The organism is Roseovarius sp. MMSF_3350, assembly GCF_030733425.1.
GTDB lineage: Bacteria > Pseudomonadota > Alphaproteobacteria > Rhodobacterales > Rhodobacteraceae > Roseovarius.
This window is the reverse complement of record NZ_JASHIZ010000015.1, coordinates 54,572-105,671: the sequence shown is the minus strand read 5'-3', so window position 1 is coordinate 105,671 and position 51,100 is coordinate 54,572. Positions and strand designations below refer to the sequence as shown.

47 protein-coding genes and 1 tRNA gene (1 of these 48 only partly in view) are annotated in these 51,100 nt (G+C 63.2%); 17 read left to right on the top strand and 31 right to left on the bottom strand.

Going from position 1 to position 51,100, the window contains the following annotated elements:
• Positions 1–507: DNA repair protein RecO (gene recO / locus RBB31_RS14825; protein WP_306130076.1), on the bottom strand; the 507-nt coding region annotated here is incomplete at its 3' end.
• Between the two features lie 152 nt (positions 508–659).
• Here recO and RBB31_RS14820 point away from each other — a divergent pair.
• Positions 660–3,719 carry a VWA domain-containing protein gene (locus RBB31_RS14820; RefSeq protein WP_306130075.1) on the top strand — a complete coding sequence of 1,020 codons (3,060 nt, stop codon included), beginning with the start codon at positions 660–662 and terminating at the stop codon, positions 3,717–3,719.
• Between the two features lie 4 nt (positions 3,720–3,723).
• Positions 3,724–4,095, top strand: a complete 372-nt coding sequence (locus tag RBB31_RS14815) for a VOC family protein (protein ID WP_306130074.1) — start codon at positions 3,724–3,726, stop codon at positions 4,093–4,095.
• A 243-nt stretch (positions 4,096–4,338) separates the two neighbouring features.
• Here RBB31_RS14815 and RBB31_RS14810 read toward each other — a convergent pair whose 3' ends face one another.
• From RBB31_RS14810 to RBB31_RS14765, 10 genes are all read right to left on the bottom strand, one after another.
• A complete protein-coding gene (locus RBB31_RS14810; RefSeq protein ID WP_222452510.1) occupies positions 4,339–4,671 on the bottom strand; it encodes a DUF1491 family protein in 333 nt (110 codons plus the stop codon).
• Positions 4,672–4,744: 73 nt separating this feature from the next.
• Positions 4,745–5,653 carry a GTPase Era gene (era, locus tag RBB31_RS14805; protein ID WP_306130073.1) on the bottom strand — a complete coding sequence of 303 codons (909 nt, stop codon included), beginning with the start codon at positions 5,651–5,653 and terminating at the stop codon, positions 4,745–4,747.
• A gap of 59 nt (positions 5,654–5,712) precedes the next feature.
• A complete protein-coding gene (locus RBB31_RS14800) occupies positions 5,713–6,699 on the bottom strand; it encodes an NAD(P)H-binding protein (RefSeq protein WP_306130072.1) in 987 nt (328 codons plus the stop codon).
• Positions 6,700–6,819: 120 nt separating this feature from the next.
• Entirely contained in the window at positions 6,820–8,616 is a 1,797-nt protein-coding gene (locus RBB31_RS14795; protein ID WP_306130071.1) for an ABC transporter transmembrane domain-containing protein, read from the bottom strand.
• 243 nt (positions 8,617–8,859) lie between these two features.
• Positions 8,860–8,933 (bottom strand) — tRNA-Gly (locus RBB31_RS14790).
• A gap of 323 nt (positions 8,934–9,256) precedes the next feature.
• A complete protein-coding gene (locus RBB31_RS14785; protein WP_306130070.1) occupies positions 9,257–10,405 on the bottom strand; it encodes a P1 family peptidase in 1,149 nt (382 codons plus the stop codon).
• Position 10,406: 1 nt separating this feature from the next.
• Complete coding sequence (locus RBB31_RS14780; protein ID WP_152493687.1) at positions 10,407–11,237, bottom strand: ABC transporter permease; 831 nt, start codon at positions 11,235–11,237, stop codon at positions 10,407–10,409.
• 3 nt (positions 11,238–11,240) lie between these two features.
• Positions 11,241–12,164 carry an ABC transporter permease gene (locus RBB31_RS14775; RefSeq protein WP_306130069.1) on the bottom strand — a complete coding sequence of 308 codons (924 nt, stop codon included), beginning with the start codon at positions 12,162–12,164 and terminating at the stop codon, positions 11,241–11,243.
• On the bottom strand, positions 12,164–13,270 hold the full coding sequence (locus RBB31_RS14770) for an ABC transporter ATP-binding protein (RefSeq protein ID WP_306130068.1): 1,107 nt from the start codon (positions 13,268–13,270) through the stop codon (positions 12,164–12,166). Before RBB31_RS14770 ends, RBB31_RS14775 begins: the two co-directional genes overlap by 1 nt.
• Before the next feature lie 78 nt (positions 13,271–13,348).
• A complete protein-coding gene (locus RBB31_RS14765; protein ID WP_152493690.1) occupies positions 13,349–14,386 on the bottom strand; it encodes a PotD/PotF family extracellular solute-binding protein in 1,038 nt (345 codons plus the stop codon).
• Between the two features lie 115 nt (positions 14,387–14,501).
• Between RBB31_RS14765 and RBB31_RS14760 the strand changes: the two genes are divergently transcribed.
• The gene (locus RBB31_RS14760; RefSeq protein WP_306130067.1) at positions 14,502–15,371 is read left to right on the top strand and encodes a MurR/RpiR family transcriptional regulator; all 870 of its coding nucleotides are present in this window, start codon (positions 14,502–14,504) and stop codon (positions 15,369–15,371) included.
• 101 nt (positions 15,372–15,472) lie between these two features.
• On the opposite strand, the gene RBB31_RS14755 is transcribed toward RBB31_RS14760, so the two are convergent.
• From RBB31_RS14755 to RBB31_RS14700, 12 genes are all read right to left on the bottom strand, one after another.
• A complete protein-coding gene (locus RBB31_RS14755; RefSeq protein ID WP_306130066.1) occupies positions 15,473–17,017 on the bottom strand; it encodes a trimethylamine methyltransferase family protein in 1,545 nt (514 codons plus the stop codon).
• A gap of 32 nt (positions 17,018–17,049) precedes the next feature.
• Entirely contained in the window at positions 17,050–17,820 is a 771-nt protein-coding gene (locus tag RBB31_RS14750) for a crotonase/enoyl-CoA hydratase family protein (protein ID WP_306130065.1), read from the bottom strand.
• Complete coding sequence (locus tag RBB31_RS14745) at positions 17,813–19,207, bottom strand: MmgE/PrpD family protein (protein ID WP_306130064.1); 1,395 nt, start codon at positions 19,205–19,207, stop codon at positions 17,813–17,815. The genes RBB31_RS14750 and RBB31_RS14745 overlap by 8 nt, the downstream gene beginning before the upstream one ends.
• A gap of 123 nt (positions 19,208–19,330) precedes the next feature.
• Complete coding sequence (locus tag RBB31_RS14740; protein ID WP_306130063.1) at positions 19,331–20,131, bottom strand: crotonase/enoyl-CoA hydratase family protein; 801 nt, start codon at positions 20,129–20,131, stop codon at positions 19,331–19,333.
• 40 nt (positions 20,132–20,171) lie between these two features.
• Positions 20,172–21,728 carry a class I adenylate-forming enzyme family protein gene (locus tag RBB31_RS14735; protein WP_306130062.1) on the bottom strand — a complete coding sequence of 519 codons (1,557 nt, stop codon included), beginning with the start codon at positions 21,726–21,728 and terminating at the stop codon, positions 20,172–20,174.
• 16 nt (positions 21,729–21,744) lie between these two features.
• The gene (locus RBB31_RS14730) at positions 21,745–22,935 is read right to left on the bottom strand and encodes an acyl-CoA dehydrogenase family protein (protein ID WP_306130061.1); all 1,191 of its coding nucleotides are present in this window, start codon (positions 22,933–22,935) and stop codon (positions 21,745–21,747) included.
• A gap of 10 nt (positions 22,936–22,945) precedes the next feature.
• Positions 22,946–23,824: a nitrilase-related carbon-nitrogen hydrolase gene (locus RBB31_RS14725; protein WP_306130060.1), complete on the bottom strand. Its 879-nt coding sequence runs from the start codon at positions 23,822–23,824 to the stop codon at positions 22,946–22,948.
• A gap of 55 nt (positions 23,825–23,879) precedes the next feature.
• Positions 23,880–24,761 carry a glycine betaine ABC transporter substrate-binding protein gene (locus RBB31_RS14720; protein ID WP_306130059.1) on the bottom strand — a complete coding sequence of 294 codons (882 nt, stop codon included), beginning with the start codon at positions 24,759–24,761 and terminating at the stop codon, positions 23,880–23,882.
• Positions 24,762–24,797: 36 nt separating this feature from the next.
• Positions 24,798–25,535, bottom strand: a complete 738-nt coding sequence (locus RBB31_RS14715) for an ABC transporter permease (protein WP_306130058.1) — start codon at positions 25,533–25,535, stop codon at positions 24,798–24,800.
• A 1-nt stretch (position 25,536) separates the two neighbouring features.
• Complete coding sequence (locus RBB31_RS14710) at positions 25,537–26,679, bottom strand: ABC transporter ATP-binding protein (RefSeq protein WP_306130057.1); 1,143 nt, start codon at positions 26,677–26,679, stop codon at positions 25,537–25,539.
• A 9-nt stretch (positions 26,680–26,688) separates the two neighbouring features.
• Positions 26,689–27,339 carry an ABC transporter permease gene (locus tag RBB31_RS14705; RefSeq protein ID WP_306130056.1) on the bottom strand — a complete coding sequence of 217 codons (651 nt, stop codon included), beginning with the start codon at positions 27,337–27,339 and terminating at the stop codon, positions 26,689–26,691.
• Positions 27,340–27,455: 116 nt separating this feature from the next.
• Positions 27,456–28,454 carry a GlxA family transcriptional regulator gene (locus tag RBB31_RS14700; protein ID WP_306130055.1) on the bottom strand — a complete coding sequence of 333 codons (999 nt, stop codon included), beginning with the start codon at positions 28,452–28,454 and terminating at the stop codon, positions 27,456–27,458.
• Between the two features lie 623 nt (positions 28,455–29,077).
• Here RBB31_RS14700 and RBB31_RS14695 point away from each other — a divergent pair.
• The 3 genes from RBB31_RS14695 to RBB31_RS14685 are packed head-to-tail and all read left to right on the top strand — an operon-like array spanning position 29,078 to position 31,925.
• Positions 29,078–30,106, top strand: a complete 1,029-nt coding sequence (locus RBB31_RS14695; RefSeq protein ID WP_306130054.1) for an iron ABC transporter substrate-binding protein — start codon at positions 29,078–29,080, stop codon at positions 30,104–30,106.
• Positions 30,079–31,101, top strand: coding sequence for an iron ABC transporter permease (locus RBB31_RS14690; protein WP_306130053.1), 1,023 nt, complete (start codon positions 30,079–30,081; stop codon positions 31,099–31,101). The genes RBB31_RS14695 and RBB31_RS14690 overlap by 28 nt, the downstream gene beginning before the upstream one ends.
• On the top strand, positions 31,101–31,925 hold the full coding sequence (locus tag RBB31_RS14685) for an ABC transporter ATP-binding protein (protein ID WP_306130052.1): 825 nt from the start codon (positions 31,101–31,103) through the stop codon (positions 31,923–31,925). Before RBB31_RS14690 ends, RBB31_RS14685 begins: the two co-directional genes overlap by 1 nt.
• Here RBB31_RS14685 and RBB31_RS14680 read toward each other — a convergent pair.
• The gene (locus RBB31_RS14680) at positions 31,880–32,089 is read right to left on the bottom strand and encodes a molybdopterin-binding protein (RefSeq protein ID WP_306130051.1); all 210 of its coding nucleotides are present in this window, start codon (positions 32,087–32,089) and stop codon (positions 31,880–31,882) included. The two genes, RBB31_RS14685 and RBB31_RS14680, sit on opposite strands and share 46 nt — an antisense overlap.
• Before the next feature lie 111 nt (positions 32,090–32,200).
• On the opposite strand from RBB31_RS14680, the gene RBB31_RS14675 reads away from it, so the two are divergent.
• The 11 genes from RBB31_RS14675 (at position 32,201) to RBB31_RS14625 (ending at position 45,975) form a co-directional block, all read left to right on the top strand.
• On the top strand, positions 32,201–33,355 hold the full coding sequence (locus RBB31_RS14675) for a putative sulfate/molybdate transporter (protein ID WP_306130050.1): 1,155 nt from the start codon (positions 32,201–32,203) through the stop codon (positions 33,353–33,355).
• A gap of 105 nt (positions 33,356–33,460) precedes the next feature.
• Positions 33,461–34,348, top strand: coding sequence for a LysR family transcriptional regulator (locus tag RBB31_RS14670; RefSeq protein WP_306130049.1), 888 nt, complete (start codon positions 33,461–33,463; stop codon positions 34,346–34,348).
• A 92-nt stretch (positions 34,349–34,440) separates the two neighbouring features.
• A complete protein-coding gene (locus RBB31_RS14665; RefSeq protein ID WP_306130048.1) occupies positions 34,441–34,917 on the top strand; it encodes a formate dehydrogenase subunit gamma in 477 nt (158 codons plus the stop codon).
• Positions 34,914–36,422 (top strand): NADH-quinone oxidoreductase subunit NuoF, encoded by a 1,509-nt coding sequence (locus tag RBB31_RS14660; RefSeq protein WP_306130047.1) that lies wholly within the window; start codon positions 34,914–34,916, stop codon positions 36,420–36,422. The genes RBB31_RS14665 and RBB31_RS14660 overlap by 4 nt, the downstream gene beginning before the upstream one ends.
• Positions 36,419–39,352, top strand: a complete 2,934-nt coding sequence (fdhF, locus tag RBB31_RS14655; protein ID WP_306130046.1) for a formate dehydrogenase subunit alpha — start codon at positions 36,419–36,421, stop codon at positions 39,350–39,352. The genes RBB31_RS14660 and fdhF overlap by 4 nt, the downstream gene beginning before the upstream one ends.
• A complete protein-coding gene (fdhD, locus tag RBB31_RS14650) occupies positions 39,349–40,179 on the top strand; it encodes a formate dehydrogenase accessory sulfurtransferase FdhD (RefSeq protein ID WP_306130045.1) in 831 nt (276 codons plus the stop codon). The genes fdhF and fdhD overlap by 4 nt, the downstream gene beginning before the upstream one ends.
• Complete coding sequence (locus RBB31_RS14645) at positions 40,169–40,375, top strand: formate dehydrogenase subunit delta (RefSeq protein WP_306130044.1); 207 nt, start codon at positions 40,169–40,171, stop codon at positions 40,373–40,375. Before fdhD ends, RBB31_RS14645 begins: the two co-directional genes overlap by 11 nt.
• Before the next feature lie 535 nt (positions 40,376–40,910).
• On the top strand, positions 40,911–42,455 hold the full coding sequence (locus RBB31_RS14640) for an ABC transporter substrate-binding protein (RefSeq protein ID WP_306130043.1): 1,545 nt from the start codon (positions 40,911–40,913) through the stop codon (positions 42,453–42,455).
• Positions 42,456–42,547: 92 nt separating this feature from the next.
• Positions 42,548–43,513, top strand: coding sequence for an ABC transporter permease (locus RBB31_RS14635; RefSeq protein ID WP_306130042.1), 966 nt, complete (start codon positions 42,548–42,550; stop codon positions 43,511–43,513).
• Positions 43,514–43,523: 10 nt separating this feature from the next.
• A complete protein-coding gene (locus RBB31_RS14630) occupies positions 43,524–44,363 on the top strand; it encodes an ABC transporter permease (protein WP_306130041.1) in 840 nt (279 codons plus the stop codon).
• 1 nt (position 44,364) lies between these two features.
• Entirely contained in the window at positions 44,365–45,975 is a 1,611-nt protein-coding gene (locus tag RBB31_RS14625) for an ABC transporter ATP-binding protein (RefSeq protein WP_306130040.1), read from the top strand.
• A 230-nt stretch (positions 45,976–46,205) separates the two neighbouring features.
• Here the strand turns inward: RBB31_RS14625 and RBB31_RS14620 are convergent, their stop codons facing one another.
• The 7 genes from RBB31_RS14620 to ureC form a co-directional block, all read right to left on the bottom strand.
• Positions 46,206–47,039 carry an alpha/beta fold hydrolase gene (locus RBB31_RS14620; RefSeq protein WP_371931333.1) on the bottom strand — a complete coding sequence of 278 codons (834 nt, stop codon included), beginning with the start codon at positions 47,037–47,039 and terminating at the stop codon, positions 46,206–46,208.
• A gap of 130 nt (positions 47,040–47,169) precedes the next feature.
• On the bottom strand, positions 47,170–47,373 hold the full coding sequence (locus tag RBB31_RS14615) for a hypothetical protein (RefSeq protein WP_306130038.1): 204 nt from the start codon (positions 47,371–47,373) through the stop codon (positions 47,170–47,172).
• A gap of 102 nt (positions 47,374–47,475) precedes the next feature.
• Complete coding sequence (locus tag RBB31_RS14610; protein ID WP_306130037.1) at positions 47,476–48,258, bottom strand: alpha/beta fold hydrolase; 783 nt, start codon at positions 48,256–48,258, stop codon at positions 47,476–47,478.
• 539 nt (positions 48,259–48,797) lie between these two features.
• A complete protein-coding gene (ureG, locus tag RBB31_RS14605) occupies positions 48,798–49,421 on the bottom strand; it encodes an urease accessory protein UreG (RefSeq protein ID WP_306130036.1) in 624 nt (207 codons plus the stop codon).
• The gene (locus tag RBB31_RS14600) at positions 49,418–50,056 is read right to left on the bottom strand and encodes an urease accessory protein UreF (protein ID WP_306130035.1); all 639 of its coding nucleotides are present in this window, start codon (positions 50,054–50,056) and stop codon (positions 49,418–49,420) included. Before RBB31_RS14600 ends, ureG begins: the two co-directional genes overlap by 4 nt.
• On the bottom strand, positions 50,046–50,519 hold the full coding sequence (locus tag RBB31_RS14595) for an urease accessory protein UreE (RefSeq protein ID WP_306130034.1): 474 nt from the start codon (positions 50,517–50,519) through the stop codon (positions 50,046–50,048). The genes RBB31_RS14600 and RBB31_RS14595 overlap by 11 nt, the downstream gene beginning before the upstream one ends.
• A gap of 5 nt (positions 50,520–50,524) precedes the next feature.
• Positions 50,525–51,100: the 3' portion of an urease subunit alpha gene (gene ureC, locus RBB31_RS14590; protein WP_306130033.1), read on the bottom strand. Its footprint extends 1,185 nt past the window's final position; only the last 576 of its 1,761 coding nucleotides appear in the window; its start codon lies off the right edge, out of view — the gene reads right to left on this strand; its stop codon occupies positions 50,525–50,527.

Sequence of the window (51,100 nt, the reverse complement as noted above, 5' to 3'; positions counted from 1 at the left end):
CGTGCGCGGCGAGATGAAACTCAGGTCGTTCGCCGCCCGCCCCTTCACCGCGCATTCCGACAGGTCCAGCCCGAACCCCATCTCGTCGAGCAGCGCCATCTCCCACTTCAGATAGGCCAGCGGCCACACATCCCCCTGCCCCAGCAAATCCAACAGCGCCTCGGTCTGCCCGTAAAGCCGCCCATGCGCCTCGCGCTCGGGCAGGCAGAACAGCAGCAAGGACGTCACCGCGTTCAGCCCCGCCAGCGCCACCCGGTCCCCCAGCGAGGCCGCCGCGCGCGACCGAACCGGCTCCACCGTGAACGCACCCAGGTGATCCTCCAGCCGCGCCTTCCACGTCACGTCCACCTGTCCGCCGGGCTGTAAAACCGGGGCCATCTTGCGCGACGCCCCGCCGCGCACCACCCCTGCATGCCGGCCCTTTGAAGGTGTGAACACCTCCAGGATCGCCGCCGCCTCGCCATGCGGGCGGCTGGCCAGCACTATGCCTTGGTCGCGCCACTCCATTACACCGCTCCACCTTCCGAACGGCCATAGGACATCAAAAGATGAACCCTGCCAAGGCCCGCCCCGACCCACGGTCTGGAAATCCGGACATGACCGGGGGCCTGAGGTATGCTTATCTGCCCCCGAACAGATTTTTCGCAAAGGGGTTCTCGATGACGTGTTCAACCGCCCGCGCCCTGGCGCTGACCACCACGCTTCTCGCCGCCCCGGCGGCGCTGGCCAACGACAACGTCATGGTGGTCTTCGACGGGTCCAACTCCATGTGGGGCCAGATCGACGGCACCGCCAAGATCGAGATCGCGCGGGACGTCATCGGCAACCTCCTGGGCGACTGGGCCGACGACCGCAGCGTCGGCCTCATGGCCTACGGTCACCGCTCCCGCGGCGATTGCACGGATATCGAGGTGATCGTCGAGCCCGGCGCCGCCCAACGCTCCGAAATCCTGGACCGCATCAAGTCCATCACCCCCACCGGCAAGACCCCCCTGACCGACGCCGTGGAACAGGCCGCCACGCAACTTTCCTACACCGACCGCCCCGCCACCGTGGTGCTCATCTCCGACGGCCTGGAAAGCTGCGAGCGCGACCCGTGCGAACTGGCCCGCGCGCTGGAAAAAGGCGGCGTCGGCTTCACCGCCCACGTGGTGGGCTTCGGCCTTGGCGCGGACGAGGACACCGGCTCGCTCGCCTGCATCGCCGAGGAAACCGGCGGGCAATACATCCAGGCCTCCAACGCCGACGAACTGGGCGCCGCCCTCTCCGCCGTCGCCACCGCCGTCGCCACGCCGGAACCCGAGCCAGAACCGCAAGCCCCGCAGGTCACCGTCGACGCGCCGGATACGGCCGTCGCCGGCAGCCCCACCACCATCACTTGGGACCCCACCGTGTCACAGGCCGACTATATCGCCGTCACCCCCGCAGGCGCCCCCGAAACCGAACTCGGCCAATACACCCGCATCGGCAAGAACACCGAAGTCACCTTCGCCACGCCCGGCGAGCCCGGCGCATACGAGGCCCGCTATTACAGCACCGAGACCAAGACCGTCCTCGGCACCGACCCGATCGAGATCACGCCAGCCCAGGTCACCCTGCAAGCCGCCGACACCGTCCAGACCGGCAGCCCGGTCACCGTCAGCTGGTCGCCCACCATCAACCCCCGCGATTATATCGCCATCGTCCCCGCGGGTGCCGATGCCGGCACGCTCGCCAATTACCGCGCGATCAACAAACACGAGAGCTTCGACCTCACCGCCCCCGCCGATCCGGGCCTCTACGAGATCCGCTACATCCTCAACGTCGACAGCCGCACCGTCGCCAGCCGCCCGCTCGAAGTGGCCGACCCGCAAGTCACGCTCCAGACCCCCGAAACCGCCCTCACCGGCGCCGAAATCCCGGTCAGCTGGTCCGGCACGGTCAACGCCAAGGATTACATCACCATCGTCCCGATGGGCGCCGAGGAAGGCGCCTACACCAACTACTTCCCCGTCCGCGACGACAGCTCCGGCCGCCTTCTGGCCACCGCCGATCCCGGCATGCATGAAATCCGCTACATCCAGCGCGAAGGCAACAAGACGCTCGCCAGCGCCACCATCGAATTGCTGGCGCCCGAGGTCACGATCAGCGGCCCGGCCACCGCCGTCACCGGCGCACAGGTCCCCGTCAGCTGGACCGGCACGGTCAATTCCAAGGACTACATCACCATCGCGCCGGTGGGCGCCGATGCCGGAACCTATGGCAGCTACCAGCCGGTGCGCGACGACGACACCGTCACGCTCACCATGCCCTCCGATACCGGCATGTACGAACTGCGCTACGTCCTGCGCGAAGGCCCGCGCGTGCTGGCAACCGCCCCGATCGAGGTCGCCGCCCCCGAGGTCACCGTCTCCGGCCCCGAAACCGTAGCCACCGGCGCACAATTCACCGTCTCCTGGACCGGCACGGTCAACCCCAAGGATTACGTCACCATCGTCCCCGTGGGGGCCGAGCCAAACACCTATGGCAGCTACCAGCCCGTGCGCGACGACACCGAGACGCGCCTCGTCGCCCCCTCCGATCCCGGCATGTACGAATTGCGTTACCTCCTGCGCGAAGGCCCCAAGGTGATGGCCACCGCGATGATCGAGGTCACCGAGCCTCAAGTCACTGTCTCCGGCCCCGAAACCGTCTCGACCGGCGCGCAGTTCAGCGTCTCGTGGACCGGAACCGTCAACGCCCAGGACTATGTCACAATCGTCCCGGTGGGGGCCGAGCCCGCGACCTTCGGCAGCTACCAGCAGGTCCGCGACAAGTCCGAGGTCAACCTGACCGCGCCTTCCGATCCCGGCATGTACGAATTGCGCTACCTCCTGCGCGAAGGCTCCAAAGTCATGGCCACCGCCATGATCGAGGTCACCGAACCGCAGGTCACCATCTCCGGTCCCGACAGCGCCGCCACCGGCGCATCGGTCACCGTGCAATGGACCGGCACCGTGAACCCGCAGGACTACGTCGTGGTCGTCCCCGCCGGAGCGCCAGAGAACGAGTACGGCAACTATCAGGTCGTGCGCGATGCGTCCCAGGTGGCGCTGACCATGCCCGCCGATCCGGGCATGTACGAGCTGCGCTACCTCCTGCGCGAGGGCCCCAAGGTGCTGGCCACCGCCATGATCGAACTGACCCCGCCCGATGTCACGATCACCGGCCCCGAACAGATCCGCGCAGGCGACGACATCGCCGTGGACTGGACCGGCACGGTCGCCACCAACGACTACATCAACCTCGTCCCGATGGGCGCGGCGGATGACACATTCGGCATCTATTTCACCGTGCGCGAGGCCACCTCCGGCTCGCTCAAGGCCCCGGCGGAGACCGGCCTCTACGAGATCCGCTACGTCCTGCGCGAAGGCACCCGCGTTCTGGCCCGCCACACGGTCGAGGTGCTGGCCGAGGACGCCGCCCTCAACACCGGCGCCGCCCTCACCGCCCCCGACAGCGCGGCGCCGGGCAGCACCATCGACGTCTCCTGGCAGGTGGACAGCGCCAGCGCCGACCAGCGCATCACGCTCGCGCGCGGCAACCAGGCAATCTTCACCTGGCTCCAGGCGGTCAAGATCACCGACGGCGCCACCACCGCCCAGATCGACCTGCCGAATGAACCCGGCGTCTACGAGCTGCGTTTCCTCGACGTCGCGGGGCAAGAGGTTCTGGCCCGCAAGGTCATCACCGTGGAGTAGACTCATGCACAAACCCCAAGGCTACCCGGATGTTTCCGCCTACCTGATCGTGCCGGACGCGGCGGCGGTGCTCGACTTCTGCGCCGCCGCCTTCAACGCCGACCGCCTGCGCGTGATCGAACGCGAGGGCGGCGGCATCATGCACGCCGAATGCCGGATCGGCGACAGCGTGGTGATGATGGGCGAAATGCCCGACGGCCCGCCTGCCAACCTGCACCTCTACCTCGCCGACGCCGAAGCCGCCTTCGACCGCGCCGTGGCGGCGGGGGCCGAAATCGTCCAGCCGATGCAGTCCAAAGGCGACGGCGACCTGCGCGGCGGCGTCCGCGATGCCAGCGGCACGACATGGTGGATCGCCTGCCAAGAAGAGGCGTAGCACCCCCCGGCTGTCACATCGCCGTCCCGGACCTGATCCGGGACCTCCCGGCCAACCGGACCAACGCACAAGGCATTAACCGCCCCTTTACCGCGCACGCCTCGTTAACCCGCCGAAACTCACGGAACCGCACCGTTGCAATACCACCCAGATACCGACGCGATACCGACGTCCCGTTTTCACTTAATCCAAGCCCGTTAACCTTTGTCCGGCTCCGTAGGGTGGGTGCCAACCCACCTGCCCTCAATCCCGCAAGCCAGGCTCGTCAAGCAGGTGCCGCCCCTGCCGATCCTCCACCTCGATCACCCATAGATCGGGATCGAAGGACCGCTGTTTCGCCACCGCCTGGTCGACATCGCGCTCGTCCCCCTCGGCCAGCGTGACCCATGTCCGCGCGCCGCTCATCAGGTCGAAAGACCGTTGGAAAACAGATGCTTGCCCATCCAGCGTGTTCAGCTTCACCAGCACCGCGCCGCCGGTGTCATCGCCATGCGCCACCACGAAGGCCGGGATCTCCATCAACCGCAGCCGTGCCAGGTAGGCCTGCACCCAGAACTCTGCCGTCAGTCGGCTCATGGCGCAACCCGCCCCGGACTTCGATCCGGGGCCTGTCCCGGACCCCGATCCGGGACCTCTGTGCCAAGGCCGATCACCCGTTTCCGTCCTTGAAATCAAGGCCCATCTCGGAATACCGCTCGGCTTCCTCCAGCCAATTGGGCCGCACCTTCACTTGCGTGAACAGGTGCACCCGCCGCCCCAGGAACTCTTCCAGCTCGGTGCGCGCCGCCTGGCTAACCGCCTTGATCGTCTCGCCTTTCTTGCCCAGGACGATCCCCTTGTGACCGTCCCGCATGACATAGATCACCTGGTCGATCCGCGCCGACCCGTCCTCGCGCTCTTCCCAGTTCTCGGTCTCCACCGTCAACTGGTACGGCAGTTCCTGGTGCAGCCGCAGGGTCAGTTTTTCGCGCGTCATCTCGGCCGCGATCATCCGCATCGGCAGGTCCGCGATCTGGTCCTCGGGATAGAGCCACGGCCCCTCCGGCATCTCGTCCGCCAGCCACTTGCGCAGGTCCTCGACACCATGTCCCTTCTCGGCGGAAATCATGAAAGTCTCAATGAATTCATGCCGTTCGTTCAGCTCCTTGGTCAGCCCCAGCAGCACCTCGGATTGCACCCGGTCGATCTTGTTGATCGCCAGCGCCACGCGCCGCCCCTTGGGCAATTCGTCCAGCCCCTCGAGGATCTTCTCGACGCCTTCGGTCACGCCCCGATGCGCCTCGACCAGCAGCACGATCACGTCCGCATCCGCCGCCCCGCTCCAGGCCGCGGCCACCATCGCCCGGTCCAGCCTGCGGCGCGGCGCGAACAGCCCCGGCGTATCGACAAACACAAGCTGCGCATCGCCTTCGATGGCCACGCCGCGAATGCGCGCCCGCGTGGTCTGCACCTTGTGCGTCACGATGCTGACCTTCGCGCCCACCATGCGGTTGAGCAGCGTGGACTTGCCCGCATTGGGCTCCCCGATCAGGGCGATGAAACCGGCGCGTTGGGTCATGATGCAAAGCCTTTTGTCACAAGGGCTTCCCCTACCCGATCCCTGCGCACTTGACCAGTTCAGAACACCGCATGGACCCCCCGCTCCAGCACGACCTCGCCGCTCGCCAACGTTGCGTAGTAATCCGCCAGCCGATCCTGCCCGAATTCCGGTGTCGCGTCGGCATCATAGCACTGCCTTGCTTCATCCCAGACCAGCATCGACTCGGTCGCGTAGTACCGCCCGATCCGCGCCAGCTCCGCCTTGGCCCGGGCGCGCCTGTTTAACCTTCCGGTAACACTCAGTGTGGCAATGATGGCGTCGAGCAAACCCACCGGCACCCGTTTCATCCGGAACGGAACGCCCAGCGAATCGGCCAGCAACCGGCCTTGCTCCTCCGGGGTCAGCGCCGGACCGGGCCCGCCCACCGGCAGGATGCGGTTGGCACAGGCCGGATTCGTCAGCGCGTTCGCGATGAACCGCGCCAAATCGCCGTCGCTGATCGGCTTGCAAGCGGTCAACCGACCGTTGCCAAAGGCAAGGTAAGGCTTGCCCGCCCGCATCCTGTCCACTTGTCCGGACAGCGATTTGAAAAACGCCGTCGGCCGCACGATCACGTGGCACAGGGTCGAGGCCCGCAACTCCGCCTCGAAGGCCAGCTTGGCCTTCTGGAACGCCAGCACCGGCTTCTGCACGCAGATCGCCGACAACAGAACGAAGCGCGCGATGCCCTCCGCCTTTGCCGCGCGCAGGGCCACCGCGTTCAGCCCGTGATCGACAGCCCAGGCATCCCCGGGCGCACCCGTTCGCGACGCCAGGCAACTGACCACGGCGTCGGCCCCGCGCATTGCCTTTTCCAGCAGCTCGGGCGCGGACAGGTCACCGATGACATACTGCACCCGCTCAGGCACTGCCGGGTCGGCGCGGCGCAACGGGCACACGACATCATGACCATCAGCCAGCAGCGCCTCCAGGACCGCCCGCCCGATCGTGCCGCTTGCCCCCAACAGGACAACACGCATCGTCGCGCCGGAAGGCTGCAAAAGGTAGGCTGAATCCTCGCGCATCAACGGCACCCGCTGGTGTTTCGAGCAGACTACGCAAGGCGCCATCGGAAACCAACCCGCCGCCGAAAATCCTTTGAGAAAGGATTTGCCAAAAGCTTTCTCAAAGCTTTTGGCCCCGCCCTAGGCCGCCGCCCCGTCGGTGAACTGCAACCGCGCCAGCCGCGCATAAAGACCTTCTTCGGCGACGAGGCTGTCATGGGTCCCCTCCGCCACGATCCGGCCCTGCTCCATCACGATGATCCGGTCGGCCTTCTTCACCGTGGCCAGCCGGTGCGCCACGATCACCGTCGTGCGGTCCTTGGCCAACCCATCGACCGCCTCTTGCACCGCCCGTTCGCTCTCGGCATCCAGCGCCGAGGTCGCCTCGTCCAAGAGCAGCACCGGCGCGTCCCGCAAGATCGCGCGGGCGATGGCAACGCGCTGCTTTTGCCCGCCCGACAACATGACACCGCGCTCGCCAAGGTAGGTGTCATACCCGTCCGGCAGCGCCATGACGAACTCATGCGCCGCCGCCGCCCGTGCGGCAGCCTCTACCTCGGAATCGCCCGCGTCGATCCGGCCGAACCGGATGTTGTCGCGCGCCGAGGCGGCAAAGATCACCGGCTCCTGCGGCACCAGCGACAGCTCCGCCCGAAAGTCCGGTCGCGCCATCTTATCCAGCGGAACACCATCCAGCGTCACCTGCCCCGATTGCGGATCATAGAACCGCTGGATCATCTGGATGATCGTGGTCTTGCCCGCACCGGAGGGGCCCACCAGCGCCACGGTCTCGCCTGGCTCGATCACCAGGTCCAGCGCGTGCAGCGCCGGGGCATCGGGCCTTGTAGGATATGTGAAACTGACATTCTCGAAGGCAATGCGCCCCTTCACCGGACGCGGCAGCGCTTCTGGGCGGGCCGGGTCCTGCACCTCGTCCTCGGCCTGCAACAGCTCCACCAGCCGTTCCGTCGCCCCGGCGGCACGCTGCAACTCACCCCAGATCTCCGACAGGGCGGCCACGCCCCCGGCTACCATGACGGAATAAATCACGAACTGTACCAGAGTGCCTGCGGTCATCACGCCGGCGCGCACGTCCCGCGCCCCGATCCACAGCACGCAGACGATGCCGGTAAACACCAGAAATATCACGATAACCGTCATCAGCGCCCGCACCCAGATGCGCCGCTGCGCCACGTCAAAACTGCGTTCCGTCACGTCCGAGAACGCCGCCCGGCTGGCCCCTTCATGGGTGAAGGCCTGCACCGTCTGCACATTCAACAGCGCCTCCGAGGCGTTGCCGGAACTGGCCGCGATCCAGTCCTGGTTCTCGCGGCTCAGCTTGCGCAACCGGCGCCCCAGAGTCAGGATCGGCACGATGATCAGCGGCACCAGCAAAAGCACCATCCCGGTCAGCTTGGCGGAGGTGAACAGCATCAGCACCAACCCGCCCGCGAAGATCAGCAGATTGCGCAGCGCGATGGAAATGGACGACCCGATCACCGAAAGGATCAGCGTCGTATCGGTTGTGACGCGGCTCAGGATCTCGCCCGTCATGGTGCGCTCGTAAAAGGCCGGGCTCAGCCCGATCACCTTGTCAAACACCGCCTTTCGCATGTCCGCCACGACGCGTTCGCCCAGCCGTGTCACCAAGGCGTATCGCAGCCCCGTCCCGATCGCGAGCAGCCCCGCGATGCCGACCGCGGCAAGGAAATACTTGTCGAGGATCGCCCCGTCTTCCGCCGAGAAATTGTCGACCACGCGCCGCACCGCCAAGGGCAAGATCAGCGAAACACAGGCCGTGAGCACGAGCGCCGCGACGGCAAGGGCCAGCAGACGACGGTAAGGCTGCAGGAACGGCCAAAGCTCCGACAGCGCGCCCATCCGCTTCGACCTTTCCCGCTCGATCATGTCTGCGCCGTTTTCGGCCCGTCTTACCATGCATCCCCGCGCGTGACTTTTGTCCAGCCCTCCTCATGGCCGGGCGCGCCGCCGGGGTCAAGGGCGTAACCGTTTGGTGGACAATTGGGCACAGGCATTGGCAGGACGGAGGCTGGAGCGGGCGACGGGAAGCGATTTCTTGGTTGGAAGACAGGTACGCAGACGGAAATTTACATCATTATTTCAAATACTAAAACGTACGAACTGAACGATTTTGTCGGCAAACTGTCGGAAATGAATTCCTGGAGCGGGCGACGGGAATCGAACCCGTATCATCAGCTTGGAAGGCTGAGGTCTTACCATTACACAACGCCCGCTCAACAGTTCAGAGGAGTATTTCATGCGCTGGGCAGGGTCAAGGGCAACGTCGGCTCACGGCCCAAAGCCGTCATCGAGCAGTCAAGCCAGTTTCTGCAGTCGCAATGCGCTTTCCGGACATTCGCTGTCAATGGCAAATCCAGATGCTTGGCCCATCGAAGCACTCTTTTGGCAGGACTGCATTGAGGTATGGGGTCGCGTGGTAGCTGGCTCCTGCTTTGGATGTAGATCGGCTGCTTGCTCACGCTATCCACGAAGGCCTGGCCGCGGCAGACTTGAACAGTTCCAGACGGTAGACGGTGCGTCACGCAGCCTGGTGCGGTTAGTAGCGCGGACTTCGCGTTCGTCTATCCTGCAATTCTCCCTGCATTACGCCAAGAAGTTGCGCGTGGTCGATGGCTTTGCAAATCTTGCCTGATGGTCGTGTCGTGGGTGTATCTTCAGCAGCGAACATGGCATTCAGGACGGCCTCTTCTATAGCCTGTACGGCGGCGAGATAAACCGGGTCCAGCAATTCGTCATTGAGTTGTTTAACCGAGCGCCACGGTCCGGAAAGTTGTGGCAGTTCCAGTTCATTGGCCGTGCTGAAAGACATGAAGATGTCGCCCGAATTGTTCCCGCCGGGAGAGCCGGATCGGCTGATGCCGATCGATGCGCGACGCGCCAAACGCTCCAACTGGCCCGAGGACAGGGGGATATCGGTCGCAAGGACGCAGATGATCGACCCGCGCTCGGCTTCGAAGTCCGGTAGCCGGTCTTCGGTCATCGTGGCGCCAACGGGCGTTCCCAGTACGGTCAGCCAGGGGCGCAGCCCGTGATTGGCCTGAACAAGCGCCCCCATCGTGTAGTTTTCGCCGTCAATCTCTATCCGGCGCGACGACGTGCCGGTGCCGCCCTTGTACTCGTAACAGATCATCCCGGCGCCGCCGCCGACGTTGCCCTCGCGCACCGAGCCGGTATCAGCGGCCGCGATGGCCTTCAGCGCATGTTCCGGTCGCACGTGAAAGCCGTTGATATCATTCAGGACGCCATCATAGGTTTCGGCGACGACCGGCATCGCCCATAGGTGATTGTTCTCCCAGGCTTCCGCGTAATGCTCCACGATCCAGCGTGTCGCGCCTTCGTGGACGGCACCGACGGAGTGGGTGTTGGTCAGCATGACCGGCCCGACGAAATAGCCACCATCCCGGATCCAATGGCTACCTGTCATTTCTCCGTTTCCGTTAAGTGTGAACTGACCCGCCAGAACCGGGCGCGGCTCCTTTGCGAAGCCGCGCGGCAGGATGGCGGTGACGCCGGTCTGGACGTGCATGTCACTGGTACGCAGCGTCGGATCAACATGCGAGCAAAGCGTCTCGTAGCCTACCAGAACACCGGGAACGTCGGTAATCGCATTATTCGGTCCGGTCTGCCCGAGGAACGGCAGGCCCGTATCGCGCGCCCGTGGCTTCGCGGTCGTCACACGTGTCATATCAGGCCTTTCTCGCGCGCATGTAGAGCCCGACGGAAGCAATGATCAGCGAGAACAGCAGCATGATCGTGGCAATCGCGTTAATCTCGGGTTTGATGCCCCTTCTCAGCATCCCGTAGATGAAGACCGGCAATGTCTGGCTGTCCACGCCGGCGATGAAATAAGTGATCACCAGGTCGTCCATCGAGATTATGAAGGCAAGAAGCGCGCCCCCCACGACCCCCGGCATGATCATCGGCAGGGTCACCCGCCGGAACGTCACCCAGGAATTCGCGCCGAGATCGGCAGAGGCCTCTTCCAAGGCCTCGTCCATATCCGCAATCCGGGCCGAAACAACAATGAAGACATAAGATACCAGAAAGGTGCAATGGCCGATGATGATCGTGAAAACCGACAGCTCGATGCCGACGCTGACGAAGAAGATCAGCAGCGCGATACCCAGCAGGATGTCCGGCATGATCATCGGCATGAACATCAGCGCCCGGTAGAATGGTTTGAACCGGAAACGGAACCGAGCGATGGCCAACGCCAGCGCGGTACCAAAGACCGTGGCGACCGCGGTGGTGACAAGCGCCACAACCAGGCTGTTCTTCACCGCCGCGTAAAGCTGATCGGTGGAATCGAGGTAGAGCGCGGATTCCGTGGCCGCGGAGGTGAAGCCGAAGATCGTCTTGTACCAGTCAAAGGTGAAATCCTCCCAGATCATCATGTTGACCGGGTTGGAGTTGAACGAGAACACGACAATCAGCAGGATCGGCGCATAGACGAAAGCAAAGAAGAAGTAGCCATAGATCGGCAGGATGCTGGAACGCAGAAGCTTGCGAATTTTCATGTCTCAGCTCTCCTTAACTTTCGCAGCCGTGGAATATTCCTCTTCGCGCGTCATCATCCGCACGTAGATCATCAGCAACAACAGAACCGCCGCCATCACCATCATCCCGAGAGCCGAGCCGAAGGGCCAGTTCCGCGCCGACAGGAATTGCTGCTCGATAAGGTTGCCGATCATCATCACCTTTGCCCCTCCCAGTACCGAAGGCACGATGAAGTTGCCCAGTGACGGGATGAACACAATGATCGACCCGCCAACAATGCCCGGCAGCGTGACCGGAAGAATGATCCGGCGGAAGGTCTGAAGACGCGTTGCCCCAAGGTCGGCCGACGCCTCCACCAGCGACATATCCAGCTTCTCAATCGAGGCGTAGAGCGGCAGGAACATGAAGGGTATGAACACGTAAGTCATGCCGATGACCACGGCGGTATCGGTAAAGATCAGATTCAGCGGCTCGGCAATCATTCCGATTTCCATGAGCGCTTGGTTCAGGAACCCCGTCGGCCGCAGGATCAGCACCCAGGCAAACAGCCGGACCACCAGGCTGACGAAGAAAGGCAGCGTGATCAGGAACAAGAAGAAGTTCTTGCGGCCCTGAGGCATGCGGCTGATCCAGAAGGCAGCCGGATAGCAAATGACCAATGACAGAAGGACAGTCGTCAAGGCCAGACGGACGGAGCGTAGAAAGATCGTCAGATAAACTGGGTCGAATTTCTCGTACCTCGTGTCGGCCCAGCCAAGGATCCTGCCATAGTTGAGATCGTAGAAATTCCAGACCACCCCGCCGTAAAGACCGGGCTCGAGGAAGGAATAGATCACCATTATGGCCAGCGGCGTGATGAAGAACACGCCAAGAAAGACCGTGGGCGGTGCAAGCAGCCCTAGAAGCGAGAGCATCTTGCGGCCCTGGCTGGTGTCACGCCCTACCATTATGCCACCTTCGCAGACGTGACCGGATGCAGCGCCTCTTGCTGAACGAACAGCGTAATGCGTGCCCCCGGTGCCGTGATTGCGCCGCGATCCTCCGCCCTGGGGCGCAAGGTGGCTTTCAGTTCGGTTCCGTCATCGGTTTCGATGTGAACGATGTAATCCGTTCCCACGAACAACACCTGTCTGACCGTTCCCTCGAACCGCAAGGCGCCAGCGTCCTTGGTGCAGTCCATCCGAACGTCTTCGGGCCGTATCAAAAGCTTGATCTTCTCGCCACACGCGGCGTCGGTCGACGGCAAATGCGCAACCTGTCCCGATTCCAACAACGCGATGGCACCGGCGTCCTTGCACTCGGAAACGGTCGCACCAAGAAGGTTTCCTGCTCCGAGGAAACGTGCGACAAATTCGTTTCGCGGGCGGCGATAGAGGTCTTCGGGCGTGCCGAACTGCTGAATCTTGCCGTCTGACAAGACAGCGACCCTATCCGACATGGTCAGAGCCTCCTCCTGGTCATGGGTGACAAACACGAACGCGATGCCGACCTCTTCCTGCAGGGTCTTCAATTCCTGCTGCATCTTTTGCCGCAGGTTCTTGTCCAGCGCCGACAGCGGCTCGTCCAGCAGCAATATCTTGGGCCGCGCCACCAGAGATCGCGCCAGCGCCACGCGCTGCTGTTGTCCGCCCGATAGCTGATTGATCTTCCGGTCGCCGAACCCGTCAAGGCCGACAAGCTCCAGCATCTCGCCCACGCGCGACCCGATTTCCGCGCGTTTCAGGCCCGCCACCTCGAGGCTATAGGCCACGTTGCGCGCGATGCTAAGATGCGGAAAAAGCGCGTAGCGCTGAAAAACCGTGTTCACGGGGCGCCTGTGCGCGGGCAGGTGGGTCACGGTCGCGCCGTCGATTTCAATCGAGCCACCTTCGAGGTCTTCGAAACCGCTGATCGTCCGCAGGAGGGTCGTCTTGCCACACCCCGATGGGCCCAGCAATGTCACGAACTCGTTCGGTTGCACATCGAGAGACACGCCGTCGAGAGCGGTAATCGTTCCGCCCTCGGGTGTGCTGTAACGCTTGGTAGCGTCCTTGACGCTTAGAATTGGCGACATCGGCTAGGCATCTCCGCAAACTCTCGCTTAAAGGGGCGCGACCGGCTGACCGTCGCGCCCGCTACTTGTCACAGGTGCTTACTGTGCGGTTTTGATCGCGGTCCACTCGCGATTGTAAAGCCGCAGGTCCTGTCCCAGGTCGACGAAAATCTGAAGTTTCTCCAGAGTTTCGGCGTCCGGGTAGATCGACTTGTTCTCGGCGATTTCGTCGGGGATCAACTCTTGCGCCGGGATGTTGGGTGTGCCGTTCATCTGTTGTTCGACATTCAGTGCCGCGATCTCGGGGCGCAGGTAGAATTCCATGAAAGCCTTGGCATTGTCTGCGTTCGGTGCATCCTTCAGAACGCACATGTCTTCCTGGTACATCGTCGCCCCCTCGGACGGGATATAATAGGCCAGTACATCCGGATTCTGCTGAACGAAGATGTTGGCGCCCACGTACCAATGCGCCGCGGCGACATCACCTGAGGTGACCAGCGGGATGCTGTCGTAGGAAAAGGCCGAGACGTTTTCCAGGTTCTCCTTGATGACGTCGGCGGCAGCCACGACCTCGGCCTCGTCTGTGGAATTCACCGATGTGCCGTTCATGATGTGACCGATGCCAATGGTCTCGCGCGGATCGTCCAGCAGGACGATCTTCTCACCGCTGGCGGCAAGGTCGAACAGGTCGGCCCAGCTGCTCATCTCCTCGACTTTGGTCTTGTTATAGACGACGCCCACGTTGCCCCAGGCATAGGGCAAACAATATTCCGCATTCGGATCAGTCTCTGCACGGATGAACTGCGGGTCGATATTGCTGAAATTCTCGCTTTGGCCAATATCGGTCTTCGCCAGTAACCCCAGCTGGTACATGATGTCATGCATGTGCACCGACGGAAAAACGATGTCGTATCCCGAGGCACCCGCCTGGATCTTGGCAAGCATCTCCTCGTTGCTCCCGTAGGTATCGAGATTGACCTCGATCCCGGTTTCCTCCGTAAAGGCGGTGAGCACGGCCGGATTGATGTAGTCTCCCCAGTTGTAGAGATTCAGCTCTCCCTCGGCTTGGGCCACCGTGGTCGTGGCAAGCGCTGCAACCGACACCGCAGCGGTACGAATTGCTGTTCGTTCAATCATTTTTCATTCCCTGTCGTGGTTCGTTGTGTTCGGACTTTGATTTGATTTGCCAATGGTGTTTTAATAGTATCGTTTCTGTCAAAGGTTATTATTCTATCATTTTAAGGAGGTTCGCATGAGCAGCGGGTTTGCGTCGTTTCCCCAGGGGCCTCTGGGAGATTTCGTAGGAAAACTGGAGAAAGAACTTCCCAAATTGCCCAAGCAGGAAGCAAAAGTAGCGCAATTCATCCTGCTAAATGTGCAAGCCATTGGTCCCGAAACGGGCAAATCCCTGGCCCAAAGGGCCGGTGTTAGCGAAATAACAGTTGGCCGGCTGATGCGGAGGCTGGGATACGGCGGCACCAAGCACCTCAAGCAGCTTCTGCGTGAGCAATTTACGATCGGCGGCCCTTCGATCAGTCCAAGCGCAGACATCGACAGCAGAATGTCGCAGATCATGGAAGCGGAACTGTCTGCGGTGCGAACGGTCTTTCAGCAAACCGACAACGAACACTGGGACAGGGCACGACGGATCGTCGGTTCCGCCTCTCGGATCTATGTGACCGGCTTTCAATCAGTGCGCGGTCTGGCCGAGGATTTTGCCCGGCGTCTTTCAATTGCCCGACCCAAAGTGCAATATCTATCGCCCCATGACAGCATGCTGGGCGAATGGCTCGACAGCGACACCAGCGACACGAAGCACGAATGCCTCGTCTTGCTGGATGTGGTGCCCTACGCAACCGAGGGACAGGCGCTGGCGCGGATCGCCAAGCGGCAGGGGCGCTCGCTCATCGTGGTCTCCGACGAGTTTTGCCACTGGAGCGCCGAGATTGCGGATGCCTGTCTCTACAGCCCGTCCAATACCGGTATGTTTCTCGAATCCACGCTCGGGCTCAACGCGACCCTCGCGCTGATCGTCGATCATGCTGCCAATGCGTCTACAGATGAAGCAAGCAAAAGATTGGCCAGTTGGAAGAAGAACGCGCGAAGCTTGAAACTCTTCTAGGGTATTGTTTTCTGCCGCGAATGGTTAACATCTGCGGAAAAACCCTCCAGCTGTCACATTCAATGGGTTCGTCGCAAACAGAAGTCTGGCACGGGTATGGATCAAGGCTCACCGGAGCCGATCTCTTCCTTTCGCTTGGAGATATAGGCGTCCAGTTCATCGCGAATAGCCTGGTCCATCTCGGGTTGAGCGTACTCTGTAAGGGCCTGTTGCCAGATATCGGTCGCGCGCATCGTGGCGTCCTTGGCGCCCGCCAGTTTCCAGTTCTCGTGATTGGTCCAATTAGACAGGAGCGGCTGATAAAACGCGGACTCGTATCGTTCCATTGTGTGCTGCGACCCGAAGAAATGGCCACCTGTCGGCACCTCTTTCATCGCGTCGAAAGCCAGTTCGGCCTCGGTAACCTCGATTGGGGCCAGAAATGACACCATGTGCTGGAGCATTTCGACATCCATAACCAGCTTTTCGAAGGACGCGCAGAGCCCGCCTTCGAGCCATCCGGCTGCGTGATAGAAAAGGTTGGTGTGTCCAAGCGTGCATCCCCACAGGGCCATCTCGGTTTCGTAGGCCGCTTGCGCATCGGCCGCGTTCGAGGCATTGGTGGGCGAGGCGCGATACGGCAGGTTGTAGCGGCGCGCCAGCTGGCCGCTGGCGATGTTCGCCTTGGTGTTTTCGGGCGTCCCGAAAGCAGGCGCGCCCGAACGCATGTCCACGTTCGAGGTGTAAGCCCCATAGAAGACCGGCGCGCCTTTGCGGGCAAGCTGGGTCAGGGCAATTCCGAACAGTGCCTCGGCATTCTGTTGCGTCAGACCCGCCGCCAGCGTCACGGGCGTCATCGCGCCCATCAGCGTGAAGGGGGTCACCGCCACCGCCTGCCCATGCGACGACATGGCGATCAGACCGTCAGCCATGTCCCCGTCAAAGCGGCGCGGCGAATTGATCGAAATGATCGTGGTGACACCGGGGTCATTGACAATTTCCTCAAGCGTCTGACCCTTGGAGATCGCCATCATTTTAATGCCGTCCAGCGCGCGCCCCTTGCCGATCGCGGTGCAGTGAAAGCACAAGTCCGACAGCGTGAGGTTCGCGTTATAAGTGTCTAGATGCCGGTTATTGGCCGGAAGTTCCATTGGCGCGCAGACCTGGTTGCCAATGATGTGGATCGCATTGAAATGGTGTGCCAGGCGGGTGAAGTTCTCGAAATCCGGCAGGTTGCCGGAGCGGCGTCCATTGATGCGGTCATGCACGGCGGGTGGGCCGGCCACGAGACCGAAGGCCATGTAGTCGCCGCCGAAGATCAGGCGTTTCCCGGCATTGCGCGAGGTGAGGGTGAACTCGCTCGGCGCGGTTGAGATCAGCTGTTCGACCAGCTCGGGGGCAAGACGCACGATGCCGGTGGCCTCGTCGACTTCGGCGCCCGCCTCGCGGAACAGCGCGCGCGCCTCTACGCTCATCAACTCGATACCCAGTTCCTCAAGGATGCGCAGCGAGGCGTGGTGGATCGCCTCTACCTGGTCGTCCGACAGGATCTTCATCGGCGCGTGTGAGTTGCGGGGCTGCCGCCAGGGCAGTTGCGGGATCAGGTGATTGCCGGCCTCTCGGTCGCGGGGAGAGTGGGATCGCCGGCGGCGGGGGCGTTCGGACATGTCAAGTGCTCCTGTCAGGTGGTGTCACGGTCTCAGATACCCTTCCAGACCGGTTTGCGTTTTTCGGCGAAGGATCGCGGCCCCTCAACGGCATCCTGCGAACGAACCACATCCCGCCACAGCCGGCCGGTCAGCGCCCAGAGCGCCTGCTCGTCCATCTCTTGGGCGCGGCGCGCGATCCTGAGCGATGCGGCCACGGCGAGCGGCGCGTTGGCGGCGATCCTGAGGGCCAGGTCTTCGGCGGCGACCAGCGCCTCGCCCGCGGGAACCAGCGCGTTCAGCAGACCCAGCGCATGTGCCTCCGCCCCAGAGAGTCGCGCGGCCGTCAGGCAAAGTTCCAGCGCCTTGGCGGGCGGGATGCGGCGGGCCAGGCGGAACGTGCCGCCAGCGCAGGCGAAGATCCCCACGCCCACCTCGGGCAATCCGAACGAGGCCGTATCAGATGCGACTATGAAATCGCAGGCCAGCGCCAATTCGAACCCGCCGGCCAGGGCAGGGCCTTCGACGGCGGCGATCATCGGCTTGGCCCGGTCGGCATCGACGAACCCGGCAAACCGGCCTTCACCATTCAGGATCGCTTCGGCCTCGCCGCCCAGAAAGGCTTTGAGGTCCATGCCCGCGCAGAAAGACGGGCCAGAGCTGGCAAGAATGCCCACACGCGCCCCGTCATCGTCGGCGAACCGCGCCAGCGCCGCGCGCAGGGCGCCTGTCATCCGGGCGTCGATGGCATTGCGCGCATCGGGACGGTCCAGCGTCAGAATCGCGACAGACCCGCGCCGTATGTATGTGACGTAATCAGACATCGCCGTTCTTGTCCGGGGCGACAAGGATCAGATCGGTCAGCGTGTCGAGCGGCGTCGCGCCGAGTTCTTCCACCGCCGTCTCGATGGCCCGCGCCCGCGTAGCCCCAAGGACAGGGGTGGCATAGGCGTGGTACTTGGTACGGATCTCTGACTCGGGGGCCGGGTTCTCGGGGTCGCCGCTGGCCTCTGTCGTGGACGAGGTCAGCCGGCGCCCGTCGCGCAAGATAAGCGAGACATGGGCAAAGCGGCGGGCCGGAAAGGCCGCGTTGTAGGTGTCGCTTTCATCGATCACCATGCTGGCGGCTAGGCGCAGGATCTCAGGGTCGTTCAGCGAGGCGCCTGTTATGTCCGCGGGCCCGATGGCGCCTCGAACCATCGCCACCGCCGCCGGGAACGAAGTCGAGTACTGCGCCTCTTCGGTGCTGTTCGGACGGCGCGTTGCCAGGCGTTTCGACTGGTGGAAAGTGGTGACTTCGATCCGGTCCACCTCGGCGGCGGTGACGCCGTGTTGCTCCCGCAGGTCCAAAATCGCGCGCACCGGCGGCTGTGCCCAGCGACAGACAGGGAACGGTTTGAAATACTGTTCGAAGATGCACCATCTCTCGCCCAAGTCGGACCACAGATCGGCCACGCCGCCGTTCTCAACGGTCAGGGCCGGGGCGCCAGTGAATCCGTCGGCGGCGAGGTAGGCCGCCGATACGCCGGTCATCGCGCCCCATCCAGAGCCGTCCTTGAGCATTGTAGGATGGTCGATGCAGCGCATCATCTGGCTGCGCGGGCCATGGTATTCGGCAATGCCGATCGCCTCGCGAGTCTTGGCGGAACTCAGACCCAGCGACCGGGCCCCGAGCGCGGCACAGGCGACCGCGACCCAGGCGCCCGAGGTGTGGTAGTCGCTGGCGGTCCTGTGCAGAGCGATACCCGCGCGACTGCCGATCTCGTAGCCCAGCACCAGCGCGGTCAGGAATTCCTCGCCGGTGACTGGCTTGCCCGTATCGCTGAGCGCCAGCAAGGCCGGCAGGATGCCGCAGCCGACATGGCCCTTGGTCAGCTTGTGGCCATCATGCCCGTCCAGCGCGTCGATCGTCATGCCGCCGGCAAGCGCGGCTCCCATGGGGCTGACACGCCGGCCATCGAAGAGCATGCGCGCGCTGTGCCGTCCCGGCCCAAAATGATCCGCGGCGTGGTTTCGGATGATGCGAGACAGGTCAAACCCCACGCCGCCCGCCGCCACACCTATGAGATCCAGCAGCCACCGGCGTGCAAAGATGCGCACCTCGTCAGGCAGGTCGTCGTAGCGCAACTCGTGCAGGAAAGCGGAGAAATCCTTGCCGCCTCTCGAATTCGCGGCGGGGCTGGCAGGGTCGATCTCGATGGTGTCAGTCATGGTGCTGTCTCAGCCTTCAGGCGATGGCGTTTCACGTGTCTCGGGGCCGCGCTCCCGGCGCGGCGCCGCACTATCGTGCAGGGTCAGACGCGACCGCGTGGGCCGCGCCTGTCGAAAATGATCTCATCGCCCGGTGAAATTCGCGTCGCGCTTCTCCAGCAGCGCATCCACGGCCTCGGCGTGATCCTCTGTCTGGTGGCAGGCGCCCTGGTAGGCGGCGGCGAGTTCCAGAACGCTGTCGAGCCTTGTGTTCAGCCCCTCGCGCAGCAGACGCTTGGCCATGCGCAGCTGGCGCGGCGGGTTATAGGCGATACGCGCCGCAAGTTTGCGGGCCTCGGGCAGCAGCTCTTCGGGTTCGACCACCTTCGAAACCAGTCCCCAATCCAGCGCGGTCGCAGCATCGACCGGCTCTCCGGTAAACGTCATCTCGGCGGCGCGCGACAGGCCGATCTGGCGCGGCAGCAGCCACGCCCCGCCGTCACCCGAAATCAGGCCGACCCGCACGAAATTCTCGGCAAAGGTCGCTGCGGTCGAGGCGATGCGGATATCGCACAGGCAGGTCGTGTCGCAGCCCGCGCCATAGGACGGCCCGTTCACGGCGGCAATCAGCGGCACCTCGCATTCCCACATCGCGCGGGCAACCTGCTGGATGCCATTGCGATAGCCGTCCTTGGCGTCGACCGCGTCGCCGCCGAAGATCGAGACCTTGTCCTTCATGTGCTTGAGGTTGCCACCCGACGAAAACGCCTTGCCCGCGCCTGTGACGATGGCGCAGCGCACCGACATGTCGGCATTGATTCGGCCCATCGCCGCGACAATTGCACTGGCAAGGTCTTGATCGGTCAGCGCGTTCCGCGTTTCCGGCATATTGAAAGTCAGCGTGACGACATGGCCGTCTTGTTCGTATAGCAGTTTGTCGGTCATCTTTTTGCGGTCCTAGGTCGTCTTGTCAGGGTTAATGAGGTTACGCGGCGCGCGTGCGCTCATAGGCGGCCAGAAGCTCGCGCTTGAGCACCTTGCCGCTGGGGTTCGTGGGCAGTTCGTCGAGGAACGTGTAGGTTTTCGGCCGCTTGTAGGGGGCAAGATCGTCGCTCGACTTGCAGAACGCATCGAGGATCTCGGCGGTTACGGAGGCGTCGGTTGCAACGACGTAGGCGGCCACGATCTGCCCCCACTTTTCGTCCGGCAGCCCCAGAACGGCAGCTTCCTGCACGCCGGGATGCTTATAGAGCAGTTCTTCGACCTCTCGCGGATAAATGTTCTCGCCGCCCGAGACGATCATGTCGTCGGCCCGGCCGTGGAAGAAATAGAAGCCCTCGTCGTCCATTGAGAACAGATCGCCCGAATAGACCCAGCCCGCCCTGAGCTTCTTTGCGGTCTCGACCGGGTTGTTCCAGTATCCGGCCATCGCTTGTGGTCCGCGCACGATCAACTGACCGACCTCGCCCACGGGCACCAGGTCGCGCGGCGAGGCGTCCGCGCCACGATCTATCAGCCGGCATTCGGAAATCAGCGTGGGCTTGCCGCAGGAACCCAGCTTGCGCAGCGCGTCCTCGGGATGCAGGACAAGCGCCAGCGAGGCTTCGGTCATGCCGTAGCCGTTGTAGATGTTGGGGCAGAACTCGTTTATGACACGTTCCATCACCGCCGAGGCGATGGCGGCGCCGCCCGTGGTAATCATCTGCAGGGTGGACGTGTCGATACTCTCGAATTCCGGGTGCAGTAGCATTTCCTGGATCTGGGTGGGAACGGCGAAGAGCGTCGTGATCTTTTCCGCGTTGATAGTTTGCAGGGTTTCCAGCGCGTTGTAGCGCCCCATGACCACGTTGGTGCCGCCAACCATCAGGTGCGGCATGAAGAACGCCTGCATCCCGCCGACATGGTAGAGCGGCGCGATGTGCAGGGCGTTGTCGCCGTGATCGAGGCCATATTCCATCACGCAGTTCATGGCGATGGCGATATCGTTGGCATGGGTGTGCACCACGCCCTTGGGCCGCCCGGTGGTGCCCGAGGTGTAAACCAGCGCCGAGACATCAGTGCCTGCCGGGATCGGGCGCAGGATGTCGCGGTCCTCGGTTTTTTCCGCGAGGGTGTCGAAATGGCTGTGGGACACGGGAACGTTTTCGATATCGTAGGCGCAGCTGATGAAGTCATGCACCGAGCGGACCTGATCCTGGATCTTGAGCGCGTTCTCGGTCAGGTGGCGACCATAGACCAGCACCCGGGCGCCGCTGTCCTGGATGATATAGGCAGCCTCACCGGGGCTTAGGCGGTAGTTCAGCGGCACGGCCACGGCCCCCAGGACCTGGCAGGCGAAATAGGTCGTGACCGAGTTTTCGGAGGTCGAGACATAAAACGCCACCCGGTCGCCCGGGCGCACGCCCATGTCCGAGATGGCCTGGGCAAAGCGACGGACACGGCCGAACCATTCGGCATAGGTCCAGCGGCGGTCGCCGAAAACCAGCGCGGTGTGGTGCGGGTAGCGTTCGACCGATGCTTCGAGGATGCGTGCGATATGCATTTGAGGGGTCGTCCTGTCAGAGATTGGGCTTGATCGACGGCATTTCGCGCGCGGCGATCAGGTACTTGGCCATTTCAGAGGATCCGCCGACGATGGGCAGCGCGCGCGCATCACGATAGATTTGCTCGGCGCGGCCGAACTGACGCGTCACACCGTCACCGCCGAGGATCTGGACCGTCCGGTCAGAGCAGAAGACCGCGGTTTCCGTGGCCACCAGCTTACACTGGGCGGCCTCGCGCATCAGGTCCTTGCCGTCCAGCCCGCTGTCATACATCTTGGCGGCGCGGTAGGTCAGCAGCTCGGCCGCGTCGATGCGCCAGCTCATTTCCGCGACCATGTCCCAGATCAGCTGTTTCTGCCCCAGCTTTTCGCCGAAGGCTGTGCGGCTCTGCGCATGATCGCGCGCGATGTCAAAGGCCGACCGGGCCACGCCCAGCCCCGACCCGCCAAGGATCGTGCGTTCAAAGTTGAAGGCGCCCAGCATGATGCGGAAGCCCTTGTTTTCCTCGCCCAGCAGGTTCTCTTCGGGCACGCGGACATTGTCGAACGTCACCTCGCCCACGACGCAGCCGCGGCGGCCCATGAAATCATAGGTGCGTGGAAAGCTAATGCCGGGTGTGCTTGCGGGCACCGCAATTGCGGTCATCCCCTTCTGAGGGATCACGTCCGGGTCGCTGATGCCCCAGACGATGTAAACATCAGACTTGGTGGCGTTGGAAATGTAACGCTTGAGGCCATCGATCACCCATTCCCGACTTTTGGCATCAAAGCGGATCTTAGTTTCCATGCCCGCGCTGTCGGAGCCGACGTTGGGTTCGGTCATGCAGATCGACCCGATGGCCTTACCTTCCAGGATCGGCGTCAGGTAACGCTCGCGTATCTCGGGGCGAGCGAATTTGTGCAGCGGAAACGCGCAGGACAGCGCCGTGGCCACCGTCGTTTCGAACGCATAGTTCAGATAGGCGGCCTCTTCGGACAGCATCGTCGCATGGGTCAGGCCAGGTTTCGGCAGCGCGCCGGAATAGAGGTCGGCGAACATCAGCTTCATGTAGCCCGCGTCGCCCAGCGCGCGGACCACCTGCTTAACCGCTTCCCAGTCTTCGTCGCGTTCGATCGCCTCGGCGCGGGGGGCCAGTTCACGCGAAAGAAAATCGCGGATCTCGGCGCGGAATGTCCGGTCCTCGTCTGTCATGAAGAAGTCGCGCATGGCGTCGTTCCTATGTGTTGTCCTGCCGGACCAGTTCGGGCACGCCCAGGTTCTCGAGAAGCCGCGCGGTTTCGCGGTGGACAAGGCTGATGTTGCTGTCCCGCACGGTCGGCAGCAGGTAGCGCGCCTTGCGCACCTGGTCGTACTCAAGCTCGGCCGTGATCAGCTCATCGCCTTGGCCGGCGACGGCCAGTTCGCGACCGAAAGGGTCGATGATCCGCGAGCCGCCCCAGAAGGTCAGGTCCTTCTCGGTGCCGGTGCGGTTCACCATGATGACCGGCGCGCCGTACATCATCGCGTAAAAGCGCACGGTCAGGGCCCAGCCGGCGGGGTTGTCGAAATCGGCGCCCACCGCCTCGACCCCGGAACTGACCGGTACAATCAGAAGCGTGGCGCCATGCAGAAACGCGAGATGAGTCAGCGCCGGGTTCCAGGCGTCGGCGCAGATCAGAAGCCCCGCGCGCCAGTCCTCGTCCATCGCGTGTGTTTCCACGAAACGGCCCGCGGCGACATGCTTGCCCTCTTCCAGCTTGCCATAGGTGGGCAGGTTGACCTTGCGGTGCAGGTGCACCAGCCGCCCGTTCTGCAAGATGGCCGAGGTGTTGTAGAACTGCGCCGCCGGGCCTTCCTCTATGAAGCTGACGACCACCGCCATCTCACCCGCGGCCTCGGCGATCCGGGTCAGGCGCGCATCGCCGCGCTTCATCCCGCAGCTCAGGGCGCATTCGCCGCCGTGATGGCCGGTCAGCGACAGTTCGGGCAGAACCAGAAGATCCAGACCGGCCTCGTGACCCCGTGTGATCCATTGGAGGTGGCGGTCGATATTCGCGTCGACATCGCCGATTTCGCTTGCGAATTGCGCGGCACCGACCTTGAGCAGATTTGCCATTTCGACCTGTCTGTGATGTCAGGGCCGGGACGGTATCGCCCCGGCCGGGCTGGATTTACATCATGCCGTGTTCGCTGAGGAACGACTCGGCGACCGCCTCGATCGTTTCCTTGTCGACATCGACGCGGGCATTCAGCGTGGCCATAGTCTCATCGTCCAGCTTGGCCGAAAGTGCATTCAGCAACTCGCCGATCTTGGGATTCGCTTCCAGCACCTCATCGCGCACGACAGGGGCCAGGGCATAGGCCGGGAAGAAGCCCTTGTCGTCTTCCAGCGTCACGAAATCGAAGGCGGGGATGCGGCCGTCGGTGGCGAAGACCAACCCGACGTTCACGTCGCCATTCTTCAGTGCCTCGTAGACAAGGCCGGTGTCCATCCGCTTCACCTGGTCGCGGCTCATGTCGAACTCGTAGGTTTCTTGCAGCGGCTTGAAGCCATCGGGCCGCGCATACCATTCGGCGTTCGACGCGAGCGTCAGGTCATTCTCGTTCTGTACGCGGGCGGCCAGATCGGAGAGCGTGGTAATGCCCAGTTCTTCGGACTCGTCTTTGCGCATGGCCAGCGCGTAGGTGTTGTTGGCCGCCGACGGTTCGAGCCAGACGATGCCCTTCTCGGCATCCAGTTCCTTGACCCGGGTATAGGTTTCGTCGGCGTTCAGCTTTTCCTCGACCTTGTTGTAGGTGATCAGCGAAGTGCCGGTGTATTCCCAGTAGACGTCGATCTGCCCGTTTTCCATGGCCTGGCGGACAGCGGCCGAGCCCATGCCGGCGCGGTTGTCCACCTCAAAACCGTTGGCCGCGAGAAGCTGGGCCGTCATCGACGATAGAAGCTGCTGTTCGGTGAAGTTCTTGCCGCCGACCACGATCTCTTCTGCATGGGCGACGCCGGCGAGCATAATCGCGCCCGCGAAGACTGTTTTGGCAAATTTTGCAAACATTGCCTTTTCCTTTCTTGGTTGTCTTATTTTGCGCTATCAGCGCAATGGGTTAACGCCTTTCGGGATCAGCCAAAGCTGTGCCTGCCCGACCAGGAAGTCTACCAGCACGGCCAGCGCGGCGGTCGGGATCGCCCCGGCCAACAGCATGCCGGTGTCCATGAGGTCGATACCGGTGAAAATCAGTTCTCCCAGCCCGCCGCCACCGATCAGGAAAGCCAGCGGCGTGGTGCCGACATTGATCGCCAGCGCCGTGCGGATGCCCGAGAAGATGACGTAAAGCGCATTGGGCAATTCGACCCGGAACAGGATCTGCGCGGGCGTCATGCCCATGCCGTGCGCGGCCTCTTTCAAATGCGCGGGCACTGCCAGGAGACCGGCATAGGTGTTGCGTACGATGGGCAGAAGAGACGCCACGAAAAGGCCGAAAAAGGCCGGGGCAAAGCCGATGCCCAGCAGGGTCATCGACAGGGCGATCACCGCCAGCGTCGGAATGGTCGTGCCGATGTTGAATATCTGCATGATCGTCTCGGCCACACGGGCCATCGATGGACGCGACAGCCATATGCCGATCGGCACGCCGATCGCGATCGCCGCCCCACCCGAGGCCGCCACCAGCACGACGTGCTGCCGCGTCAGATAGGTGATGTCATCCCAGTAGGCCAGGATCTGGTCGATGATCCCCGACCACCCGATCAGGACGCCCGCGCCAAGCAAAAGCCACGGGAAAATCCGCGCGGAGCGTTTCGTGGCGTGAGGTCTTGCCTTTGCGCTCATCTCAGGCCGCCTTGTTCGATGACTTGCGATAGGTCTCGCCCAGCGCGCCGGTGACGGCAGGCTGGGTCACCACGCCGGTATAGCGACCGCTGTCATCGACGCAGGTCAGCCACATTACGTCGTTGGCGAACATTTCCGACACGACGGCGCGCAAATCGGCGTGATGCGGCACGGTTGCGGGCAGCGACCGCGCCAGTTCCTGCACCGAGCCGCGGGCGCCTTCCAGCATCTGAGCGTTGACGTAGCCGACCGGGCGATGGTCGCCGTCGATGACGACCGCCAGCTCTGAGCCGCTGCTTTCCAGCATGGTCAGCGCGTCCTTCGCCTTGGCATGGCGCGACACGGACGGCACATCGGTGTCGGTCACCTGCTCGACCGTGACCAGGCGCAGCCGCTTCAGCGTCCTGTCCGCGCCCACGAAATCCGCGACGAAAGCGTTCGAGGGATGCGCCAGCACGTTGTCGGGACTGTCGTATTGTTCGATCACGCCGTCCTTGAAAATGGCAATCTTGTCGGCCATCTTGACCGCCTCGTCGATGTCGTGGCTGACGAACATGATCGTCTTCTTGATCTCGGCCTGCATCTTAAGGAATTCGTCCTGGATCACCTCACGGTTAATCGGGTCGATGGCACCGAACGGCTCGTCCATCAGCATAACCGGCGGATCGGCCGCCAGGGCGCGGATCACGCCGACGCGCTGTTGCTGACCGCCCGACAACTCCTTGGGATAGCGTTTCAAAAAGAGGTTCGCGTCGAGTCCTACAAGGTCCAGCAATTCCGCCGCGCGCTTCTTCGCCCTGTTGCGATCCCAGCCCAGCAGTTTCGGGACCACGCAGATGTTTTCCTCGATCGTCATGTTGGGAAAGAGGCCAATTTGCTGGATGACGTAACCGATTGAGCGGCGCAGTTCGACATCGTTCAGCGTCGAGGTGTCCTCATCCCCGATGTAGATCTTGCCGGAGGTAGGCGCGATCAGGCGGTTGATCATCTTCAGCGCCGTGGTCTTGCCGCAGCCGGACGGGCCCAGCAGCACGCAGATTTCCCCGGCGGGCACTTCCATGTCGACATCGCGGGCGGCCACAACCTGGCCGCTGGGCGTGTCGAAGATCTTGGTCAGTTTTTCAAGACGGATGGTTTTAGTCATTCCGGGTCCTCAGCGCCTCAGCCCAGCGGGTGTCAGGCGTTTTTGCAAAGTCAGAAGGGCATAATCGGCCACGATCGCCAGCAGCGAGACGGCCAGCGCGCCCGCGATTAGCTGGCGCGGGTCTGTCTGACTGATCCCGCGAGAGATCAGCACGCCCAGCCCGCCGGCGCCGATATAGGCGGCAATCGCGGCTACGCCGATATTCATCACGACAGCCGTGCGGACACCGGCCATTATCACCGGCACGGCCAGCGGTATCTCGACTTGTCGCAGGCGTTGAAAGGGCGTCATGCCCATGCCGCGTGCGGATTCCCTGAGCGCGGGATCGACGTTGGTGATAGCGGTATAGGTGTTGCGGATGATCGGCAGCTGCGAGTAAAGCAGGATTGCGATCACCGCGGGCAGCCAGCCAATCCCCTGCCCGATCAGTGACAGCACCGGGATCATCAAGCCAAAAAGCGCGATCGACGGGACGGTGACGATGATCGACGCGACGTAGAGAACCATGTCGGCGACCCGCTGGTTCTGGGTGATCGCGATCCCGATCGGGACACCAGTCAGAATGGCAAGGCCGACGGCCACGATGACGATCGAGATATGCTCAATCGCAAGTTCGCCGATGAAACCCAGGTTCTCGAAAATGAACTGGATGGTTTCCAAGTATGTGCTCCCCCCGAACAAGCAAGGCATTCGAACCTGCTGATGCTTGCTTCAGTCTTCAGAAAATACAGGAGCGCGATTTGTCGTCCGCTACAGAATGCCGACATGCTTTTACATCAAACCGACATATCCCCGCGGGATTTCTTGCGAACGGCCACTGGCGAAATTCCACGCCAGGATTTAAATGCGCGGCTGAAATGGGCCTGGCTGGAAAAACCGGTGTTTTCGGCAATCTTTTCCAGCGAATCGGACGTGTTCAGCATCAGAGCGTAAGCGCGCTCGAGACGAAGCTCGAGATAGAATGCCGATGGCGACTTGCACACCGCTTGCAGGAATAGTCGTTCAAGCTGTCGTTCGGATACGCCGATATCGGCGGCCAGCTCCGAGATCCTGATAGGCTTTATGCAGTTCTTTTCCATCGTCATGATAGCTTTTTCGAGCCGCTTGTCGAAGAGCCTGTAGCGCCATCTCAGGTCAGGCCGCTGTTCATCGGTCGACGGCCGGATCGCCCCGTGAAGGAATTGCTCGGCCACATCGGCGGCGACAGACCGCCCCTCGCGGCTTGCGATCAGGTCCAGTATCATGTCCATGGATGCCGCCCCCCCGGCGGCGGTAAAGACATTGCCGTCAATTTGGTACATTTCGGAGCTGACCTGCAGGTCCGGGTAAGCCGCAACGAGGGGCTCCAGCGTTTCCCAGTGAACGGTGACCTTCCGCGCATCCAGAACACCCGCTTGTGCCAGCAGGACGGTTCCGTTGCTGATCGCGCCGAACATGCGGTTCTGACGGCGAAGCCAGCGGATGTGGCTCAACAACTTGGCTTCCGCGAAGTGCTCCAGTCCCAGACTGGCCACGATGATCGTCAGATCCGCCTTGGGCAAGGCGTCGAGATCATGTGTAGCCTTGATCTCCAGCCCGTTGCTGGCGCTGACGGGGCCCTTTTGCGTACTCGTTACAACCCACCGATAGCGGTCTTCGCCGCACAGCCGGTTCACGCTTCTGAGGGGTTCGATCAGGGAGCTCAGGGCAAGCATCGAAAAGCCGGGTACGAGAAAGCAGGAAACGACGAAAGGCTGTTCGGTCGCTTTAAGATATGAAGCTTGAGGAGAATGCATCGCGTCGCGCTGCCTTCTTTTCTAACTTACCGTAATGCCTTGCTTACCACTTTTTTTCTACCAGGGAGTCGCATTTTTCCGGTGATGGCGAGACCCAAAAGCCAAAAATCAACCGTTTCGGTGAGTTTGCCGCCGGCGGCAAAGAGATTCTCGTGAATGCGCACTGTACCTGGTGTTAACTAAATTTAAGTTTTGGAGCTTAGTAGACTTGCGTTTCGGGTTACAGACCATCTCGATGCAGCCGAACACATCCTGTCTGGCGTTGTCGTGCGGTCGAAGAATGCAAAATTTACCAACTTGCAAATCCTCCGCTCCATTGCGCACTATGCGACATGATGGACGAAGCTCCACTATGGCAACTCCTGAAAAGAGAGGCTATTTACCTAGGAAAGCTGACATGTTCCCTGCGCCTTGCCTGAGACTGCAAAATTTACGACGCCGCCCTGAGTGGCATGACCCTGCCCTGCCCGGCGAGACAAAAGTCGCGACGTCGCCGCCGGCCCATGCCTCGCTCCAGTTCATCGGAATCATCCGCACACCTCAAATGCAGCGCGAGGACTGCCCACGTCGGGACCGGCGGAAATACGGCGCCGCCGCCGCCGCGGTGCCGAAAGGAGAGTGACGTGAGATATCTGCTTATGTTGATGATTTTGGTGGCGCTGCCGGTTCAGGCCCGCACGGTCACCGACAGCGCCGGGCGCGTCGTGGAGATCCCCGAGGACGTGACCACCGTCTTCGCCGCCGGTCCACCGGCCGCCATCCTGCTTTACGTCATGAAGCCCGAGACGATGACAGGCTGGCCCCGCGCCCTGCGCCCCGAGGAGCGCGCTTATATCGCCGCGCCCTATCGCGACCTGCCCGAAACAGGCCGTCTGACCGGGCGCGGCGGCGAGGCGAACCTGGAGCGGGTGCTGCAGATCGCGCCCGACCTGATCCTCGATTTCGGCTCGGTCCGGGACACCTATATCGACCTCGCCGACCGGGTGCAGGACCAGACCGGCATCCCCTATATCCTGATCGACGGACGGTTCGAGAATACGCCCGAGGCGCTGCGGCTTCTGGGCGAGGCACTCGGCGTGCCGGAGCGCGGCGATGCCTTGGCGCAGGATGTGGAGGCGACGTTTGCCCGGATCGACGCCATTCTCGAGGACGTCCCGGAAGTGGAGCGTCCCCGCGTCTATCTGGCCCGTGGTCCCGAGGGGCTGGAGACGGGCATGAAAGGGTCGATCAATACCGAGATCATCGAGCGCGCGGGCGGGCGCAACGTGGCCGACGACGGCGGCGCCACTCGCGGGCTGGTCCAGGCGTCGATGGAACAGGTGATCGTGGCCAATCCGGACACCATCGTGACGTGGGACCCACATTTCCATAGTACCGTCTTCGACGACCCGCTGTGGCAGGGGATCGACGCGGTCGATGATGGGCGCGTCTTTCTGGCGCCCACCGCCCCCTTCGGCTGGATCGACCGGCCGCCATCACTGAACCGGATGATGGGCCTGATATGGATGGCCGGATTGCTTTATCCTGACAGGTGGGAGCGCGATCTGCGCGCGGAGACCCGCGCCTTCTACGAACTCTATTATCATGTCGACCTGAGCGACGAAGAACTTGAAAGGCTGCTCGAATGGGCCGAGGGACGACCGCCGAACTGAGAGGCTCAAAACCCGGCCTGACCCTGACCGGCGGCCTTGCCCTGTGCGTGGCCGCGCTGGCCTTCGGCGCGATCATGATAGGACCCTATGGCCTGTCCCCGGGCCAGACGCTGGCGGCGTTGCTGGGCCAAGGCGACCGTCAGGCAGAGGTCGTCGTGTGGAACATCCGCCTGCCCCGCGTCGCGGCGGCGCTGCTGGTGGGCGCGGCACTGGCGGCGGCGGGGGCCAGCTACCAGGCGCTGTTTCGCAACCCGCTGGTGTCGCCGGATATCCTGGGCGTCTCGGCGGGTGCGGGCCTGGGCGCGGTTGCCGGTATCTTCCTGTCGCTGCCGGTCGCGGCGATCCAGGTGTCGGCCTTTGTCGGCGGCATGGCGGCGGTGGGCCTCGTGATGCTGGTTGCCTCCCTCGTGCGCAACACTGACCGCACGCTGACGCTGGTGCTGATCGGCGTGGTGATCGGCGCGCTGGCCGGGGCGGCGACGTCGCTGCTGAAAGTGATGGCCGACCCTTATGACCAGTTGCCGGCAATCACTTTCTGGCTTCTGGGCTCGCTGGCCGCGATCACCTCTGAAGACATCCGGCCCGCGCTGCCCATGGTGCTGACCGGCCTCGTACCGCTGGTTCTGCTGCGGTGGCGGATCAATGTCCTCAGCCTGGGGGATGAGGAAGCGCGCGCGCTGGGGGTCGAGGCCGGGCGCACGCGGTTCCTGGTAATCACCTCCGCCACGCTGATCACCGCGAGCGTCACGGCGCTGGCGGGCGTGGTGGGCTGGGTCGGGCTGGTGATCCCGCATATCGCGCGGATGCTCGTCGGGCCCGGTTTTGGGCTGCTCTTGCCCGCCTCGGTTCTGATCGGCGCAGGCTATCTTCTGATTGTCGACACGGCCGCGCGGACGATAGCGCAGGCCGAGGTGCCGCTGGGTATCCTGACAGCCGTGATCGGCGCGCCCTTCTTCGTGTGGTTGCTGGCCCGGGGCCGGCGGGCGTGGTCGTGATGCTGGAGGTGCGAGAGCTAGCCATCGGCTACGGGCGCATTCAGGTGGGCGCGGATCTGCGCCTGTCGGTTCAGGCCGGAGACATCCTGTGCCTGCTTGGCCCCAATGGATGTGGCAAGACCACGCTCTTTCGCACCCTGCTGGGCCTGCTGCCGCCGCTGGCCGGTGAGGTCCGCCTTGGCGGCACGCCGATCACCGCGCAACGCCGGGCCGAGATTGCCCGGCGCATCGCCTATGTCCCGCAGGCTCATGCCCCGCGCTTCCCGTTCGAGGCCCTGGAGGTGGTCCTGATGGGGCGCACCGCGCGGCTGGGCCCGTTTGCCCAACCCGGCAAGGCGGATCGTGATGCTGCGCTGGACGCGATGGACCAGCTTGGGATCGGCGACCTTGCGGCGCGAGACTATTCGCGCCTGTCCGGGGGGCAGCGGCAGCTTGTCCTGATCGCGCGGGCGCTGGCACAGGACACGCCGCTGATCGTGATGGACGAACCCACCGCGAGCCTCGATTTCGGAAACCAGGCGCAGGTTCTGGCGCGGATCGCCAGGCTGGCGCAGGGCGCGTCGTCCGAGCGGCACGGGATCATCCTGTCGACCCATGACCCGGACCAGGCCTTTGCGCTCAATGCCCGCGTCCTGCTGATGCACCAGGGCCGGATTATCGCCGACGGCCCGGCCAGCGAGGTGCTGACCGCGCACAACCTGAGCACGGTTTACGGCATTCCCGTGACCATTGAGACCACCGGGTCAGGCCGAAAGGTCTGCCTGCCGTCCCTTCACCCTCAGTCGGACCCGACGATCACGTCCGACGCCTTGACGATTGCGTAGGCCGTCTTGCCGACCTCCAGCCCCAACTCCTCGACCGACGCATTGGTGATCATCGCCGTCACGGTGGTGCCGCCGCCAAGGTCGATCAGCACCGTGGCGTTGACCGCGCCCTTTTCGATGGCGGTCACGGTTCCGGGCATCTTGTTGCGTGCGCTGAGTTTCATGGCGGGTGTCTCCTGTCATTGTGAATTTCGTGCTGACGATATGAAGCACGGCCCCGATTTCAACAACCCCACGCGGATTGCGCGACGCCGTCGGGACCGGGAGCAGTTGCGATGAGCCCGCGCGCGTCAGAACGGTTCCGCTTTGACCTGCGCGAAGTGAACGGGGCCCTGGGGGACCTGGGGACGCTGCTGCCGCTCACCCTCGGGGCCATCGCCCTTGTGGGGCTGTCGGCGACACAGGTGCTGCTGGGCTTCGGCCTGTTCTACATCGTCACCGGCCTGATCTACCGCCTGCCGGTCCCGGTCCAGCCGATGAAGGCCATCGTTGCCGTGGCGCTGGTGGCCGAGATCTCGCCCGCCTCCATCGCGCTGAGCGGGGTTCTGATCGGCGCGGCGCTGCTCTTGCTGGGGGGAACGGGCGTCATAGACCGGATCGCGCGGCTGGTGCCGCAATCGGTGCTGACCGGGCTTCAGCTGGGGCTGGGCCTGGGGCTGGCCTGGATATCGCTCGGGCTGATGGCCGGGCAGCCGCTGATCGGGCTGCTGTCACTGGGGCTTGCGGCTGCGGCGTTGCGGCTGGGGACACACGCGGCACTCATGACGCTGGGTTTCGGCGTGGCGGCAGGCCATTTCGTCGGCCACGAGGCCCTGCCCGATCTGTCGGGTGCTGCGGCTCTGGGCTGGCTGGCGCCGGTTCCAGGCCTTGAAGATATGCGGATCGCCATTGCCGACCTCGCCCTGCCGCAACTTGCCCTGACCCTGACCAACGCCGTTTTCCTGACCGCACTCGTGGCGCAGGACAGTTACGGCGCGCGCGCCGCGCGGGTGACGACCAGGCGCCTGTGCCTGACCTCGGGCGCCGCAAACCTGGCCCTGGCCCCGTTCGGAGCCTTGCCGATGTGCCACGGGGCCGGCGGCGTGGCTGCTCATCACCGTTTCGGCGCCCGCAGCGGGGGCGCGCCGGTGATGCTGGGGGCCGCGCTTCTGGCGGTGGCGCTGCTGCCGCAAGACCTGGGGCACATGGCGTTGCTGGCGATCCCGTCCGCAACCCTGGGGGCCTTGTTGCTGATTGCCGCGATGGAATTGGCCGCCAATCGCCGGCTTTTCGATGCCAGACCCTCTTGCAGGCCCGTCATCGCGATCACCGCCCTTGCGACGCTTCTGGCCAACCCGCTGATCGGTCTGATCCTGGGCACGCTGGCCGAGGCGGTCCGGAAGGCCGTTCTCACCCGCCTGTGGGCCCAAAAAGCGGAAGAACCGGAATGACGAAGCCACTGCGTCGGGCCCCGGTTTCGAGAACGCCGCGTCCGGAAAATGCCAAATCATTCACGAAATCTATCAGGACAGCCGGTTTCGATTGGGTTCACCCATATGATTGACAAGCTCGAAATGTTCATCGCCGTGGCAAAGGAGGGCCATTTCGGTCGCGCGGCCTCCGGTCTGGGCATCACCCAGCCGACCCTGTCGAACGGGATCAAGACGCTGGAAGAACAGCTTGGCGTGCAGCTGATCTTTCGCGGCTCGCGCTTTGGCGGGCTGACGCCAGAGGGCCAGACCGCGCTGGACTGGGCCAGGAAGATCGTCGGTGACACGCGGCAACTGCGCGAGGAGATGCGCGTCAAGCGGCATGGCCTGTCGGGGCAGCTGCGCATCGCCGTTATCCCGACGGCCCTGACGGTTGCGGTGCGGCTGTGCCAGCGCTTCAATGCCAAGCATCCGAAAGTGCATTTCACCATACTGTCGCGCACGTCGATCGAGATCATGTCGATGCTCGACAACCTGGAGGTGGACGCAGGAATCTCCTATCTCGACAATGAACCGATGGGCCGGGTCAGCACCGAACCGCTGTACGAAGAGCGATACATGCTCGTGTGCACGAACGACTCCCCCTTTGCGAGCCGGGATGACGTGGCCTGGGAAGAGTTGTCGGGCGAGAGGTTGTGCCTGCTGACCCCGGACATGCAGAACCGGCGGATCATCAACAGGAATTTCTCCGCGGCCAACGTATCGCCCGAAACCTGTATCGAATCGAATTCGACGATCGTCTTGGTGGCGAATGTCGAATCCGGCGGCTACCTGACAGTGCTTCCCGAGGAATTGGCACGCTTCCTCGTGGCCGGAAAGGCCCTGACCGTTGTGCCGCTGACGGGCCGCGAGCCGTCTCACGCGGTCGGACTCGTGGCCCCGTACCGAGAGCCCCATACCCCGGTTCTGGAAGCCCTTTTGCGGACCGCAAGGAAACTGTCGAAAGCGGATTGATAGCCGATCCCTATCGGTCGACCGATCTGCGATATTGTTGTCGGCCCGCACCTTCTGTCTGCTTCTCGCAACAGCATACAGGAGGTTAGCCCATGCCATCAGCCGCCCCGCCGCCCACCGAAGACGAAATCGGCGCGCTCATAGACGCGAATGCCGGTCTCGAAGGTCCGTTGCTGCCGATACTGCACGCGCTGCAGGAAAATTTCGGGCACATCCCGCAGCCGGCCATGCAGATGATCGCGGATCGGCTGAACATCACCAAGGCGGAATTGCATGGTGTCATCAGCTTCTACCACGACTTCCGCAAAGCCCCTGCCGGGCGGCATGTTCTGAAGATCTGCCGCGCCGAGGCCTGCCAGGCGATGGGCGGCAACGCGCTGGCCGAAGAGACACTGGCAAAGCTGGGACTGGACTGGCACGGCACCACGATCAACGGCGCGGTCACGGTCGAGCCGGTCTATTGCCTTGGCCTCTGCGCCTGCGGCCCGGCCGCGATGCTGGACGACCGTTGTGTAGGCAAGGTGGACCGCAACCGCATGGATGCGCTGCTGGCGGAGGCGGGCGCATGAAGATCTATGTTCCCATGGACAGCGCCGCCAAGGCGCTTGGCGCTGAAGAGGTTGTGGCGGCCCTGAAACAGGCCGCGCCCGAGGCGCAGATCATCCGCACCGGAACCCGTGGCATGATCTGGCTCGAACCGCTTGTCGAGGTCGAGATCGACGGCACCCGCCACGGTTTCGGTCCCGCGACGCCTGCGGATGCGGCAGCCATTCTCGATGGCAGCAGCACCAAGGCGCTCGGCCCGGTGGACGATCTCGACTGGATGAAGCGCCAGACCCGGCTGACCTTTTCCCGCGTCGGTGTGATCGACCCGCTGTCGCTGGACGACTACGAGGCGCATGGTGGCCTTGCTGGGTTGAAACGCGCCCTTTCGATGACCGGCCAGCAGATCGTGGACGAGGTCAAGACCTCCGGCCTGCGTGGCCGTGGTGGCGCGGGCTTTCCGACCGGGATCAAGTGGCAGACCGTGCATGACGCCGAGGCGCCGCAGAAATACATCGTCTGCAATGCCGACGAGGGCGACAGCGGCACCTTCGCCGATCGCATGATTATGGAGGGCGACCCCTTCACCCTGATCGAGGGCATGGCCATCGCCGGACTGGGTGTCGGTGCCACCAAGGGGTATGTCTATCTGCGCTCAGAATACCCCGATGCCATCGCGGTGATGACCCGCGCGGTCGAGATCGCCCGCGCCGAGGGCGTCCTCGGCGAGAATATCCTCGGGTCGCCCCACAAATTCGACATGGAAATCCGCAAGGGCGCAGGCGCCTATGTCTGCGGCGAGGAAACCTCGCTGCTGAACTCGCTCGAAGGCAAGCGCGGCGTCGTCCGCGCCAAGCCGCCGCTTCCGGCGCTCGAAGGGTTCCTGGGCCGGCCCACCGTGGTCAATAACGTCATCAGCCTGGCCACCGTGCCGGTGATCTTCGAGAAAGGCGCCGAGCATCACGCCACCTTCGGGATCGGCAAATCGCGCGGCACCATCACGCTTCAGATCGCGGGCAACGTGGCGCGCGGCGGCCTGTTCGAGACCGGATTCGGCGTGACTTTGGGCGAGGTGATCGACGATCTTGCCGGCGGCACCGCCACCGGCCGCCCGTTCAAGGCGGTGCAGGTCGGTGGGCCGCTGGGGGCCTACATGCCGCGGTCGAAATTCGACGCGCCCATGGGATACGAGGAATTCGGCGCCGAAGGCGGGCTCATTGGCCATGCCGGGCTGGTGGTGTTCGACGACACCGCCGACATGCTGGGCATGGCGCGCTTCGCGATGGAGTTCTGCGCTGTGGAAAGCTGTGGCAAGTGTACCCCCTGTCGCATCGGCGCGGTGCGCGGGGTGGAAACCATCGACCGCATCGCGCGCGGCGACGCCGACGCCGTGACCATCCTCACCGACCTCTGCGAGACCATGACCGACGGATCGCTGTGCGCACTGGGCGGCTTCACGCCCTACCCTGTCATGTCCGCGCTCACCCACTTCCCCGACGAATTCTCGACCACGAAGGAGGCCGCAGAATGAAAGACCTGATCATTCCCGACGACCGCGACATGGGCACACCCGCCAAGACGGGCGAGCCCGTGACCCTGACCATCGACGGCTTCGAGGTGACCGTGCCCGAAGGCACCAGCGTGATGCGCGCGGCGGCCGAGGCGGGCATCCAGGTGCCCAAGCTTTGTGCCACCGACAGCCTTGACGCGTTCGGTTCCTGCCGCCTCTGCGTCGTGGAGATCGAAGGCCGGCGCGGCACACCCGCCTCCTGCACCACGCCCGTTACCCCTGGCATGGCCGTGCACACGCAGTCGAAGAAAGTGCGCAAGATCCGCACCGGGGTGATGGAGCTTTATATCTCCGACCACCCGCTGGATTGCCTGACCTGCTCGGCCAATGGCGATTGCGAGTTGCAGGACATGGCCGGCGCCGTGGGCCTGCGCGACCAGCGATACGAGGCCGGGCGCAACCACTACGACGCCAAGGGCGGCACGCTGGCCCAAGGCGACACCCGGGCCCGCGCGCCAGAGGGCGACAAGGGCAATCCCGAGTACATCCCGGCGGACACCTCGAACCCCTATTTCAGCTACGACCCCAGCAAGTGCATCGTCTGCAACCGCTGCGTGCGCGCCTGCGAAGAGGCGCAGGGCACCTTCGCACTGACGATAGAGGGGCGCGGATTCGAGTCGCGTGTCAGCGCAGGCACCGCCGAGGACGATTTCCTCGCCTCGGACTGCGTCAGCTGTGGCGCCTGCGTGCAGGCCTGCCCCACCGCGACGCTGCAGGAAAAATCGGTGATCGAGATGGGCACGCCAGACCGCTCGGTCGTGACCACCTGCGCCTATTGCGGCGTCGGCTGTTCCTTCAAGGCCGAGATGCAGGGCGACGAACTGGTCCGCATGGTGCCCTACAAGCACGGCAAGGCGAACCGGGGGCATTCCTGCGTCAAGGGGCGCTTTGCCTATGGCTACGCCCATCACAGCGACCGCATCCTGAACCCGATGATCCGCGACCGGGTGGACGAGCCCTGGCGCGAGGTCAGCTGGGACGAGGCGCTGGACTTTGCCGCGTCGAAAATGCTGCGGCTGCAGGAGACCTACGGCAAGAAATCCATCGGCGTCATCACCTCGAGCCGCTGCACCAACGAGGAAACCTACCTGGTGCAGAAACTGGCGCGCTCGGTCTTCGGCAACAACAACACCGATACCTGCGCCCGCGTCTGCCACTCGCCCACCGGCTATGGGCTGGGCCAGACCTTCGGCACCTCCGCCGGTACCCAGGATTTCGACAGCGTCGAAGACACCGACGTGATCATCGTCATCGGCGCCAACCCGACCGACGGTCACCCCGTCTTTGCCAGCCGCATGAAAAAGCGCCTGCGCCAGGGGGCCAAGCTGATCGTGATCGACCCACGCCGGATCGACCTGGTGAAGTCGGCCCATATCGAGGCCGCGCATCACCTGCCCTTGCGGCCCGGCACCAATGTTGCCGTGGTCACGGCGCTGGCGCATGTGATCGTGACCGAAGGGCTGATGGACGAGGACTTCATCCGCAACCGCTGCGACTGGGAGGAATTCCAGGAATACGCCGCCTTCGTGTCGGACCCGCGCCACAGCCCCGAGGCGACCGCGCTGCTGACCGGCGTCGATCCGGCAGACCTGCGCGCCGCGGCGCATCTCTATGCCACCGGCGGCAACGGCTCGATCTATTACGGCTTGGGCGTGACCGAGCACAGCCAGGGCTCGACCACCGTCATGGGCATCGCCAACCTCGCCATGCTGACCGGCAACCTTGGCCGGCGCGGCGTGGGCGTGAATCCCCTGCGCGGCCAGAACAACGTGCAGGGCGCCTGCGACATGGGCTCGTTCCCGCACGAACTGCCGGGCTATCGCCACGTCAAGAACGCGGACGTGCGTGAGATGTTCGAGGCGCTCTGGGGCACCGAGATCGACCCCGAGCCGGGCCTGCGTATCCCCAACATGCTGGACTGCGCGGTCGACGGCACCTTCAAGGGCCTCTACTGCCAGGGCGAGGACATCCTGCAATCGGACCCCGACACCAAGCATGTCGCGGCGGGCCTTGCGGCGATGGAATGCGTCATCGTGCATGACCTCTTCCTGAATGAGACGGCCAACTACGCGCATGTCTTCCTGCCGGGCTCCACGTTCCTGGAAAAGGAAGGCACCTTCACCAATGCCGAGCGCCGCATCAACCGGGTGCGCGAGGTGATGAAACCGCTCAACGGCTATGCCGACTGGGAGGTGACGCAACTGCTGGCCAACGCGATGCTGAAGAAATCCGGGCGCCCGGAATGGGCCTATACCCATCCCGCGCGCATCATGGAGGAGATCGCGGCCACCACGCCCTCTTTCGCCGGAGTCGATTATGCCCTGCTGGAAACCAAAGGCAGCGTGCAATGGCCCTGCAACGAGGAGCACCCCGAGGGCACGCCGCTGATGCACGTGGACAGCTTCATGCGCGGCAAGGGCAAGTTCATCATCACCGAGTACGTGGCGACGGACGAAAGAACCGGCCCGCGCTTTCCGCTGTTGCTGACCACCGGGCGCATCCTGTCGCAATACAACGTGGGCGCCCAGACACGGCGCACAGATAATACGACCTGGCACGAGGCCGACGTGCTGGAGATCCACCCCCACGACGCCGAGAACCGGGGCGTGAACGAAGGCGACTGGGTCAAGCTGGCCAGCCGCTCGGGCGAGACGGCGCTGCGCGCCAAGATCACCGACAGGGTCAGCCCCGGCGTGGTCTATACCACCTTCCACCACCCCGACACACAGGCCAATGTCATCACCACGGATTTCTCGGACTGGGCCACCAATTGCCCCGAGTTCAAGGTGACGGCGGTGCAGGTCAGCCCCTCCAACGGGCCGACCGACTGGCAGGAGGACTACGCGGCGCAGGCCGCGCAGGCCCGCCGCATCCTTCCGGCGGCGGAATGATGGGTTTGGGTTTTTCTCCCTGCCAAAGCCGCTCGGGCCTGTCCGTTCAGGCAGAAGGCGCGCGCTTGGTCAGCCGCGCCCTTCCCGAAGAGCTGCCGGTGGCACTGGTCTTCGACGGCTCGACCCAGGCGGTGATGATGGCCACACCCGGCGATATCGATGATTTCGCCCATGGCTTCGCCGTGACCGAGGGGATCGTGACCGACCCCGCCCAGATCGAAAGCTTCGAGATCGTGGAACACGACCGGGGCATCGAAGCCCGTTTCTGGCTGCGCGCCGACCGGCGCGAGGCGCTGGCTGCACGCCGTCGTTTCATGGCCGGTCCGGTGGGCTGCGGGCTGTGTGGTATCGACTCGCTGGATCAGGCCGTGCGCGACGTGCCATGCGTGGCGCAAGTTGGCCCGACTTTCAGCCGTGACGACATCGCCCATGCCGCCGACGCGCTGTCCAATAACCAACCCCTGCACCGCCGCACCCGCGCGACCCATGCGGCCGGCTTCGTCCTGCCGGGCCAGGGGGTGGTCATGGCGCGCGAGGATGTGGGCCGCCACAACGCGCTCGACAAGCTGATCGGTGCGCTCTGGCGGGCGAGGCGCGACCCGGCCTCAGGCGCTTTCGTCATGACCAGCCGCCTTTCGGTCGAACTGGTGCAGAAATGCGCCATGGCCGGCTGCGGCACGCTGATCGCCGTCTCCGCCCCCACGGCCCATGCCCTGCGCCTGGCCGACAAGGCGGGCATCACGCTGGCCGCCTTTGCCCGGGGCGGCGGTTTCGATCTCTATTCCAACCCGCACCGCATTTCCCACGAGGTTTCCGATGTCGCCTGAGAAACTGGTCATGATGGCCAACCAGATCGCCACGTTCTTCAAATCCCAGCCCGGCAACGACCAGGCCGAGCGCGTCGCGAACCACCTGCAGGATTTCTGGGACCCCAGAATGCGTCGCCAATTCTGCGAGTACGTGGAGAATGGTGGCGAGAACGTCGACGATACAGCGAGAAGGGCGGCCCGTCTGATCAGTTGAATCCATCTGAAATTTTCTCACTTGCCTCGCACGAAAAGCGCGGCGGTATACGCTGTTTGGCGCAGCTGGCTACCCCGGCTGTCAGATTTCTGCGTGTCGGTCGTCAGATGAGCATGCTTTTCTGAGCAATCGGTTTTAGAGCATCAGGTCAGCGACCGCCTCCTTGCGCGCTCCGAAAACCGTATAGCCCCGTTCGAATAGTTATTTCTGGTTGCCTGTCACTCGGGCGGCCAAGATCCACAACTGCTGCTGAAACTGCTGAAAACGCAGCTTCGAGCTTGTACCAAAGCCTTTTTGGGGGACGTCAGTTTGTCGTCTGTCGACATTGCACCTTGACTTCCAACCGACCCGCCGATGAACTTTGGAGATGCCAGACGCCTCTGGAACGGAGGCATATGTAAACGTAGCACGCTCCGACAGACCGGGGACCGGCACGCGGCGTGCGACGGAAAAAATCGCGTGGGATCGGCGGGAACTGACGTTCGTTTGGAAGCCCGGTTTGATGATCATCGCGCAAATCAACAGGGAGACTTAGATGAAGAAGACACTGACAGCCTCGATTCTGTACCTCGGGCTCGCGCTGCCGACTGGCGCGCAGGACGCCGGCGGGCGGCTTGACATCGTAGTGCAACCCGAACCGCCCAGCCTGATGCTGGGCCTTGTGCAGAACGGGCCGACACAGCTTGTCGCTGGCGACATTTACGAAAGCCTCCTGCGCTATGACACGGACTTGAACCCTATGCCGTCGCTGGCAAAGTCGTGGGAGGTCTCCGACGATGCGCTGACCTACACGTTCACGCTCCAAGACGGCGTCACCTGGCACGATGGAGAACCTTTCACCTCCGAGGATGTGGTGTTTTCGGTCGACAAGTTCCTGCGCGAAACCCATGCGCGCCTTCGGGTCAGCCTGGAACATGTCGAATCCATCACCGCCCCGGACGATCACACGGTGGTCTTTAAGCTGAAAAATCCCTTCGGTCCGTTCATCGGAGTCTTCGAGGCGGGAACCATGCCGATGATCCCCAAGCATATCTACGAGGGGACGGACTTCGCAAACAACGAGGCCAACAACACGCCGATCGGCACAGGCCCCTACAAGTTCAATGAATGGGAGAAAGGCAGCTACATCCACCTTGTGAAGAACGAGGATTACTATCTGGACGGGCAGCCCTATCTGGACGAGGTGTACTACCGCGTCATTCCCGATGCTGCCTCGCGCGCAGTGGCATTCGAGAATGGCGAAGTCGACGTGCTGCCCGGTGGCTCTGTCGAGAACTGGGACGTCAAGCGACTGACCGAGATGGAAGGTGTCTGTTCCACCGGCAAGGGGTGGGAGTATTTCGCGCCCCATGCGATGGCGTGGATGAACAACCGCGAAGGCGCCACGGCGAACAAGGATTTCCGTAAGGCTGTCATGTACGCCATGGACCGCGAGTTCGTGAAGGATGTGATCTGGAACGGGTTCGGGACGGTCGCCACCAGCCCTGTGTCGTCGAAGACGAACTTCTACACCGATGACACGATCATGTACGACCATGACCCTGACAAGGCGAGAGAGCATCTGGAGGCCGCGGGCTATGATGGGGAAACCGTGCGCATCCTGCCCTTGCCTTACGGCGAGACATGGCAGCGCTGGGCCGAGGCGATGAAGCAGAACCTCGAAGAGGTGGGCGTCAATGTCGAAGTGGTGGCCACGGACGTCGCCGGCTGGAACCAGAAACAGGCGGAGTGGGATTTCGATATCGCCTTCACCTATCTCTACCAGTACGGCGATCCGGCATTGGGTGTTGCGCGCAGCTACCTGTCGTCCAACATCGCCAAGGGCAGCCCGTGGAACAACGTCGCCGGCTATGAGAATGCGGAGGTGGACGAGATGTTCGCCGAGGCCGCCACCGCGGCGACCCCGGAAGAGCGTCAGGAGATCTATACCGACGTCCAGAAGCAACTGGTCGACGACGTGCCGGTAGCATGGCTGCTGGAGATCGAGTTCCCGACGATCTATCGCTGTGACGTGCAGGACCTCGTGACCACCGCCATCGGTGTCAACGACGGTCTGCGCGACGCCTGGGTCGAGCAATAGCCTCCGGGCAATTCGAAGGGCTGGCCCGACATGACCCGGGCCAGCCCTTTTTCGGCCACTAGAGACCACCGCGAACCGAGCAGGCCCAGAAAATGAACCTCGCCGCCGCCATACTTGGCCGTACCGCCAAAGCTGTCATCACGCTTTTGCTGGTCGTTGTGCTGAATTTCTTCCTGATCCATGCCGCCCCCGGCGACCCGGCCATGGTCATGGCAGGCGAGGCAGGCGCTGCAGACGAACAATTCATCCAGCAACTGCGCAGACAGTTCGGGCTGGATCAGCCGCTCTACGTACAGTTCTGGAATTACGTTTCGGGCGTAGTCCAGCTTGACCTGGGCTACTCCTACCGTCAGCAGATGCCCGTGTTGGACCTGATACTAGACCGGTTGCCCGCCACGCTTTTGTTGACCATGACCGCCTTTGGCATGTCTCTGCTTCTCGGGGTCTTGTTCGGCCTTGCCGCCGCCGCCCGTCAGGGCAAATGGAGCGATACCGCGATCACCACCATGGCATTGCTCTTTTATGCGACACCGCTTTTCTGGGTGGCGCTGATGGCCGTCGTGCTCTTCTCGGTTCATCTGGGCTGGTTTCCGGCCTTCGGATACGAAACCGTGGGCGCCGAATACACCGGCATGACCGCGGTGCTGGATCGGCTGGAACACCTCTTCCTGCCAGCGCTGACTTTGGGGCTGTTCTTCATGGCGGTGTACCTGCGGATGACCCGATCATCGGTTCTCGAAGTCAGCCAGATGGATTTCGTCAAGACCGCCCGCGCGAAGGGTCTTCGGGAGGGAACCATCCGGCGGCGTCATATACTGCGCAACGCGCTGTTACCCGTCGTGACTTTGGCCGGTTTGCAGGCCGGGCAACTGGTGGGCGGTGCCGTTCTGACCGAAACCGTGTTTGCGTGGCCCGGCATCGGCCGCCTCATGTTCGAGAGCCTTACCGCGCGAGACTACAACACGCTCCTCGGCGTGTTCCTCGTCTCGGCGGCAATGGTCATCGCCTTCAACATCATCACCGATATCGTGTATCGGCTGATTGATCCGCGGATCTGAGGAGACACGCATGATAGATTTCCTCAAGAGGTTTTCCCGCAACCGCGGCGCGGTGATAGGAGCGGTGATCCTGAGCTGCGTCGTTCTCTTGGCCATCTTCGCGCCGCTGATTTACCCGGAAAGCCCGTGGAAGATGGTGCAACGGCCTTTCCTTGAACCGTTCAGCACCGAGGGCTTTCCTCTGGGCACCGATACATTGGGCCGCGACGTGGCGGCAGGTCTTGTCCATGGCGCGCGCGTCTCACTGATCGTGGGGCTGGTGTCGACCCTCGTGGCGCTGTTGATCGGCGTGCCGCTGGGGGCGTTCGCGGGCTTCTATGGGGGGTTGGTCGATGACGGGGCCATGCGCTTTACCGAATTTTTCCAGACCATCCCGAACTTTGCGCTCGCCATTGTCCTGGTCGCGATCCTGGAACCGACGCTGCCGACGATAACGCTGGCCATCGCTATCGTCAGTTGGCCGCCCGTCGCGCGCCTCGTGCGGGCCGAAGTGCTGTCCCTGCGCAAACGTGAATTTGTCGATGCCGCCCGGCTCGCGGGGCTGTCCAACGGTCGTATCCTCTTCGGGCATATCCTGCCGAATGCGATGTCGCCGATCATCGTAATGGCCTCATTGATGGTGGCGACGGCGATCCTGCTGGAAAGCTCGTTGTCGTTCCTCGGGCTGGGGGACCCGAACATCATGAGCTGGGGCTACATGATCGGCGCGGCGCGCACGGTGATCCGCTCGGCCTGGTGGCTGAGCTTCATTCCGGGTGTGGCGATCCTGCTGACGGTTCTGGCTCTGAACCTGATTGGCGAGGGGCTGAACGACGCTTTGAACCCCCGGCTGGCACGGAAGGGACGCTGAGATGGAGACCGTATTGTCGATCCGCGATCTGGCGATATCGCTTCCGCCTGGGGCCGACCGCGACCATGCCGTTCAGAACGTGGGCTTCGATCTGAAGTCCGGTGAGATCCTTTGTGTCGTGGGTGAATCCGGATCGGGCAAATCCATGACCGCCAACGCTCTCATGGGGCTGCTGCCCGATCAGGTTGAGGTCGCTCAGGGCTCTGCCCTATTCGAAGGGCGCGACCTGCTGGCCATGCCGGACAATGAGCGGCGCCAGCTGCGCGGTGACCGGATCGGCATGATCTTCCAGGAACCGATGACGGCTCTCAACCCCCTGATGCGGATCGGAGACCAGATCACCGAGGTCTTCGAGGCGCATAACCGCCACAGCCCGTCCGAGCGGCGCACCAAGGCGCTGGCCCTTGTCCACGAAGTAGGGCTGCCCGACCCCGAGAAGATCATTCGCGCCTACCCATTCCAATTGTCGGGCGGTCAACGTCAACGTGCCATGATCGCCATGGCATTGGCCCTCGATCCGGCGATCCTGATCGCGGACGAGCCGACGACCGCTCTGGATGTGACCACGCAGGCAAAGATCCTCGACCTGATCAAGACCATCCAGTCCCGGCATGGCATGGCGGTGATGTTCATCACCCATGATTTCGGCGTCGTCGCCGAAATCGCCGACCGGGTCATCGTCATGCGCCATGGCGAGATCGTCGAGCAAGGCGAGGCGCGCGAGGTTCTGGACAACCCGCAGCACGCCTATACCAAGGCCCTGCTGGAGGCGATCCCGTCCGATCACGTCCCGACGCCGGAGCCGGTACGCGCGACGCCCGTGCTGGAGGTGCGCAACCTGTGCAAGACCTTTGTCACCTCGGGCGGTCTGTTCAAGGCCGCACGCAGCGTTACCGCGATCGACGATGTCTCCTTCACCCTTTCGCGCGGCGAGGTGCTGGGCATCGTCGGAGAATCCGGCTCGGGAAAGTCGACCGTGGGCCGTGCAATCGTACGGCTTGTAAAGGCCGACAGCGGCGAAGTCATCCTGGACGGACAGGACATGAACAGCCTCACGTCAGAGGAACTGCGCCGCGCGCGCCGGCGCGTGCAGATGATCTTCCAGGATCCCTATGCCTCGCTCAATCCGCGCAAGAAGATCCTGCACGCACTCTCCGAAGGTCCCATCGTGCAGGGCGTTCCCAAACAAAAAGCCCATGCGCGCGCACGGGAACTTCTGGAAATCGTCGAACTGGATGCGGGCGCCGCCGACCGCTATCCGCACGAGTTTTCGGGCGGGCAGCGACAGCGCATCGGGATTGCCCGGGCCCTGGCCATGGATCCCGACCTTATCATCGCTGACGAGGCCGTATCCGCGCTCGACGTGTCCATCCAGGCCCAGGTGCTTGACCTGTTGCGAGACTTGCAAAGCCGACTGAACCTTTCCCTGATGTTCATCACCCATGACATGCGCGTGGCGGCGCAGCTTTGCGACAGGGTGGCCGTGATGCAAAAGGGCAAGCTGGTGGAAATCGGCCCGGTAGCCGAGGTCTTTCTCGATCCCAAGGAGGACTACACGCGTAGCCTTCTGGCGGCTGTACCCGGCACAAAATGGGACCGACAATTGGCATGAGCGATCTTTTGACGAGATGATACGCCCTATCCGAACTATCTTCACGACATCGCGCGCTTGGTCTTCAAGGTTCACAGCTCCAGGCTTTTGTTTCTGCGATGCCGCACCGTTCCAGGTAAATGAGTTCTGCATCGTTTCAGCTTACATGAGCTTCCCCCGGGGAGAAGCGGGGGAAGCTTGGCGGGCGGCAGAGCCCGCGCAGGCGCGCATCGGGGGACAGGCGCGCCTTTTCAGCTGGACTTGAGGAAGCCCAGGATGTCCTCGTTGATCTTGCCGGCCATAGTGGCCGCCATACCGTGCGACGCACCCTCATAGACATTGAGCGTCGCGTTCGGCATGATCTCGACCGTCCGCGCGGCGGAGGCCTTGAAGGGCACGACCTGATCGTCACTGCCATGCATCACAAGCGTCGGCAGTTGGATCGCCTTCAGATCCTCGGTGAAGTCGGTCTCGGAAAAGGCCTTGATGCAATCGTAATGCGCCTTGGCGCTGCCCTGCATTCCCTGCCGCCACCAGTTGCGGATCAGGCCTTCGCTGACCTCCGCACCGGGTCGGTTGAAGCCGTAGAAGGGGCCCGATGCCACGTCGAGGTAGAATTGCGGCCGGTTCGCCAGAAGCGCCTCGCGGAAACCGTCGAACACCTCCAGCGGCGTGCCATCGGGGTTGCCGTCCTTCTTCACCATCACCGGCGGCACGGCGCCGATCAGGACCAGTTTCGAGACACGCCCGGGCTTGGCGCGGGCGACGTAGTGCACGACCTCGCCACCGCCGGTGGAATGGCCCACATGCACGGCCGCCTTCAGGTCCAGCGCGTCGGCCAGGGCGATGACATCGGCGGCATAGGTGTCCATCTCGTTGCCGGTTTCCGTCTGGTCCGAGCGCCCGTGCCCGCGCCGATCGAAAGCGATCACGCGAAAGCCCTTGTCTAGGAAATAGAGCATCTGGGCGTCCCATTCGTCGGCCGTCAGGGGCCAGCCGTGGTGGAACACGATGGGTTGCGCATCACGCGGGCCCCAGTCGCGGTAGAAGATCTGCGTGCCGTCATCGGCGGAGATATAGGTCATGGTCTGTGGTCCTGTGTTGGAGGGTGATGTTTCGGCCCGCAGGCCGGAGGCGGTCAGGCAAGGCGTGCTCGCCGCAATCAGCAGACCCGCGCCGCCGGCAATCGCACTGCGCCGGGTCATGTGGAACGAGTCAGAACCGGACATGGCGCTTGCCCGATATGACGATCTGGCACGGCTCGGATCCGGGCAAGTTACATGCGCGGTCGGCTTGAGGGTAGCTGCCGGAGAAACTGTCGACGTTAACGATCCACGTGGCGATGGAAACCGCCGCTACAGAGATCAGGAACAGTATTACGCTCCACGAAAGAATGGATTTCACGTTAATACGGGACATGGTCTGGCTCCATTGCCGGGGTGAATTCCCCGCATAAGATTTCTGGGTGAACGGGCTGGAGGTTCACGCGGCGAGACCAGCCCGCCGCATGAGCTTGCTAGGTCAGCTTCCGCCGGAGGCACGGGCGGCCTGATCGATCACGTCGGCGACTTCGCCGGGCTTGGTCAGAAAGACCACATGGCTGGCGGGCACCTCGACCGAAACGGCGCCGATCCGATCCGCGGTGTGACGCAGCAGTTTCGGGTCGATGGCCTTGTCCTCGGTCGCGATCACGGCCCAGCTCGGCTTGTCCTTCCAGGCGGCATGCTTCACGGGCGTTCCGAAGATCTCCATGTTGATCGGCACCTGGCTATCGCGGAGGAAGGCCGCGTCTGCATCAGTAGTGTCGCCGGCAAAGCCCGTCTTGAATTCCTCGAGGTTGACGAAGCCGAAGCCGTCCTCGCCGGTTTCGATGATGAACTCGGGCGGCGCGGGGATGTCGGCGAACTGATCGCCCGTGGTCTCTCCCACATCCGGGGCCAGCGCGGAAACGTATACGAGGCCCGCGACGTTGGGGTTGATGCCCGCCTCGGTGATGACCGTGCCGCCGTAGGAATGCCCGACGAGGATCGACGGACCGTCCTGACGGTCTAGGATGCGGTCGGTTGCGGCCACGTCGTCCTGCAGGGAGGTCAGGGGGTTCTGAACGATGCTGACACGATAGCCCCGCGCGGTAAGGATATCGTACACGCCGCGCCAGCCCGAACCGTCCGCAAAGGCGCCGTGGACGAGGACGACGGATTTGACCCGCTGTTCCGCGGGGATCGTTTCCTGCGCGCTTGCGCTGGCGGTGATGGTCGCGGCGGCGGCAGCGGCGGCGACGGCAGTCCTGAGTTTCTTGGACATTTAAAGTTCCTTTGTTCGATATTTCGAGAGATCCATAAAGGCCGTGGGAGGGCGGCTTTCCGGAACGATTGCTGGATTGCTTCCCCGGCGCAGGCGTCGGCAGGGTAGCGTTTTTTCTTTGACGGGTGCTTGCAACTTTGCCGTAGAGTTTGGCGTAGACGTTGCATGATGGTCGGAAATTGGCGTGTTCAGGAAAAAGAAACACGCCTTTTATGGAAGATTATTTCATCATCGGATCGTCCGAATCGGGGCTGATCCCGGTAAGCAATTGCGCGGTCTACTCCTTTCGTCCGGTTGGTGCGTGACCGTAAATTAAGCTTTTGACGCCATTTTGATAATCGGGATAGATTGAGATGTTGAATTACGAAAATCGGGACAATCAAAGCTCTAAGCTGTCGGACTTCGATGCCGCCCTCGCAATCAGGCACAGAAGCCGGTTTCGGGCCGCGGCACACCGCCAGGTCTCGGACACCTCACCATACTTCTCTGCAGAAGACGTGTATCAACCCTAAGCGCCTTACGCCTGCGAGTTGACATGCCTACCCTGTCTTGCCGAGACCGGATATAGCTTTGATTTCGTTCAGAACTTCGTCGACGCCGACACCTGACTTGAGCGACGTGAAAATGAAGGGGCGCCCCTGCCGCATCCGCGCAGCGTCCTCTCGCATCACGTCCAGCGACGCGCCTACGTGCGGTGCGAGGTCCGTCTTGTTGATCACCAGCAGGTCGGATCGTGTTATCGCCGGGCCGCCCTTGCGCGGTATCTCCTCGCCCGCCGCAGTGTCGATCACGTAGACCGTCAGATCGGCCAGTTCCGGGCTGAACGTGGCGGACAGGTTGTCGCCGCCCGACTCGATCAACACCACCTCGACATCCGGGTGGCGGTCGCGCATTTCGGCGACAGCGGCCAGGTTTATCGATGCGTCTTCGCGGATTGCCGTGTGCGGACAGCCTCCAGTTTCGACTCCGATGATCCGGTCCGAGGGCAGGATCTGCATCCGCACCAGCGCGTCGGCATCTTCCTGAGTGTAAATGTCGTTGGTGATCACGCCGATCGAATACGTGTCCTTCATCCGCTCTGACAGACGGGCGGTCAACGTGGTTTTGCCCGCGCCAACCGGACCGCCAATTCCGATGCGCAAGGGACCGTTCATCCTGGTCATGACTGAAAAAGCCTTGGTTCGAGGGTCTCATGCCGCATCGACGCGATGTCGGACAGGAATGCGTTGCTGAAGATGTCGTTGAGGTCTGCGCCCCGTGTCTCTTCTTCGACGCGTAGGATGTCATCCTGAAGCGCAGTCAGAACGCGCTGTCCTTCCGTCTGGCCGAGCGGCATCAGGCGCAGGGCGGCGGAAACGAGGTTGGACACGAAAGATTGCAGGTAGAGCAGCACGCAGGCGTCGATGTCGAGCTTCATCAGATGCGCCGCGCGTCCCGTTGCAACCGGCAAGGCAAGCTGAGGGAGCTCGAGCCCCCAGACGGCATTGGTTGTATACACGAAAGCGGCTCCCTGCCTAACTGTCTCGGACAGACGTTCGGCGGAGGGCGCGAAGGCGCGAAGTTGCGCGTCGATCTCGTTCACGTCTCCGGGCCCCGCGGCGAGCCGCAGCCAGATCGCGTCCGTGCGGCCCGCGCCTTCGCTCAGGCAGGTGCGCAGCCATGCCTGCAAGGTGTCGGCATCCGTGATCTGTCCATCACGAACGGCTTGTTCTATCCCGTGCGACCAGGCGAAGGCGCCAATGGGATATGCCGGGGACAGCCACTGAGCCAGTGTCAATAGCCAGGCATCAGTGCGCATGGGCCGTCGCTCCGTGTTCGTGGCTGTGGGTCCGGCCATGGCCATAGGCGCCGCCCTCGGGTTTGAAGGGTTCGGTGACCGGCGTCATGGTCGCACCCAGATGGGCCAGCATATGCGCGATCACCGGATCATCGCGGATCAAAAGCCTGTCCGCCTCCACCTGGCAGGGCGTGTGCCGGTTGCCGATATGCCAAGCCAAGCGCGCCAGACCGGGCCCCGACACTGCCAACAGTGCCTCCGGGGCCGCGGCGATGCGCACAAGCCGCCCATCGGTGGTTTCCAGGGCGTCTCCGTCATTTAACGACACCGTCTGTTCGAAATCGGCCACAAGCGACCAACCTTGATCCACGGTAAGCTTGCGGCGTCGGAAAAAACGGTCTTCGTAGGTCAGCGCACACAGCGCCGCCTCACCGGTCCAGGTGCCGGCCTCGTGCAGTTTCTGGGCGATCGGAAGGTGTGTCATGGTGTTCAATACAGGAAATAGCGCTGCGCCATGGGCAACTCGCTGGCCGGTTCACAGGTCAGCAATTCGCCGTTAGCGCGCACTTCGTAGGTTTCGGGGTTCACGTCGATCTCAGGGCAAGCATCGTTGAGCTTCAGGTCGGCCTTGCCGATGTCGCGGGTTTTCTGAACGGGCAGCGTCTGCTTGGCGAGCCCAAGGCTGTCTCCGATGCCCGCATCCGCGGCAGCTGCCGAAACGAAGGTCACCGCCGATGCTTCGACGGCGCGACCGAAAGCGCCGAACATGGGGCGTGTGTAAACCGGTTGTGGCGTCGGGATCGAGGCGTTGGGGTCGCCCATCTGCGCACAGGCGATCGACCCGCCGATCAGAACCATCTCGGGCTTCACTCCGAAGAACGCCGGATGCCACAGCACCAGATCGGCCCTCTTGCCTTCCTCGACGGAGCCGATATGGTCCGACAGGCCGTGCGCGATGGCCGGATTGATCGTGTACTTGGCGACATAACGACGGACCCGCAGATTGTCGTTCTCGCCGGTCTCCTCGGACAGGCGACCGCGTTGTTTCCTCATTTTGTCCGCCGT

Excerpts from the sequence above, each read along its gene's own strand:
- RBB31_RS14820 (WP_306130075.1), top strand. The coding sequence starts at position 660 with ATGACGTGTTCAACCGCCCGCGCCCTGGCGCTGACCACCACGCTTCTC.
- RBB31_RS14815 (WP_306130074.1), top strand. The coding sequence starts at position 3,724 with ATGCACAAACCCCAAGGCTACCCGGATGTTTCCGCCTACCTGATCGTG.
- RBB31_RS14810 (WP_222452510.1), bottom strand. The coding sequence starts at position 4,671 with ATGAGCCGACTGACGGCAGAGTTCTGGGTGCAGGCCTACCTGGCACGG.
- era (WP_306130073.1), bottom strand. The coding sequence starts at position 5,653 with ATGACCCAACGCGCCGGTTTCATCGCCCTGATCGGGGAGCCCAATGCG.
- RBB31_RS14800 (WP_306130072.1), bottom strand. The coding sequence starts at position 6,699 with ATGCGCGAGGATTCAGCCTACCTTTTGCAGCCTTCCGGCGCGACGATG.
- RBB31_RS14795 (WP_306130071.1), bottom strand. The coding sequence starts at position 8,616 with ATGGTAAGACGGGCCGAAAACGGCGCAGACATGATCGAGCGGGAAAGG.
- RBB31_RS14785 (WP_306130070.1), bottom strand. The coding sequence starts at position 10,405 with ATGACACGTGTGACGACCGCGAAGCCACGGGCGCGCGATACGGGCCTG.
- RBB31_RS14780 (WP_152493687.1), bottom strand. The coding sequence starts at position 11,237 with ATGAAAATTCGCAAGCTTCTGCGTTCCAGCATCCTGCCGATCTATGGC.
- RBB31_RS14775 (WP_306130069.1), bottom strand. The coding sequence starts at position 12,164 with ATGGTAGGGCGTGACACCAGCCAGGGCCGCAAGATGCTCTCGCTTCTA.
- RBB31_RS14770 (WP_306130068.1), bottom strand. The coding sequence starts at position 13,270 with ATGTCGCCAATTCTAAGCGTCAAGGACGCTACCAAGCGTTACAGCACA.
- RBB31_RS14765 (WP_152493690.1), bottom strand. The coding sequence starts at position 14,386 with ATGATTGAACGAACAGCAATTCGTACCGCTGCGGTGTCGGTTGCAGCG.
- RBB31_RS14760 (WP_306130067.1), top strand. The coding sequence starts at position 14,502 with ATGAGCAGCGGGTTTGCGTCGTTTCCCCAGGGGCCTCTGGGAGATTTC.
- RBB31_RS14755 (WP_306130066.1), bottom strand. The coding sequence starts at position 17,017 with ATGTCCGAACGCCCCCGCCGCCGGCGATCCCACTCTCCCCGCGACCGA.
- RBB31_RS14750 (WP_306130065.1), bottom strand. The coding sequence starts at position 17,820 with ATGTCTGATTACGTCACATACATACGGCGCGGGTCTGTCGCGATTCTG.
- RBB31_RS14745 (WP_306130064.1), bottom strand. The coding sequence starts at position 19,207 with ATGACTGACACCATCGAGATCGACCCTGCCAGCCCCGCCGCGAATTCG.
- RBB31_RS14740 (WP_306130063.1), bottom strand. The coding sequence starts at position 20,131 with ATGACCGACAAACTGCTATACGAACAAGACGGCCATGTCGTCACGCTG.
- RBB31_RS14735 (WP_306130062.1), bottom strand. The coding sequence starts at position 21,728 with ATGCATATCGCACGCATCCTCGAAGCATCGGTCGAACGCTACCCGCAC.
- RBB31_RS14730 (WP_306130061.1), bottom strand. The coding sequence starts at position 22,935 with ATGCGCGACTTCTTCATGACAGACGAGGACCGGACATTCCGCGCCGAG.
- RBB31_RS14725 (WP_306130060.1), bottom strand. The coding sequence starts at position 23,824 with ATGGCAAATCTGCTCAAGGTCGGTGCCGCGCAATTCGCAAGCGAAATC.
- RBB31_RS14720 (WP_306130059.1), bottom strand. The coding sequence starts at position 24,761 with ATGTTTGCAAAATTTGCCAAAACAGTCTTCGCGGGCGCGATTATGCTC.
- RBB31_RS14715 (WP_306130058.1), bottom strand. The coding sequence starts at position 25,535 with ATGAGCGCAAAGGCAAGACCTCACGCCACGAAACGCTCCGCGCGGATT.
- RBB31_RS14710 (WP_306130057.1), bottom strand. The coding sequence starts at position 26,679 with ATGACTAAAACCATCCGTCTTGAAAAACTGACCAAGATCTTCGACACG.
- RBB31_RS14700 (WP_306130055.1), bottom strand. The coding sequence starts at position 28,454 with ATGCATTCTCCTCAAGCTTCATATCTTAAAGCGACCGAACAGCCTTTC.
- RBB31_RS14690 (WP_306130053.1), top strand. The coding sequence starts at position 30,079 with ATGGGCCGAGGGACGACCGCCGAACTGAGAGGCTCAAAACCCGGCCTG.
- RBB31_RS14685 (WP_306130052.1), top strand. The coding sequence starts at position 31,101 with ATGCTGGAGGTGCGAGAGCTAGCCATCGGCTACGGGCGCATTCAGGTG.
- RBB31_RS14680 (WP_306130051.1), bottom strand. The coding sequence starts at position 32,089 with ATGAAACTCAGCGCACGCAACAAGATGCCCGGAACCGTGACCGCCATC.
- RBB31_RS14675 (WP_306130050.1), top strand. The coding sequence starts at position 32,201 with ATGAGCCCGCGCGCGTCAGAACGGTTCCGCTTTGACCTGCGCGAAGTG.
- RBB31_RS14670 (WP_306130049.1), top strand. The coding sequence starts at position 33,461 with ATGATTGACAAGCTCGAAATGTTCATCGCCGTGGCAAAGGAGGGCCAT.
- RBB31_RS14665 (WP_306130048.1), top strand. The coding sequence starts at position 34,441 with ATGCCATCAGCCGCCCCGCCGCCCACCGAAGACGAAATCGGCGCGCTC.
- RBB31_RS14660 (WP_306130047.1), top strand. The coding sequence starts at position 34,914 with ATGAAGATCTATGTTCCCATGGACAGCGCCGCCAAGGCGCTTGGCGCT.
- fdhF (WP_306130046.1), top strand. The coding sequence starts at position 36,419 with ATGAAAGACCTGATCATTCCCGACGACCGCGACATGGGCACACCCGCC.
- fdhD (WP_306130045.1), top strand. The coding sequence starts at position 39,349 with ATGATGGGTTTGGGTTTTTCTCCCTGCCAAAGCCGCTCGGGCCTGTCC.
- RBB31_RS14645 (WP_306130044.1), top strand. The coding sequence starts at position 40,169 with ATGTCGCCTGAGAAACTGGTCATGATGGCCAACCAGATCGCCACGTTC.
- RBB31_RS14640 (WP_306130043.1), top strand. The coding sequence starts at position 40,911 with ATGAAGAAGACACTGACAGCCTCGATTCTGTACCTCGGGCTCGCGCTG.
- RBB31_RS14635 (WP_306130042.1), top strand. The coding sequence starts at position 42,548 with ATGAACCTCGCCGCCGCCATACTTGGCCGTACCGCCAAAGCTGTCATC.
- RBB31_RS14630 (WP_306130041.1), top strand. The coding sequence starts at position 43,524 with ATGATAGATTTCCTCAAGAGGTTTTCCCGCAACCGCGGCGCGGTGATA.
- RBB31_RS14625 (WP_306130040.1), top strand. The coding sequence starts at position 44,365 with ATGGAGACCGTATTGTCGATCCGCGATCTGGCGATATCGCTTCCGCCT.
- RBB31_RS14620 (WP_371931333.1), bottom strand. The coding sequence starts at position 47,039 with ATGACCTATATCTCCGCCGATGACGGCACGCAGATCTTCTACCGCGAC.
- RBB31_RS14615 (WP_306130038.1), bottom strand. The coding sequence starts at position 47,373 with ATGTCCCGTATTAACGTGAAATCCATTCTTTCGTGGAGCGTAATACTG.
- RBB31_RS14610 (WP_306130037.1), bottom strand. The coding sequence starts at position 48,258 with ATGTCCAAGAAACTCAGGACTGCCGTCGCCGCCGCTGCCGCCGCCGCG.
- ureG (WP_306130036.1), bottom strand. The coding sequence starts at position 49,421 with ATGACCAGGATGAACGGTCCCTTGCGCATCGGAATTGGCGGTCCGGTT.
- RBB31_RS14600 (WP_306130035.1), bottom strand. The coding sequence starts at position 50,056 with ATGCGCACTGATGCCTGGCTATTGACACTGGCTCAGTGGCTGTCCCCG.
- RBB31_RS14595 (WP_306130034.1), bottom strand. The coding sequence starts at position 50,519 with ATGACACACCTTCCGATCGCCCAGAAACTGCACGAGGCCGGCACCTGG.